This window comes from Kribbella sp. ALI-6-A (assembly GCF_001984195.1).
Lineage (GTDB): Bacteria > Actinomycetota > Actinomycetes > Propionibacteriales > Kribbellaceae > Kribbella.
Window position 1 is genome coordinate 616,888 of sequence record NZ_MTQN01000010.1, and the last position, 54,044, is coordinate 670,931.

Genomic DNA, 54,044 nt, shown 5'->3' on the forward strand with positions numbered 1-54,044 from the left:
ACGTCACCGAAGTCGTCCCGGTCGAACTGCGGGCCCGCGCCCTGTCCACGCTCGGCGGCGTCAGTCGGATCGGCCTGTTCGTCGGCCCGTTCCTCGGCGCGTTCGCCGGTCACCACTGGGGCATGACCGGCGCGTACGGCGTCGGCGTCGCGGGCTCGGTCGGCGCGGTCGTCGTCCTGCTCACCGCGGGCGAACCGCAAGGCGCGCACGCCCCGCTGCAGGTCGAGCGCCTCTCCCTAAAGCAAGTCCTCTGGGATCACCGTCGGACGTTCCTCACCCTCGGCACCGGCGTCTTCGTCATCGCCGTCGCCCGCGCTGCCCGCACCAGCCTGATCCCCTTGTGGGGCGAGCATCTGGGCCTGTCGGCCACCGACACCTCGATCGTCTTCGGCATCACCAACGGCATCGAAATGCTGCTCTTCTACCCCGCCGGCGTCGTGATGGACCGCCTCGGCCGAGTCTGGATCGCCGTCCCCGCCACCGTCCTCCTGGGCCTGGGCATGCTCACCCTGCCCATCTCCACCACCTTCGCCGGCCTCCTCGCCGTCGGCCTCCTGATGGCCGTCGGCAACGGCCTCGGCTCCGGCATCGTGAAAACCCTCGGCGCGGACGCCGCCCCACCCGGCCACCGCGCCCAGTTCCTGGCCGGCTGGACCTTCTGCGCCGAGTTCGGCAGCGTCATCGGCCCGATCCTGATCGGCGCCATCACCCTCGCCTTCCCCCTGGCCGCCGCGAGCCTCACCCTCGGCGCCCTCACCCTCACCGGCAGCACCTGGCTCGCCCGCTGGGTCCCCACCTTCGACCCACGGCACGCGAAGCGGGCTACTTCTTCTGGGGCTTCTTCGGGGCCGACGTAGCGCGGATGTGGAGTTCGGTGCGCAGGGTCACGGTGGACGGCGGGCGGCCGGGAGCGGCGATGCGGTCCTTGAGCAGGAGGCCGGCGGTGCGGCCCAGTTCGTACGTCGGCTGGGCGACGGTGGTGAGGCTGGGGACGACGAGGTCGGCCCAGGGGATGTCGTCGAAGCCGACGACGGCGATGTCGTCGGGGGCGCGCAGGCCCTTCTTGGCCAGGCACTCCAGGGCGCCGACGGTCATCAGGTTGTTGGTGACGAACAGCGCCTCGGGTGGTTCGGGCAGTTCCAGCAGGCTTTCCATCGCGGCGTAGCCGCCGGCCTCGCGGAAGTCGGCGTGCCGGACCAGGTCCTTGTCGTACCGGATGCCGCCGCCGCGCAGCGCCGCGCGGTAACCGGCGAGCCGGTCCATCGCCGTGCTGACGCGCCGGGGGCCGGTGATGCAGGCGATCCGCTGGTAGCCGCCGTCGATCAGATGCTTCACGCCCTCGGCGGCGCCGTGCTCGTTGTCGACCAGAACGGTGTCGGCCTCGACGCCCTCGACCCGGCGGTCGATCAGCACCAGCGGAGTTTTCGCCTCGGCCAGTTGCTGCACGCCCTCGGCGGTCGACGTCGGCGAGATCACCACGCCGGCCATCTGCTCGGTCAGCACCGCCGCCGCGTACGCCGCTTCCTTGGCCGGGTCCTCGTCGGAGTTGCACAGCACGACGTGGTAGCCCTCGGTCTGTGCGACGTCCTCGAGTCCGCGCACCAGCGAGGTGAAGAACGGGTTCTCGATGTCGGAGATCACCACGGCCCACAGGTTCGTGCTGGCCCGGCGCAGGTTCCGCGCGACGCCGTTGGGCCGGTAGCCGAGCTCGGCGACGGCGGCGCGGACCTTCTCCGACAGCTCGGGGTCCACGTTGCGCCGTCCGCTCAGCACCCGGGACACGGTGGCCGGAGACACGCCCGATCTACGCGCGACGTCGTAGATCGTCGTCATACTCGCTCCCCGCCGCTCAATCCGTAGCTGCCGTCTGGACGGCATCTAGGGTCTCACGCCTGAGGCGGCGCAGCGGCGACCGTCTGCGAATCGATCTCCGCCGCGTCGGACGACGCGGCCAGCAGGGCCAGAGCCGACGCCCGGTCCGGCGCCGAAGCGGCGGCTCCGTTCAGTGTCGTGGACAGTGCGCCACAAGCATTCGCCAGCCGTACGGCGTCCGTCAGCGAAGCGCCCTCGGCCAGCGACGCCGCGAGTGAGCCGCAGAAGGCGTCGCCCGCTCCGACGGTGTCCACGGTGGCGACGCGATGCGGCGGCACGCGGAGTTCGACCCCGGCTTCACGGTCCAGCACATAGGCGCCGCGCGATCCCAGCGTCACCACGCATCCGCGCAGCTCCCACTCGTCGGCCAGCTTGCGCGCGATCATCGGGACCTGCGACTCGTCGTCGCAGTCCAGCCCGGTCAGCGCGGCGGCTTCCACCTCGTTCGGCACCAGGATGTCGACGTACGCCGTGAGCGACGGATCGACCGGCCCGACCGGTGCCGGGGTCAGGATCGTGGTGACGCCCGCGGCCGAGGCGAGCCGGAGGGCAGCGCGGCTCGCCTCGACCGGGAGTTCGAGTTGCACGCTCAGCACCCGGCTGCCGGCCAGTACGTCGCCGGCCGCCTCGATGTCGGCCGGGGTGATCGCCGCGTTCGCGCGGGACACGATGATGATCGAGTTGCTCCCGTCCGGCAGCACCAGCGGCAGCCCGACCCCGGTGCCGAGCTCGGGATGCCGGATCACCCGATCGACGTCGACGCCGTCGGCCGCCAGCAGGTCCAGGAACTCCTCGCCGTACCGGTCGTCGCCGATCGTCCCCACGATCGCCGTCCGCGCACCCATCCGGGCCGCCGCGATCGCCTGGTTCACGCCCTTGCCGCCGAGGAACTCCGCGAACCCCGTGCCGTGCAACGTCTCACCCGGCAACGGCCGGCGCTCGGCACTGGCGACCAGGTCCTTCATGAACGAGCCGAGCACGCACACGTCGTACCGGCTCATGCCTCACCGCCCAGCAGCCGCCGGCCGAGTGCGCCCGAGGGATGGAACCGGGCGAAGTCGTGGTGGGTGAACTCCCGCAGGACGACGAGCGCGCACGCGAGCGCGTCGCCCATCACCAGCGCGGCGGTGGTCGAGGCGGTCGGCGCCAGGTTCAGCGGGTCGGCCTCGCGCAGCACCATCGTGTCCAGTGTGTACGTCGACAGTCGCGCCAGCGTCGACTCCTCGTTGCCGGTCATCGCGATCACCGGGATCTGCCGCTCGGACAGCATTCGGGCGAACGCGCACACTTCAGCCGTTTCGCCCGACGCCGACAACGCCAGCACCAGATCGCGCGGGGTCACCGCACCGGAGTCGCCGTGCAGCGCGTCGCCGGCGTGGATGAACGTGGCCGGGGTCCCGGTCGAGGCCAGCGTCGCGGCGATCTTGCGACCGACCAGCCCGGACTTGCCGAGCCCGGTGACGACCAGATGCCCTTCGCAGGCAGCGACCGCGGTCAGTACGTCGAGGAACACTCCGTCCAGCCGGTCCGCCAAGGCGGAGACGGCGGCGGCCTCCGTCTCGATCGCGCTGCGCGCCGCGGCCAGCCCCCGGGTGACCAGGTCCCGGGGGAGTTCGGCGCTGTTCGCGCCGGCGGTCGCGACCTGGGCGACCCCCGGATCCTCGTCGGCGAGCTGCTGCCGCTCGGCGGTGGGGCGGTCCGCACGGTTCGGCACTACTGGCATCCTCGACCCGCTTTCCGGTCTCATGTCAGAAATCGATTTCCGAAGCGTAGGCAGCGGCCGGACGCAGTGTCAACGCCTGCAACCCGAGCAAAACAAGGCCTGTTGCCATGTCCGGTCAAACTCGTGGCCGTTGTGGTCTTGACCGTTCCGACCACCACTCGTAGATTGCGAGAAATCGATTGCCCATTTCCCGAAGATCGCCGCCGGTGCGCTACCCCTGGAGCCCTCGATGCCCGCAACCCCCTCCCTGTCAAGGCCGCTGAGCCGGCGTTCCGTGCTGCGCGGCGGTCTCGGCGCCCTGGCCGCGACCGCGATCGGCGGCCCCCTGCTGACCGCATGCGGAGGTGACGGCGGCAGCGGAGGCGACGGCAAGGAGATGTCGTTCTGGAACTTCTACGGTCCCTCCGACGACGGCGGTCCGCAGAGCAAGTGGTTCGTCGACGTGGCCGAGCAGTGGAACGCCAACAACGACGTCAAGGTCAAGCTGCGCTACATCCCCGGCAAGGACTACCTGAACGGGACCACCCTGCAGACCGCCTTCCAGTCCGGCGAGGGCCCGGACATCTTCCTGATCAGTCCCGGCGACTTCCTGCGCTACGCCAACGGCGGCGTGCTGCAGGACCTGTCCCCGGCGCTGCCGGACGAGGCGAAGGCCGACTACCTGCCCGGCCTGCTGGAGGCCCGGTCGGTCGACGGCAAGGTCTACGGCCTGCCGATGGAGATCGAGCCGCTGGCGATGTACTACAGCGAAGCCGCCTTCACCAAGGCCGGTCTGTCCGAGGCGGACCTGCCCAAGACCTGGGAGCAGACGCTCGCGGTGGCCGAGAAGCTGACCGGCAAGGACCGGTACGGCGTGATGTTCGAGACGCTGCCCGGCTACTACCAGAACTTCACCTGGTACCCGTTCCTGTGGCAGGGCGACGGTACGCCGATCAAGGACGGCAAGGTCGCCTTCGACTCGCCGGCCGCCGTACAGGCGCTGAAGTTCTGGAAGGACACCATCCAGAACAAGGTCGCCCCGCGCAAGGCGCTCGGAGACGGCGGCGGTGACGTCGTGTCCAACCTCGGCTCCGGCGCGGTCGCGCTGCAGCAGAGCGGGATCTGGGCGGTCGCCGACATGCGGGCCAAGGCGCCGAAGTTCAAGTACGGCATCATCCCGCTGCCGACGCCGCCCGGCGGCAAGCCGGCCACCGACCTCGGTGGCTGGGCGTTCGTGGCCAACTCCAAGGGCAAGAACCCCGAGGCGGCGGCGAAGTTCATCACCTGGGCGCTCGGCTCGACCGATGCCGAGGGCATCGAACGGCAGCGGCAGTGGAACACCGTGGTCAAGACCAACGTGCCGCCGCGCAAGTCGGTCCAGCAGGCCGCCGACGCCAAGGGCGCGTTCGAGCAGGGTGTGCTGAAGCAGTTCGTCGACGAGATCGCGCCGACCGGCCGGCCCGAGCCGCGGTTCCCACCGGAGGTCTACCAGCCGATCGCCGACGCGATCCAGGCCTGCCAGCTGAACGGGTCCGACCCGGCCAAGGCGGCGGCTGACGCGGCCGAGCGGATCGACACGTTCCTGAAGACCTACCAGGGCGCGCCCATCAGCTGATGGCCACCACGACAGCGCCCCCGTCCAAGCCCCCGGTGCGTAGGCCACCGGCGGCCCCCAAGACCCCGATGACCCGCAAACGGCGCGAAGCGCTGGCGGCGTACGCGTTCCTGGCGCCGGACCTGCTCGGCCTGCTCGCCTTCGTCGCGGTGCCGATGGTGCTCGCGCTCGGCGTCGCGTTCTTCAAGGTCGACGGGTTCGGCAACTACCAGTACGTCGGCCTGGCCAACTACCGGCTGATGGGCGGCGACGACCAGCTCTGGGCGTCGCTGAAGGTCACCGCGATCTACGTGGTCAGCTTCGTGCCGATCGCGTTCGTGATCAGCTTCGGGCTGGCGATGCTGGTCCGCAACCACTTCCGCGGCATCGGCTGGGTCCGGTCGGCGTTCTTCCTGCCGCACGTGGTCAGCCTGGTCGTGGTCGGTCTGATCTGGCAGTTCCTGCTGGTCGACAAGCGCGGCGCGGTGTCGAAGCTGCTGGCGCCGTTCGGGCTGGGCGACGTGTCGTTCCTCGGTACGCCGTCGCTTGCCCTCGGCACCTACGTGGTGATCAGCGTCTGGTTCGTGATGGGCTACCAGATGCTCGTTCTGCTGGCCGGACTGAAGGACGTGCCGAAGGAGCTCGAGGACGCCGCGCAGATCGACGGTGCGTCGGCCTGGCAGCGGTTCCGGTTCGTGATCTGGCCGTTGATGCGGCCGACCAGCTTCTTCGTCGTGGTCAACTCGACCATCGGCGCGGTCACCGGTCTGCAGGCCTTCGACCTGGTCTTCGTGCTCACCAAGGGCGGCCCGGCCCGGGCCACCAGCACGGTCGTGCTCTACATCTACGAGCAGGCCTTCACCTTCAACAACCTCGGGTACGCCGCGGCGCTGACCACCGTGGTGGTGGCGATTCTCGTGCTCTGCACCGGCCTGATGTTCGCCTTCACGAAGGGAGGCCGTTTCGATGAGGACTAGGTTCTTCCCCGTTCTGGCGCATCTGCTGGCCCTGATCGCCGTCGCACCGCTGCTGTGGGTGCTGCTCAGCGTGCTCAAGCCGGCCGAGGACGTCTTCTCGTTCGGCTGGCCGTCGAGCTGGACGCTGGACAACCTGCAGTACGTGCTGCTGAAGTTCCCGCTGCCCAGGTTCCTGCTGAACTCGGCGATCGTCTCGGTCGCGGTGACCGTGATCGCGCTGTTCTTCCACTCGATGGCGGCCTACGCACTGGCCCGGCTGCGCTTCCCCGGCCGCGGCATCATCTTCTCCGGCATCATGTCGACGCTGCTGGTGTCGCTGCCGGTGATCCTGGTCCCGCTGTTCCTGGTCGCCAAGCAGCTCAACCTGCTCGACAGCTACGCCGGACTGATCGTGCCGAGCATCTTCCATGCCTTCGGCATCTTCCTGCTGCGCCAGTACTACCTGAACATCCCGCGCGAGCTGGAGGAGGCCGCCGACCTGGACGGCTGCGGGTACTGGCGCCGCTACTGGAGCGTCATCCTGCCGCTCAGCCGCCCGGTCCTGGCGTCGCTGTCGGTGCTGTTCTTCCTGGCCAACTGGAACGCGTTCCTCTGGCCGCTGACCATCACCCGCAACCCGGACCTCCGGGTGGTCCAGCTCGGCATCTCCGGCCTGCAGGGCCAGTACGCCTCGGCCTGGAACCTGATCCTCGCCGCCGCGGTGATCGCGGCGATCCCGACCGTCGTCGTGTTCGTCGCCGGCCAGAAACGCCTGGTCGACGCGATGAAGACGACCGGCCTGAAGTAGGAGATCCCGTCCTGAAATGTGGGGCACGTAGGTGTCACGGCCAGGGCGACAGCTCCGGGAGCTTTCCCGTCACGGGCCCTCGGGGCTGCCGGCCGGCCATCCAGGCGGCCAGGTCGGTGAGCTCGCCCTCGATCACCCGCTCGTCGCCTTCGCCGTGCTCCCAGCGGACGCCGGGCGCCTGCAGCACCAACCGCGTCCCCTCCGGAACGCGCGGGCGCAGGAAGTCGAGCAGGTGCAGGCAGAACTCCTGTGACCAGTCGCCGACCGTCGCGTGGTCGAGCCCCAGATCGGCCGTGTGGATCGTGATCTCGCGCCAGCCGGTGTAGACGGTGTCGGCGAGCGTGCCGTTGCGGTGGGTCACCGGGCGGCTCCAGTCGTCGACCTTCTCCCACGCGGCCAGCAGACCCGCTGTCGCCCGCGCGACCTGTTGCTTCAGTTCCTCGGCCGATCGGGTGGAACCGGTCTCGATGCCTGCGTTCCGAGCCGGCATGCCGCCGTCGTAGAACTCGACCAGCCGGCCTTCGCGCGCCTCGTCGACCTGCCGCGTCATCGCGTCGCTGAAGTTCGTGAGGTGCGCGATCACGTGCGCCCGCGACCAGCCCGGCAGGCCCGACGGTTCCCGGACCGTCGCCTCGTCGACTCCGGCCAGTACGTCGTTCAACCGCGCGACCGCGGCCGGCACCTCGGGCTTCAGCATGGGCACTCCCTAACGGAAGATCTGTGATTTGTCGTTAGGACCCTAGAGGACGAGATCACATGGCAGCAACCAGAATTCCCATTAGACTCACCCCGTGCTCGCCCTCGAACTCGCCGCCACCGTCCGCCACGACGGCCACGGCGGTCTGCTCGACACGCTCGCCGACGACGCGGGCGTTCAGGCGTGGCTGGAGCGCACCGCACCGTCGGTCGCGGAGGTCCTCGGAGGGCCTGCCACCCCTTCACCCTCAGCCGCCGGGCCGGTGCTGATCGACTTGCGGGTGGTGGTGCGGAACCTGTTCGCCCGGGTTGTTCGGCCGGCGCCTCTGCCTCGGGCCGAGGTCGCCGCGCCGCTGGATCCCGACGCTGCGTTGCGGCGACTCAATCGGACCGCCGACTACCTCGGCACGCCGCAGCTGAGCTGGCTGGACGACGCGACGACGCCGACGATCGCCTGGTCGCCTCGCGGCGCCGATCCGGTGCGCCTGCTGACCGGAGCGGTGGCGCGGTCGGCGATCGACTTCCTCACCGGACCCGACCTGGTCCGCCTGCGTGCCTGCCCGGCGGCGCGGTGCGTGCGGTACTTCCTGCAGGCCGATCCCCGCCAGACCTGGTGCTCCCCGACCTGCGGCAACCGCGAACGCGTCAACCGCCACTACCGGAAATCGAACCCACTAACCTGAGCCGATGAGTATCGCTCGGTTCAAAGACTTGTGTGTGGACGTGAACTCCGTCGGTCCGATGGCCGAGTTCTGGGGCAAGGTGCTGGGGTTGGCGGCTCCGGCGGATCACCCGGCCGACGAGCCGGTGCCGCTGCGCGGTGACTCACCGGCGAAGACGGTCTGGATCAACCCGGTGCCCGAGCCGCGCACGGTGAAGCAGCGGGTGCACCTGGACGTGCACACCGAGTCGATCGCTGCATTGGAGAAGCTCGGCGCGACGATGCAGTCGCCGATCACCGACGAGCAGAGCTGGGCGGTGATGGAGGACCCGGAGGGTGGCGAGCTCTGCGGGTTCCCGCGGGACAGCGTTCCGGCGTACCGGTTGATGGAGGTGGTGGTCGACTCCGCCGACCCGGAGGGGCAGGCCCGGTGGTGGCAGCGCGTCGTCGGCGGGGATCTCGGGCAGGAGGACGGCAAGCCGTACTGCTGGCTGGAGAACGTGCCGGGGCTGCCGTTCAAGTACTGGGTGTTCATCTCGGTGCCGGAGCCGAAGACGGTGAAGAACCGGATCCACTGGGACGTCACCGCCGACGCCCTGCAGCCGGTGCTCGACGCGGGTGCGACACTGCTGCGCGCCCAGGACGACGAGATCGGCTGGCATGTCTGCGCCGATCCGGAGGGCAACGAATTCTGCGTGTTCCTGCCGACGACCAAGGACAACTGATGGCCGAGCTCGACCTCTCTCAGTCCGGACCCGATCTCACGGCCGCACTCGTCGACATCTCGTCGGTGAGTGGGACCGAGCAGGAGATCGCGGACGCGGTCGAGGCGGCGTTGTCGGCGTACGGGCATCTGAAGGTGTTCCGGCACGGCAACACCGTGGTCGCGCGGACCGATCTGGGCCGCGACGAGCGGATCGTGATCGCCGGGCACCTGGACACCGTGCCGCTGAACGCGAACCTGCCGGCGCGGCGCGCGGACGGGCTGATCCACGGGCTCGGGGCGTGCGACATGAAGGGCGGGGTCGCGGTCGGACTCCGCCTGGCCGCGACGCTGGCCGAGCCGAACCGCGACGTCACCTACGTGTTCTACGACTGCGAGGAGATCGAAGCCGAGCGCAACGGTCTGTACAAGCTGTCGCAGTCGAATCCGGAACTGCTCGACGGCGTGTTCGCGGTCGTGATGGAGCCATCGAACGCCGTCGTCGAGGCCGGCTGCCAGGGCACGATGCGGATCGAGATCACCACCCACGGCGAACGCGCCCACTCGGCCCGCTCCTGGATGGGCAGCAACGCGATCCACGCCGCGGGCGACGTGCTCGCGCGACTGGCGGCGTACGAGCCGCGGCGGGTGCCGATCGACGGGCTGGAATACCGCGAAGGGCTCAGCGCGGTCGCGATCAGCGGCGGCGTCGCGGGCAACGTCGTGCCGGACCTGTGCACGGTGACCGTCAACTACCGCTTCGCGCCCAGCCGGTCCGAGGCCGAGGCGGAGGCGCACCTGCGCGAGGTCTTCGAGGGGTACGACGTGGTGGTGACCGACTCCGCGCCGGGTGGCCTGCCGGGGCTGCAGCGGCCCGCGGCGGCGGCGTTCCTCGAGGTCGTCGGGGGAGAGCCGCAGCCGAAGTTCGGGTGGACCGATGTGGCGCGGTTCACGCTGCTCGGTGTCCCGGCGGTGAACTACGGACCGGGCGATCCGCTGCTCGCGCACAAACAGGAGGAGTACGTGCCGGAGGCGGAGATCGAGCAGTGTGAACAGCGGCTGAGGACCTGGTTGACAGCCTGAGTCGGCGGCGCGGTGGCGCCCGCCGGTGTCCGTGGCCCGCACTAATCTGGAGCCATGGCAGATTCGATCCATCCCGACCGTCCCCAGCAGCGGGCACAGTCCCAGCAGCGGGGACCGGTGGTGATGCGGCGCAACCAGGTGCAGCAGTCCACCTCCGAGCAGCGGCTGCTGGACAGCCGTGGCCCGTCGGACTGGGTGCACACCGACCCGTGGCGGGTGCTGCGGATCCAGTCGGAGTTCATCGAGGGCTTCGGCATGCTCGCCGAGCTCGGGTCGGCGATCTGCGTGTTCGGCTCGGCGCGGACCAGGCCGGACGACCCGATGTACGCCGCGGCGGAGGAGTTCGGCCGCAAGCTGGTCAACGCCGGCTACGCGGTGATCACCGGCGGCGGGCCGGGCGTGATGGAGGCGGCCAACAAGGGCGCCTCCGAGGCCGGCGGGGTGTCGGTCGGGCTCGGCATCGAGCTGCCCTTCGAGAACGGCCTGAACGAGTGGGTCGACATCGGGATGAACTTCCGGTACTTCTTCACCCGCAAGACGATGTTCGTCAAGTACGCGCAGGGCTTCGTGGTGATGCCCGGCGGGTTCGGCACGCTGGACGAGCTGTTCGAGGCGCTCACGCTGGCCCAGACCCGCAAGGTGACGTCGTTCCCGGTGGTGCTGTTCGGTACGTCGTACTGGGGTGGGCTGGCGGACTGGCTGCGCGAGACCATGCTTGCCGACGGCAAGATCTCGGCGGCCGACCTGGACATGTTCACGATCACCGACGACGTCGACGAGGCGGTCAGCTACATCGTCAAGGCCGGTGAGATGGCCGACGCCGCCGCCGAGGAGGCCGCGGCCGCCGCCGCGCACGACGTGGCCCAGGCCGACAATCCCGAGGCGCGGGAGCGGCGCGAGCAGCACCGGCTGGGCTCGGACGGCAGCTGACGGCCCGGCCGCTGGATCCGTGGGTCCGGCGGTGCCGAGTGCGGTCCGGGGGACGGAAATGCCCGCCGATTGTGCGCGGGTACACCCCGGCGTGGCACGATCGGTCCCGTGATGTGGTTCTTCGGGCTGGTTGTCGTCGTACTGATCGGGGCTGTCGCCGTGGTCGCCTCCGGGCGCTGGGGCGGGATGAGCACGGCGTACGACGACCGGCCGGACGTGTCCGTACCCGCTCGTCAGGCGCTGTCGTCCGACGACATCGCGACCACCCGGTTCGCGGTCGCGCTGCGCGGCTACCGGATGGACGAGGTCGACAACCTGCTGGAGCGCCTCGGCCGCGAGGTCGCCGAACGCGACCGCCGGATCGCCGACCTGGAACGCGCGGTCACCCCGATCCTGCACGGCCCCGAAGGCGCCGGCTTCACGTCGCGGACCGAGTACGACCTGTCCGACTTCGACGACACCGGCTACCAGAAGCCGATCCTCGTCGGCGGCGACTTCCCGGCCCCCGAACCCCAGCCGGAGCCCGGCCTGCCCGCGGGAGCAACCGCGGACCTGCAGCCCGAGCTGCTGCCGGAGCACCCGGCCACGTCGGCGCAGACCGAAGGTTCCCAGCCCGAGCCCGTCCTGCCGCCGGACCCGGTGCTCCCGCAGCCCGAGCCCGGACTGCCGCGCGAGCCCGAGCCCACGCTCCCGCCAGAACCCGAGCCGGAGCCGGTCCTCCCGCCTGACCCGGCCCTGCCGTCGCCTGACGAGTCCCCGAAGGACACGTCGGCGGACGAGTACCCGATCAGGCAGGTCGACGAGTACTCGGCGACCTTGGACCAGCTGGGGACGCAGCAGGCCGCCGTACCGGAGCAGACGCCGGACACCGAGCCGGCGGCTGCCGATCCCGAGACCACCCACCAAGGCAGCGCCGAAGCAACCGACGGCGAGCCAGACGAAGCAGGGACCGCTCCCCGCGGTCGGCACAGCGCGGCGCCCGACGTGGTTCGGCGCCAAGCTCGGTGAGTGTGCTGGGGGCCGACGGTCGGCCCCGGTGCGACTGGGCGGTCTCGGCACCGGAGTACGTCGCCTACCACGACGACGAGTGGGGCCGGGAGATCCGCGACGACCGCGGGTTGTTCGAGCGGATGACGCTGGAGGGCTTCCAGTCGGGGCTGTCGTGGATCACGATCCTGCGGAAGCGGGAGAACTTCCGGCGCGCGTTCGCCGGGTTCGACCCGGTGGTGGTCGCGGCGTACGGGGACGACGACCGGGCCCGGCTGATGGGCGACACCGGGATCGTGCGGAACCGGGCGAAGGTGAACGCGACGATCACCAACGCCCGGGCCTTGCTGGAGCTCGCGCCGGGGGAGCTGACGGAGTTGCTCTGGTCGTTCCAGCCCGACCAGCAGCCGGTACCGCAGACGCTGGCCGACGTCCCGGCGACAACCCCGGAGTCGGTCGCGATGGCGAAGGCGCTGAAGAAGAAGGGCTTCGTGTTCGTCGGCCCGACGACCGCCTACGCGCTGATGCAGGCGACCGGGATCGTCAACGACCACCTGGCCGACTGCATCGCGCGCTGACCGCGGCTCACTTGCCTTCGAACACCGGCTTCTGCTTCGCGACGAACGAAGCCACCGCGTTGCGGTGATCTTCGGTGCTGCCGGTCGCCTGCATCTTGCCGGCCTCGAACGCCAGCGACTCCTCCAGCGTGTGCGACGCCGAGTACGCCAGCGACTGACGCACCGCGCCGTACGCCTGCGTAGGACCAGCGGCCAGCTTCGATGCCAGCTCCGCGGTGGCAGCCTCCAGCTCAGCAGCCGGTACGACGCTCGTCGCCAGCCCCAGCGTCAACGCCTCGGTAGCAGGAATCGTCCGCGGGAAGTACAGCAGCTCCGTCGCCTTCGCCTGGCCGATCAGCCGGGGCAGCGTCCACGAGATCCCCGTGTCGCAGGACAGCGCGATGCCGGTGAAGGCCAGGTTGAAGCCGGCCGTGTCGGCCACCACGCGGAAGTCGCAGGCGAACGCCATCGACGCGCCCGCGCCGGCCGCCACGCCGTTCAGCGACGCGATCACCGGCTTCGGCATCTCGGCCAGCGCCATCGCGATCGGGGCGTAGTGGTCGGGCACCGTCGACCAGAGCGCGTCCAGGTCTCCTGCCTCGAGCAGCCCGATGTGCTCCTTCAGGTCCTGCCCGACACAGAACGCCCGGCCGGTGCCGGTCAGCACGACGCACCGGACCGCCGGGTCCTCGGCCGCTGACCGGACCGTGTCTCGCAGCGCGACCTTCGTCGCGGTGTCCAGCGAGTTCATCGCGTCCGGTCGGTTCAGCCTGATCGTGCCGACGCCCTCGGTCACGTCGTACACCACAGAGTCACTCATCGTTGCCGGCTCCCAACGCTCGGTACGGAAAGGTCAGTGAACAGTCAGGCAGTTGTCGACGAAACGCCCGGCCGCGTGGCTCAGCCGCGCGGCGTGAAAATCGAAGAACGACGCGGCCCGCGCACCGGCCCAATCGGCCGGCAACAGCTCGGCCGGAAGGCCCGGATCGACGAACAGGAACTTGCGCCATTCGTGCACCAGTTCCGACCGTACGGCGAACGCCTGTTCGTCGCTCACCTCGCCGTCGGCCTTCGCCACCAGAGCCGTCGCCTCGACCAGCCAGGCGTCGTACGCGGCGCCCAGTTCGTCGAGCTTCCAGACCCGCCGGGCGAAGGCCACCGCGTCGTTGTCGACCGGCGCGCGGAACCGGTCCGCGGCGATCCCTTCGGCGGCCAGGATCTGGTCGACCTCGGTGTCGTTGCGCAGCCCGACCCAGGCGCCGTCGGACAGCGGAGCCCAACCCAGGAAGGAAAGTTGGCTCACCAGTTGCTCACGGCGACGAGCGTTCGGCACCTCGCGCAGGATGCACAGATGCCAGTGCCGATCCCATCCGCCGGCCGCCGGGGCGGCGTCCGAACCGTCGCCGGCCTGGTCGGTCCGGTAGATCCGGACCGCCGCGTCGTCGAGCCGGCGACGTGCCCGGGTGGTCAACGCGTACCCGGGCTGGCCGTCGGTCCGGACCGGTTCGAGCCAGCCCTGCCGGACCATCCGCGACACGGCCGTGCGGACCGCCGGCGGCTGCACGCCCAGCGGCGCGAGCAGCCGCACCAGGGCAGCCACGGGAGCCCGCGCGCCGCGGGCGCGCAGGTGGTCGCCGTAGAGGTCGAAAAGGGCTGATCGGGCGTGCACGAGACCTGAGTCTGCCGTATGGTGCGCGGCTCTGGCCTCGGATCGGGGATAATGGGTCCTGATACACACACTGCGATAACGCGCCGACGGCGCATCACCGCGTGGCGCCGGCGACGGACACCGCGCGGTGTCGTCGCTCAAAACCGATGAGGACAGTATCCGATGAGGGAAGGGGTGCGCGCATGGCGGCGATGAAGCCGCGGACGGGCGATGGTCCGCTCGAGGTCACCAAGGAGGGCCGGGGCATCGTGATGCGGGTTCCGCTCGAGGGCGGCGGTCGGCTCGTCGTCGAGCTGAACGCGGATGAGGCGACCGAGCTGGGGAACGCGCTCAAGGCCGTGGTCGGCTAGGTGATCCCCGGGGTGCCGCCTTGCGCACCCTTCGATCGACAACCCCGGTGGGTGCCGGATCCCGGCACCCACCGGGGTTGTTACTTCCGCCTGGGAAGTAAAGTCCGGAAATATCTGACAGGTTTGATCAACCCAGTGAGGTCCCCTGTGGCTCGCCGAAGCGCCAAGAACGTCTTTCCGAATCTGCCGGCCGTCGCCTGGCAGCCCGGGCTCCCTGTCCACGGTGCGCCCAGCTGGGTCGTCGTGGTCGGCGAGGCCGGTCTGCCCGCCGCCGCGAAGGAGGCCGGCGAGCGGCTCGGGATCGACCTGGAGCGGCTGCTCGAGGTGCACCGCGACACCGGCTTCAGCCCGGCGGCCGGCGCCACCGCGGCGTACCCGTTGCTGTCCGGTGAGGTGACCGAGGTGCTGCTGGCCGGCGCCGGATCCGGTACGCCGGCCGAGCTGCGGCACGCCGGAGCGGCCATCGCCCGGTTCGGTCGCGGCAAGGACGAACTCACCACACTTGTTGCCGAGGGCATCGACAGCGCGGGCCTGCAGGCCTTCGCCGAGGGGCTCGTGCTCGGCTCGTTCACGTTCCACCGCAAGACCGTCGACCCGGGCCTGCCGGTGGCCGGCCGGATCACGCTGACCGACGGCTCGGACGCCGACCGGTCCGCGCCGGTCGACCGCGGCCTGGTGATCGGCCGGACCGGCTGGCTGGCGCGCCAGTACGCCACCACCCCGTCGAACGAGAAGGACCCGGCCTGGCTCGCCGCCCGGGCGACCGAGCTGGCCGCGCACGGCGGACTCGAGGTGACGGTCTGGGACGAGAAGAAGCTCGCCGCCGACGGGTTCGGCGGCATCCTCGCGGTCGGTCAGGGCTCGACCCGGCCGCCGCGGCTGATCCGGATCGACTACACCCCGGACGGCGCCGGCCCGGACACGCCGTACGTCGTACTGGTCGGCAAGGGCATTACCTACGACACCGGCGGCCTGTCGCTGAAGCCGCGCGAGTCGATGGTCTCGATGAAGCGCGACATGACCGGCGGCGGTTCGGTGATCGCCACGATGTCCGCACTGCGCGAGCTCGGCGCGAAGGTCCGGGTCACCGGCCTGGTCTGCGCCGCGGAGAACATGCCGTCGGGCACGGCGTACCGGCCCGACGACGTGATCCGTCACTACGGCGGCCGGACCACCGAGGTGAAGAACACCGACGCCGAGGGCCGGCTGGTCCTGGCCGACGGTCTCGCGTACGCCGTGAAGGAGCTGAAGCCGGACGCGATGGTCGACGTCGCGACGCTGACCGGCGCCATCAAGGTGTCGCTCGGTTCCATGCTGTACGGCGGCCTGTTCGCCACCGACGACGCGTTGGCGGCCCGGCTCGGCGCCGCCGGTGAGGTCTCCGGCGAGCGCCTGTGGCGGATGCCGCTGCCGGACGAGTACGCCGACCTGATCTCGACGCCGCTCGCCGACTCGGTGAACAGCTCGAAGGGTCCCGGCTCGATCACCGCCGCGCTGTTCCTGAAGAACTTCGCCGGCGACGTGCCGTGGGCCCACCTCGACCTGTCGAGCATCGCCGAGTCCCCGCGCGACGAGTACGAGTACTCGATCGGCGCCACCGGCGCTGGCGCGCGGCTGCTCACCACCTGGCTCACGTCGGACGACCCGCTCGCCGGTATCCGCTGAGGGCGGACGCCCACCACTCACCAACCTCGGTCGAAGTACTCCGTGCACGCTCGGCTGATCGTCATCCGGGCCGGCTGAACCTGCTTGGTGAGTGGTGGGTGTTCAGCTCCCGATGGTGTCCAGTTCGGCGATCGCGTCCTCCGGCAACACCAGGTCGGCGGCCGCGACGTTCTCGCGCAGGTGGGCGACCGACGACGTGCCGGGGATGACGACGCTGGTGGCGGAGCGCTGCAACAGCCAGGCCAGGGCGACCTGCTGGGGCGTGGCGTCGAGCCGCCGGGCGACGTCGGTCAGCGTGCCGGACTGCAGCGGGGTGAAGCCGCCCAGCGGGAAGTACGACGCGAAGGCGATGTTCTCCGCCGCGCACAGGTCGACCAGAGCGTCGTCCTGGCGGTTGGCCAAGTTGTAGAGGTTCTGCACGGTGACGACCGGTGCGATCGCCTGCGCCTCGGACAGCTGGTTCGCGGTGACCGTGCTCAGGCCGAGGTGCCGGATCAAGCCTTGCTTCTGCAGCTCCACCAGCGCGCCGAACTGCTCGGCGAGCGACTCCTCGATCGGTCCCTCGGGCGAGCCCATCCGGAGGTTCACCGCGTCCAGGGTGTCGACGCCGAGGTGCTCGAGGTTCTCGCGGACCTGAGCCTGCAGGTCGGCGGGGTCGCGGGACATGTTCCAGCTGCCGTCGGGCCCGCGCCGGGCGCCGACCTTGGTGATGATCTTCAGCTCGGACGGGTAAGGATGCAGCGCTTCCTTGATGATCTCGTTGGTGACGGTCGGCCCGTAGAAGTCGCTGGTGTCGATGTGGGTGATCCCGAGCTCGACCGCGGTCCGCAGGACGGCGATGGCCTGGTCACGGTCCTTCGGCGGACCGAAGACCCCCGGTCCGGCCAGCTGCATCGCGCCGTAGCCCATCCGGCTGATGACGAGGTCGTCGGCGAGCCGGAGAGCGCCGCCGGGAACGTTGTTGCTCATGGTGTGCCTTTCGCTGGGTCGGGCTGTCTGCCCACCTCCACTCTTCGTCGGCCCGGGCACAACTGACAGTGCCCTGCCGGTCCTGGGACTGGCAGGGCACAGGCTGTTTCGGGAGGCCGGCGGTTCAGCTCAGCAGTGAGCGGTAGAGCTCGACGGTCCGGTCCGCGACCGCGTCCCAGCCGAACTCGGAGACGGCGCGGGCGCGGCCGGCCTTGCCCATCGCCTCGGCCTTGGCGGGGTCGGCGACCAGTTCGTTGATGCCCTCGGCAAGCTGCCGCTCGAAGGTGGGCACGTCGTTCTCGTCGTACCGGACGAGGGTGCCGGTGACGCCGTCGTCGACGACCTCGGGGATGCCGCCGACCGCGCTCGCGACGACGGCGGTCTCGCAGGCCATCGCCTCCAGGTTCACGATGCCGAGCGGCTCGTAGACCGACGGGCAGCAGAACGCGAGCGCGTGCGTGAGCACCTGCCGGACGTCCTCGCGCGGCAGCATCTCCGACACCACGAACACGCCGTCCCGGGCCGCCTTCAGCTCGTCGATCAGGGCGTCGGTCTCGGCCTTCAGCTCCGGCGTGTCCGCCGCGCCGGCGAGCAGCACCAGCTGCACCGACGGATCCAGCTGCAGCCCGGCGCGGAGCAGGTGCGGCACGCCCTTCTGCCGGGTGATCCGGCCGACGAACGTGACGTACGGCCGGTTCAGGTCGACACCGAGCCGGTCGAGCACGTGCGTGGCCGGATCGGGATGGTAGAACTCGGCGTCGATCCCGTTCGAGATCACGTGCACCTTGGCCGGGTCGACACTCGGGTAGCAGTCCAGGACGTCGTCGCGCATGCCGCGGCTGACCGCGACGACGGCGTCCGCCGCCTCGTACGCCGTCCGCTCGGCCCAGCTCGACAGCCGATAGCCGCCGCCGAGCTGCTCGGCCTTCCACGGCCGCCGCGGCTCCAGCGAGTGCGCGGTCACGACGTGCGGTACGCCGTACAGGAGCTTGGCCCAGTGGCCGGCCATGTTCGCGTACCAGGTGTGGGAGTGCACCAGTTCGCTGTCGCCGACTCCGGCGGTCATCGTCAGGTCGGTTGACAGCACCCGGAGTGCGGCGTTGGCCGTGGCCAGCCGCTCGTCCTCCTCGGAGTGGGCGGTCGCGCCCAGCCGGGGCTCGCCCATGCAGTGCACGTCCACGTCGACGAGCCGGCGCAGCTCGCGGACCAGGAAGTCCACGTGCACACCTGCCCCGCCGTAGACGTCCGGAGGGTACTCACGCGTCAGGATGCCGACCTTCATGCCCCCGACCATAGATCAGCTGACCTTTGTGGGCACCCAGAAACGCAACTTGCCGTGGCGCTCGTCCTCCAGCTCGCCGCCGGCGGCCTCGATCACCTTGCGGGAGGCGTCGTGGTCGGCGTCGCAGGTGAGCAGGGCCGGGTCGATGCCGAGCTCGGCGGCGATCGGAAGAGCTTGGGCGAGCATGGCGGTGGCGTGGCCCTGGCGCCGGGCGGACGGCCGTACGACGTACCCGATGTGGCCGCCGAGCTCGAGCAGCGCGGGAGTCAGGTCGTGGCGGATGGACAGGCGCCCCAGCCACTCGTCGCCGTCGGTGAACCAGAGCACGGTCTGGTGGACCAGGCCGGGCGGGAGTTCGAGGGTCTCGTCGGCCTCCGACTTGATGGCGTCGACCAGCCTGGCGAACTCCGCGGGGTCCTCGGCCTGGGCCCGGTTCCAGTCCTCGTCGAGCGCGTGCGCGCCCATCCACCGTTCCTCTTCCGGCTCCAACTCGTCCCAGGCTGCGAGGAACGATCGGTGAACGGCAGCGGTGGGCTCGACGAGGGTTGGCATGTACTCAGTGTGGCGACACTCGCAAGCGTCTATTGCGAAGGGGGAAGCCCGGCTAAGGTGCGGACATGGCGAAGGCTCCCAGAGTGCTCGGAATCGTGCTGGCCGGTGGCGAGGGGAAGCGGCTGATGCCGCTCACGGCGGACCGGGCCAAACCGGCTGTGCCGTTCGGCGGGAGTTATCGCCTGATCGACTTCGTGCTGTCGAACCTGGTCAACGCCGGGTACCGCAACCTGTGCGTGCTGACCCAGTACAAGTCGCACTCGCTGGACCGGCACGTCACGGTCACCTGGCGGATGTCGACGTTCCTGGGCAACTTCGTCACCTGTGTGCCGGCCCAGCAGCGGCTCGGCCCGCAGTGGTACCAGGGCAGCGCGGACGCGATCTACCAGTCGATGAACCTGATCGACGACTTCCAGCCCGACATCATCGTGGTGTTCGGCGCCGACCACGTGTACCGGATGGACGCCTCCCAGATGGTCGCGGCGCACATCGAACGCGGTAACGGCGTCACCGTCGCCGGCATCCGGGTGCCGCGGGTCGAGGCCTCGGAGTTCGGCGTGATCAAGACCGGCGAGGACGGCCACACGATCGCGGAGTTCCTGGAGAAGCCGGCCGACCCGCCGGGGCTGCCGGACTCGCCGGACGAGACGTTCGCCTCGATGGGCAACTACGTGTTCAGCGCCGACGTACTGGTCGAGGCGCTGCGCAAGGACGCCGCCAACCCGGCGTCGCGGCACGACATGGGCGGCGACATCGTCCCGATGCTGGTTGCCGAGGGCAAGGCCGGGGTCTACGACTTCAAGGACAACGATGTCCCGGGCGCACTGGACCGGGACCGCTCGTACTGGCGCGACGTGGGATCGCTGGACTCGTACCACGAGGCCCACATGGACCTGGTCTCGATCCAGCCGGTGTTCAACCTCTACAACTCCGACTGGCCGATCTTCACCTCGCACCCGCAGCTGCCCGGTCCGAAGTTCACCGACAACGCCACGGTCGGCGAGTCGATCGTCTGTCAGGGGTCGATCGTGTCCGGGGCGTGTGTGGACCACTCGGTGCTCGGGACCAACGTGGTCGTTTCGGCCGGCGCCACGATCGAGCGCTCGGTGATCATGGACAACTGCCGGATCGGCCGGAACGTGACGCTGAAGAACGTGATCCTGGACAAGAACGTGGTGGTGCCGGATGGCGTCCAGATCGGTGTCGATCCCGATCACGACCGGCAGCGCGGGTTCACCGTGTCCAAGGGCGGTGTCACCGTGCTCGGCAAGGGCCAGGTGGTGGAACCGCTCGCCGCCGACGCGCCGGAAGAGGTCGCCGAGGCGTGACCGCCGAGGACGCGGGCCGGACCACGCCTGGCAGTGAGGCCGAGGCGCTCGCGCTCGACGCCGCGGATCCCGGGCAGCGGGAGTTGTTCGACGTACCGGCGGCCGACGGGGGGACGTATCCGGAGGTCGCGTACTTCGCGGGCAACTCGCTCGGGCTGCGGCCGAAGGCGACCCGGACCGAGTTGCTCGCCGATCTCGACGCCTGGGCCACGCTCGGCGTCGAGGGCCACTTGGAGGCCGAGCGGCCCTGGTTGCCGTACCACGAACTGCTGACCGGGCCCGCCGCCCGTCTCGTCGGAGCACTGCCGAGCGAGACCGTGGTGATGAACTCCCTCACCGTCAACCTGCACCTGCTGATGGTCTCGTTCTACCGCCCGACCGCCGAGCGGTATCGGATCGTCATCGAGGACTCGGCCTTCCCGTCCGACAGCTACGCGGTCCGGTCGCAGGCTCGCTTCCATGGCCTCGATCCTGATGACGCGATCGTCCGGCTCCGGCCGCGCGACGGCGAGGACTGTCTGCGGACCGAGGACGTGGTCGGCAAGCTCGGCCCGGACGTCGCGCTCGTGCTGCTCGGCGGCGTCAACTACCTGACCGGCGAGCTGATGGACATCCCGGCGATCACGGCCGCGGGGCACGCCGCCGGCGCGGTGGTCGGCTGGGACCTGGCGCATGCCGCGGGCAACGTTCCGCTGCACTTGCACGACTGGGACGTCGACTTCGCCGCCTGGTGCTCGTACAAGTACCTGAACTCCGGACCGGGCGCGCTCGCCGGCGCCTATGTGCACGAGCGGCACCACGGCGGCGACCTGCCGCGGTTCGAGGGCTGGTGGAGCACCGAGCCGGCCACGCGGTTCGAGATGGCGCCGGAGTCACGTCCGCCGCGCTCGGCCGATGCCTGGCAGGTGTCGAACCCGCCGATCTTCGCGATGAGCCCGGTCCGTACGTCGCTGGAGCTGTTCGACCGGATCGGCGTTGACGTGCTGCGGGAGCGCAGCCTGCGGCTGACGGCGTACCTGGAGCGGCTGCTCGCGGAGATCACCCCGACGCGGCCGCTGACGGTGATCACGCCGTCCGATCCGGCCCGGCGAGGTGCTCAGCTGTCGATCCGGGTCGGCGGCGGGCTACGCGCCGGGGAGCTGTGCAAGACCCTGCGCTTCGAGTACGGCGTGATCGCCGACGCGCGCGAGCCGGACGTCGTACGGCTGGCGCCGGTGCCGTTGTACTCGCTTCACCACGACTGCTGGCGTGCGGCCCGGGCCCTGGCGGCCGCCGTACCCGAGACCGACTGACGGAGGCCAGATGACTGTCGCGATCGTTGGAGCCGGGCTGACGGGCAGTCTGCTCGCCTGCTTCCTGGCCCGGCGAGGCCTGCCGGTCACCCTGTACGAGCGGCGGCCCGATCCGCGCACCGGGCAGGCCGAGCGCGGGCGGTCGATCAACCTGGCGATCTCCGAACGGGGGCTCGACGCGCTGCGGCGGATCGGCCTGGACGACGAGGTGATGGCCGACGCGCTGCCGATGAAGGGGCGGATGATCCACCCGGTCGAAGGGCCGCTGGACTTCCAGGCCTACAGCGCCTCGCAGGACCGGGCGATCAACTCGATCAGCCGCGGCGCGCTGAACAACGCGCTGCTGGACGCGGCCGAGAAGGCGCCGGGCGTGGAGATCGTCTTCGAACACAAGCTGGTCTCGCTCGACTCGGCCGGTGGAGTGCTCGGCTTCGAGACGCCGGCCGGGCTGGTCGAGGTGCGGGCGGACGTCGTACTGGGGGCCGACGGTGCCGGGTCGGCGGTGCGCGGGCAGTTGGTGGCCGACGGGTCGGTGGTGGACGACGTCGACTTCCTCGACTACGGGTACAAGGAGTTGTCGATCCCGGCGGCGGACGGGGAGTTCGCGCTGGATCCCGGTGCGCTGCACATCTGGCCGCGTGGGACGTCGATGATGATCGCGCTGCCGAACCCGGATCGGTCCTTCACCTGCACGCTGTTCTGGCCCGCGGGGTCGTTCGACGCGCTGACCACGCCGTTGCAGATCGAGCGGTACTTCGGCGAGCACTACCCCGATCTGTTGCCGCTGGCCCCTTCTCTGGCGGACGACTACCTGAACAACCCGGTCGGCGTACTCGGCACCGTGCACACCCATCCGTGGCAGGCGCACGGCCGCACCGCGCTGATCGGCGACGCCGCGCACGCGATCGTGCCCTTCTACGGCCAGGGCGCGAACTGCGCCTTCGAGGACGTGGTCGCGCTGGACCGCTGCCTGGACGACACCGGCGGTTCCTGGGCCCGGGCGCTGCCGCTGTTCGAGGCCCGTCGCCGGGACAACACCGAGGCGATCGCCGAGATGGCGCTGGCCAACTTCGTCGAGATGCGCGACAAGGTCGCCTCGCCGGTCTTCCGGTTCGGCAAACAGGTCGAGCACGCGGTGGAACGGCTGCTGCCCGGCCGGTACGTCTCCCGGTACGAGCTGGTCAGCTTCACCACCACGCCGTACGCCGAAGTCCGGCGGCGGGTTCGCCGGCAGCACCAAGCGCTGGGCGCCGCCGTGGCGCTCGGCCTCGGCGCTGTCGTCGCCACCACCCGAGCACTGATTCGGAGATCACGATGACCACTCTCTGGCGGCCCGAGTTGCTCACCGGCGATCCCGGTGAACCCGGGCTGCTGCGCAACTTCGTCGACGGTTCGTTCGTCGAGAGCAGCTCGACGTTCGCCAAGGTGAGCCCGGTCACCGGTGCGCACATCTTCGACGTCTGCGAGGCGGACGCGTCGACCGTCGACGCGGCGGTCGGTGCCGCGCGAGCCGCCCTGAAGGGCCCGTGGGGGCGGATGAGCGAGCAGGAGCGCGCCGTCGTCCTGCGCCGGGTCGCCGACGAGCTGGAACGCCGGTTCGACGACCTGGTCGCCGCCGAGGTGGGCGACACCGGCAAGTCGATCAGCCAGGCGCGCACCCTCGACATCCCGCGCGGCGCCGCCAACTTCCGCGCCTTCGCCGACTTCGCGACCACCACGCCGACCGAGTCGTACACGACCACGCTGCCCGACGGCCGGCGCGCCCTCAACTACGCGGTGCGCAAGCCGGCCGGCGTCGTCGCGATCATCGTGCCCTGGAACCTGCCGCTGCTGCTGCTCACCTGGAAGGTCGCCCCCGCGCTTGCCTGCGGCAACACGGTGGTGGTCAAACCGTCCGAGGAGACCCCGGCGTCGGCGACCGTGCTCGCCGAGGTGATGGCCGCGGCCGGCGTACCGGACGGGGTGTTCAACCTCGTGCACGGCTTCGGCCCGTCGTCGGCGGGGGAGTTCCTGACCACGCATCCCGGCGTCGACGCGATCACCTTCACCGGCGAGTCCGCGACCGGGTCCGCGATCGCGAAGGCCGCCGCGGACGGCGTGAAGGCGGTCTCCTTCGAGCTCGGCGGCAAGAACGCCGGGCTGGTCTTCGCCGACGCCGACCTGGACGCGGCGATCGCCGGTTCGGTCCGGTCGGTCTTCACCAACGGCGGCCAGGTCTGCCTGTGCACCGAACGCCTGTACGTCGAACGCCCGGTCTACGACGAGTTCTGCACCCGCCTGGCCGCGGCGGCCGACGCGCTGGCCTTCGGCTGGCCCTCGGACGAGGCGACCGTGAACATGCCGCTGATCTCGCCCGAGCACCGGTCGAAGGTGTTGTCCTACTACGAGCTGGCGCGGGAGGAAGGCGCTACGGTCCTGGCCGGCGGCGGCGTCCCGTCGTTCGGCGACGCCCGCGACAACGGTTGCTACGTGCAACCAACGGTCGTGACCGGTCTGCCCGCCGACGCCCGGACGAACACCGAGGAGGTGTTCGGACCGATCTGCCACATCGCGCCGTTCGACACCGAGGACGAGGCGTTCGCCCTGGCCAACGACAGCAGGTACGGGCTGGCGGCGACCGTGTGGACCCGCGACGTCGGCCGCGCCCACCGCTCGGGTGCCGCGCTGGACGTCGGTCTGGTCTGGGTCAACACGTGGTTCCTACGGGACCTGCGCACGCCGTTCGGCGGTATGAAGCTGTCGGGTCTGGGCCGCGAGGGCGGCACGCACTCGGTCGACTTCTACTCGGATCTCACCAACGTTTGTGTGGAGCTGACATGAGGTCGAAAGTTGTGGCCGGCAAGGCGGTTCCGCGGGGGCGGTTTCCGCATGTGAAGGTGGCGGGTGGGTTCGCGTACGTGTCGGGCACGTCGAGCCGGCGGCCGGACAACACGATCGCCGGGGCTTCGGTGGACGAGCTCGGCACGGTGTCGCTGGACATCCGGGTGCAGACGCGGGCCGTGCTGGACAACATCCGGGACATTCTCGCCTCGGTCGGTGCCGGGCTGGAGGACCTGGTCAGCGTCACGACGTACCTGGTGTCGATGAACGACTTCGGCGGGTACAACGAGGTGTACGGCGAGTTCTTCGACGAGACCGGGCCGGCCCGGACGACGGTCGCGGTGCACCAGTTGCCGCATCCGCAGCTGTTGATCGAGATCCAAGCGGTAGCAGCCGTTCCCGAACAGAGGAGCTGACGATGGCGAACTTGGAGTCGACGAACTTTCCGCAGTGGGTGGAAGACAACAAGCACCTGCTGAAGCCGCCGGTCGGCAACAAGCAGATGTTCCCGACCGGCGACGACTTCATCACGATGGTGGTCGGCGGGCCGAACCAGCGCACCGACTTCCACGTCGACCCGTACGAAGAATTCTTCTACCAGATCTCGGGTGAGTTGCGGGTCAACGTGATGACCGAGGACGGCCCGGCGACCGTCGAGGTCAACGCGGGGGAGATGTGGGTGCTGCCGCGTTCCATGCCGCACTCGCCGCAGCGTGGGCCGGACTCGATCGGCCTGGTGATCGAGCGGGTTCGTGAGCCGGGGGTGCTGGAGAAGTTCCGCTGGTACTGCGCCAACTGCAACGCGATCGTGCACGAGGTCGAGCTGCAGGTGACCGACATCGTCGCGGACCTGCCGCCGGTCTTCCAGGCCTTCTACGACAGCGAGGACGCCCGGACGTGCCCTGAGTGCGGCACGCTGCATCCCGGCAAAGCCTGATGGCGGTCGACGTCCACACGCATCTGGTGCCGAAGGGCTGGCCGGATCTCTCGGTCGCGTGTGGCGGTGAGGGCTGGCCGTGGTTGCGGATCGACTCCGAGCGGGCCGCGATGATCATGGTCGGCGAGACCGAGTTCCGGCCGATCGGGCCGCAGGCCTGGGATCCGGCGGTACGGCGTACCGACATGGATGCCGACGGCATCGATCTGCAGGTGGTGTCGCCGACGCCGGTGTTCTTCGGGTACGACCGGCCGGCCGATCAGGCGGTCAAGCTGGCCAGGATCTTCAACGACCTGACCTTGGAGACGCTGGCAGGCCAGGAGCGGTTCGTGCCGTTCTGCCAGGTTCCGCTGCAGGATCCGGACGCGGCGTGCGAGGAGCTCGACCGCTGCCTGGCGGCCGGGCACGTCGGCGTCGAGATCGGCAACCATGTCGGCGATCGCGACCTGGACGACGACGGGATCGTTGCCTTCCTCACCCATTGTGCCGAGGTCGGTGCCCCCGTCCTGGTGCACCCGTGGGACATGCCCGGCGGGCCGCGGCTCGATCGCTGGATGGCCCGCTGGCTGACCGGGATGCCCGCGGAGACCCATTTGTCCCTGCTCGCGATGATCCTCGGCGGCGCCTTCGACCGCTTGCCACCGCAGCTGCGGATCTGCTTCGCGCACGGCGGTGGCAGCTTCGCGTTCTGGCTCGGCCGGCTCGACAACGCCTGGCACCGCCGCGGCGACGTCGTCCGCGGCCGGTCGATGCATGCCCCGAGCCACTATCTGGACCGGTTCTTTGCCGATACCGTGGTGTTCGACGAAGCCCCGCTGCGGCTGCTGGTCGACACGCTGGGTGAGGATCGAGTGATGGTCGGCAGTGACTACCCGTACCCGTTGGGTGAGCGGCCGGCCGGAGAGGTGGTGCGCAAGGCCGACTTCCTGTCCGACGGGCAACGGCACAAGCTGCTGTCCGCGAACGCGATGCGTTACCTGGGGAGGTCCGGATGACCGAGGACCGCAGCATCCTGTCCCGCGAGGCGGGCGAACCCGACGACCAGCTCCGGTACGGCGCCGACGCCGACCAGGTGATCGACGTGTGGCACGCCAAGGAGTACCGCCCGGCCGTCGTTTTCGTGCACGGCGGTTTCTGGCGCCCGGACTACGACCGCACCCACGCGCGCCCTCTTGCCGAGGCTCTCGCCGCGGAAGGCTGGCCGGTGGCGTCCCTGGAGTACCGGCGGGTCCCTGGCCAGCCCGACATCACGACCAGCGACATCCGCGAGGCGCTGGACCGCCTGCCCGGCCTGATGGACCTGCACGCCGGCTACGTCCTCGTCGGCCACTCAGCCGGCGGCCACCTGGCCCTGTGGGCCGCCGCGACCCTCAACCCGGTACAGCTCCGCGGCGTGGTCGCCCTGGCCCCAGTCGCCAACCTCCTGCTCGCCGACCAACTCATGCTCGACGACGGCGCCGTCCAGGCCTTCATCGGCTCCGGCGTCCGCAACGACCTGGACCCCACGCACCTCCCGGCCCCGATCGCCCCGGTAGCCCTCATCCACGGCACCCGCGACCAGCGCGTCCCGCTGTCGCTCTCGGAGTCCTACTTCATCGCCCACCCCACCGCCAGACTCGACCGTCTGGCCGGCGTGGGCCACTACGAACTCATCGATCCGGAGTCAGAGGCTTGGCACACGGTGACCAACGAGATCACTCGTCTCACTGGTCACCACGACTGAGCGGGCTCAGTCACTCCGCGCGCTTGACCGCGGCCAGTAGGCCGTCGCCGACGGGGAGGAGAGCCGAGACCAGGTCGTCGTCGTCGCGGATGGCGCGGAGCAGGTCGCGGACGGCGGTGGTGTCGGGGTCGCGGTGGGACGGGTCGGCGACGCGGCCGCCGTGCAGGGCGTTGTCGAAGGCGACGACGCCGCCGGGGCGGAGCAGGCGCAGGGCCTCGTGCAGGTACGCCGTGTACTCGCGCTTGTCGGCGTCGCAGAAGACCAGGTCGTAGTGGCCGTCGGTGAGGCGGGTGACGACGTCCAGCGCGGAGCCCGCGATCAGGCGGAAGCGGTTCGCGGGGACGCCGGCGTCCAGGAAGGTCTTGCGGGCCAGGCGCTGGTTCTCGGCGTCGATGTCGACCGTGGTCAGGGTGCCGTCGGGGCGCATGCCGCGCAGCAGCGCGAGGCCGGACACGCCGGTGCCGGTGCCGATCTCGACCACCGCCTTGGCGCCGACGGCCGCGGCCAGCACGCTCAGCGCGGAGGCGGCGCCGGGCCCGATCGCGGACACTCCGCTGTCGGCGGCGCTCGCCCGGGCACCGGTGACCGCCTCGGTCTCACCGGTGTAGTCCTCGGCGTAGGCCCAGGACGCGGGATCGATGCCGGTGGCGATGATGCCCTCCCAATGTCTCGCCGCTGCAGTCCTCATCTCTCGAAAGCCTAGCGTCCCCGAGTCTCGCTTCCGCGCCTCCCGCGCTGGGACTGCGCAGTCTTGCTCGTAAGCGTGCTACTTGAGTCAGATATGATCGTGCTGACGGGTCAGGGATCACCCCGGGAGGTGGCAGTGCGGTTGTTCAGCGGATCAGGACCGGATGACGTCGATGCCGGCTTCCTTGAAGACCGTGAGCTGGGACTCGTCGGCCTGGGCGTCGGTGACGAGGGTGTCGATCTCGCTCAGCTCGCAGATCCGGGCGAAGGCGCGCTGCCCGAGCTTGCTGGAGTCGGCCACCACGACGACCTTGGCGGCCCGGCTGACGATCAGCTGGTTGATGTTCGCCTCGCCCTCGTGGTGGGCGGTGGCGCCGGTCTCGTCGATGCCGTCGACGCCGATGAACGCGATGTCCAGCGACAGGTCGGCCAGGATCCGGTGCGACAGCGGCCCGATCATCTCGTACGACTGCGGCCGGGCGACGCCGCCGGTGAGCACCATCTTCACGTGCGGCCGGACGATCAGCTCGTTGGCGATGTTCAGCGCGTTGGTGACAAGCGTGAAGGCCGGCTCGCCGTGCTCGGCCGACAGCTCCGGCCGGGTCGCCAGCGTGCGCGCCACCTCGGAGATCGTCGTGCCGCCGTTCATGCCGATCACCATGCCGCGGCGGACCAGTGTGGCCGCGGCTTGCGCGATCCGCTGCTTTTCCGACGCAAAACGCGCAGTCTTGTAGCGCAGCGGCAAGTCGTAGGACACCGCGTTGGCCACCGCGCCGCCGCGGGTCCGGGTGAGGAGCTGCTGCTTGCCCAGGTGGTCCAGGTCGCGGCGGATGGTCGCCGCGGAGACGTGCAGCTGCTCGGCGAGCTCGTCGACGTCGATCGCGCCCTTCTCGGCCAGCGACTCGAGCAACGTGTTCAGCCGTTCATAACGCTTCACCCGGGGCTCCTCCTTTACACGATCGGACAGCCGGGCGGCTGCCGGTTGGCGCCATTCGATCACGTTCGAGCAGTTTCGACCATTACATCTCCGGAGACGACATGACCGACACCCCGTTCGTGAGCACTGAGATCGCCACCCAGCCCGCCCTGTGGCGACAGGTCGCAGCCGGTTTCGCGCAGTACGGTGGCGCACTCCCGCAGCCGGGTCAACGGGTCGCCGCCGTGGGCTGCGGCACCTCGTGGTTCATGGCGATGGCGTACGCCGCCCTGCGCGAGGACCTCGGCCAGGGCGAGACCGACGCGTTCGCCGGGTCGGAGTTCGCCTTCGGCCGCTCGTACGACGCGGTGGTGGTGATCAGCCGGTCCGGGACGACCACCGAGGTGCTCGACCTGATTCGCCGGACGTCGGTTCCGACGATCGCGATCACCGCGACGGCCGGTTCGCCGATCACCGAGCTGGCCGACCAGACAATCCTGCTGGACTTCGCCGACGAGCAGTCGGTGGTCCAGACCCGGTTCGCCACCACGACGCTGGCGCTACTGCGGCTGTCGCTCGGCCAGGACCTCACCCAGGCTGCCGCAGACGCCGAGACCGCGCTGACGATCGACGTCGACGAGCTGGCCAAGCTGGAGCAGGTCAGTTACCTCGGCACGCGCTGGACCATCGGCCTGGCGCACGAGGCCGGCCTGAAGCAGCGGGAGGCCGCGTCGGCGTGGACCGAGGCGTACCCGGCGATGGACTACCGCCACGGCCCGATCGCCATCGCTCAGCCCGGTCGCGGCGTCTGGATCTTCGGCGAGGCGCCGGAGGGACTGATCGAGGACATCGCCGCGACCGGCGCCACCGTCGTACACCACCCGGACCTCGACCCGATGGCCTCGCTGGTGGTCGCTCAGCGGGTCGCCGTGGCGAAGGCACTGGCCCTCGGGCTCAACCCGGATCAGCCCCGCAGTCTGACCCGCTCGGTCATCCTCGACTGATCCACGCCACCCGGACAGGACTCACCAGCTCCCAGCCGAGCCGGCTGTAGAGCGCGCGACCGGCGTCAGTAGCCACCAGTACGCCGGTCCGCGCGCCCTGCTCGACAGCGGCGTCCGAGAGCGCGCGCATCACCAGCGAACCCAGCCCTCTCCGCCGGTACGCCGGTTCGGTGACCATCTGGTCGACCACGGCGTACTCCCGCCACACGGCCACCTGCCCCCGAGCGGCGACCACCCCGTCGATCTCCACGGCAGCGTGGACCAGTGGCCCGCTGCTCACGGTGCTGATCCCGTCGGGCAACGCTGACGATCTCTCCGCCGGAGCGAGCCCGACCGCCATCAAGTACTCCGTCGGCTCGACCGTCCAGCGGGCGTCCAGCTCGGGGAGCTCGCCACAGGTCTTCAGCCACGTCCCCGGCGCCACCAGCTCATCAACCAGCGCGTGGTCGACGCTCGGCGTGACGTAGCGGACCAGATGCCGCGGCAAGCCCACCTCGATCCGGTGACCCCCGGCGGCCGAGACCGGTGCGGCAGTGCCTCGGGAGATCGACCACCCGTGGACCCAGGCGGTCAGCGTGGCCTCAAGCATGGACGGCCTGCCGGACAGTGGAGAGCTGGCCCAGACCTGCCGCGGCGACCAGGGAGAGAGCCACGGCCAGTAAGGCGGTGTGAGTGCCCACCACCGGAACGAGCAGACCGCCGGCAGCCTGGCCCAGCGCGGCAGCACCCACTCGGAGGCTGGCGGCGGTCGTACTGACTCGACCCTGCAGCTCGACAGGGGAGTACTGCTGGCGGGCGGCGAACATCGCCGGGAGCATCGGACCTTCGAGCAGACCGGTAGCAGCGGCCAGGAGCAGCAGGATCGGGAACGTCGAGGCAAGCGGCCAGGTGGTCATGCCCACGCCATAGGCGGCCACGGCGACCATGACGATCAGCTCAGGGCGCCACCGCGTTTGCAGCCGTCCGAGCAGGACAGCGGTGGTGACACTGCCGATCTCCAGGGCCGTCCAGAGGTAGCCGGCAGCTGAGCGAGGAGCGCCGAGGGCTGTCATGTGCAGCGGCAGCGTGATCAGCAGTACGCCGACCGACCCCATCAGCAGCGTGCTGGTGATGGTGGACGCCCGCAGCGGAGGAGTGCGCACCAGGTGGACCAGACCGCCGATCACCGAAGCCAGGAAGGGCTCGCGGTCCTCGGCCACCACGGCCGCGGGCAGAGCGGGCAGCCCGGCGATCGCGACGATGCTGAGCGTCGCGGTGACCGCGATGACCACTACCGCAGCCTCCACGGACACAGCAGCGGCGATCGTGGCCGCAGCGGCCGGGCCGGTGATCGTCGCCGCTCCGAAGCTGGCCGCCTCCCAACTGTTCGCCTTGGCGAGCCGGTCCGGCGGGACCAGCGTCGGCAGCATGCTGGTGAAGCCTCCGCTCACCATCGGCAGCGTCAGACCGGCCAAAGAGGCCAAGGCGGGCGTCACCCAGTCAGGCGCGTGCCCGGTGGCGAAAAGCAGAGAGAGCATCACTGCGCCGAGCAGAGCCTGGTTCAGCCCCAGCGCGGTCCGCCTGTACGTCGTACGGTCGAGCCAGGTGCCCAGCAGCGGACCGGTGATCACCGCAGGCAACGCGTAGGCCGCTCCGGTGATGCCGGCGAGTGCGGGGCTGTCGGTGCGATCCAGGACGAGCAGGACCACAGTGAACGCGACCATCTCGTCGCCGACCCGCGCGAGCGTGGCCGCGAGGTAGTACGCCGTCATGTCCGGCCTCCTGTAACGCAAACATCTGGGTTACGCGTTACGCTAACAAAGCCGTTACAATGGTGCCAATGGAAAGTCTGCAGACCCCGGACCGGCTGGTTCGGCTCGCGGTGGACCTGGTCAACACTCGGACGCTCGAGCCGGAGAAGCTGACCACGCCCGGCGACGTCCGGCGATTCCTGCTCGACCACGGCGAGTCCGAACCGATCACGCTCGACGACCACGACCTGGCCGAGGTGCGCGCGGTGCGCGAGCTGATCCGCCCGGTCTTCCACGCCGAGCCGGCCGAGGCAGCGCGGATCCTGAACGAGCTGCTCGCCGAGTACGCCGTACGCCCGTATCTGTCCGACCACGACGGCTCGCCGTGGCATCTGCACGTCGCCAAGCCCGGAGCGAGCTGGGGGCAGTGGCTGGCCGCCGGTACGGCGCTGGGCCTGGCCGGGTTCGCCGCCGGGCACGGGTTCGAGGCGGTCGGGGTGTGTGCGGCCGGCGACTGCGAACGCGTCTTCGTCAACCCGGCCGCTCGACGCCCGCGACGGTTCTGCAGCCCGACCTGCGCGAGCCGTACCCGCGTCGCGTCCCACCGGGCCCGCCGGTCCACCAGCCAGGGCCGGACGCTCAGCCCTCGGCCAGCGCCTAGGATCGGCAGCCAGGATCCCAGCGATGAGGAGTGCACGTGAGTCACACCGTGGTGGCAGAGCTCGTGGCGAACGTCCAGAAGGTGACCGCCAAGGCCGGGGACACGGTGGGGCCCGAGGACACCCTCGTGATCCTGGAGTCGATGAAGATGGAGATCCCGGTGCTGGCCGAGGTGGCCGGCACGATCACCGAGCTCAAGGTGGTCGAGGGCGAGGTCGTGCGCGACGGCGACCCGATCGCCGTGATCGAGGAGAACTAGGCCACACCGGCCAACGAGAAGCGTCGCCGAAGCGTCTACCGAGCGTGCAGACCACCGGGAACTTCCCGTTCGCGCCCGCCGTTGGACCGTCGTACCGGCATCTCAGGGTTCGGCCCGGGTGTCCCCGACGTGCGCGAAGGACGGTGAACACGGCACCATGGTGGTCACGCTCGTTGCCGAGAGGACCCAGGGAGGCGTTGCCGTGAAGCCGGTCGACACCTCCGTGGTGCCTGCCCTGGCCCCCCAGCACCAGCCCGCCGACACCCCGCAGCCGGACGTGCTGCCGTCGTGGGACGAGATCGTCCGGACCCACTCCGCGCGCGTCTACCGGCTGGCCTACCGCCTGACCGGCAACAAGCACGACGCCGAGGACCTCACCCAGGAGGTCTTCGTCCGGGTGTTCCGGTCGCTGTCCAGCTACACACCGGGCACGTTCGAGGGCTGGCTGTACCGGATCACCACGAACCTGTTCCTCGACGGCGCCCGCCGCCGGCAGCGGATCCGTTTCGACGGGCTGCCCGACGACGCCCACGACCGGCTGCCGGCCAAGGGCAGCGGCCCGGCCGAGAAGCTCGACTCCGACCAGTTCGACCACGACGTCCAGGACGCGCTGGCCGCACTGCCCGAGGACTTCCGCGCGGCCGTGGTGCTGTGCGACATCGAAGGCATGACCTACGACGAGATCGCCGAGGTGCTGGACGTCAAGCTCGGCACCGTCCGGAGCCGGATCCACCGCGGCCGCTCGATGCTGCGCAAGCACCTCGAGCACCGCGCGCCGCGGTCCGGCCACTCCCGTGTCAGCGGCCCGCCCGCGGACGGGCCCTTCCCCGGTGGAGGTGACGACCGGTGACCGTGCAGCATCCGCTGGACAAGCTGAGCGCCGCCGTCGACGGTGAACTGGACCACGACTCGCGCGACCGGGTGCTGAGCCACCTGGTCTGCTGCGACTCCTGCCGCGCCGAGGTCGAGGCGCAGCGCCGGCTGAAGGCGCGGATGTCCGCGCTGGAGGCTCCGGAGCCGTCGACCGACCTGATGCAGCGCCTGATGGGTGTGCCGTCGTTCTCGCCCGAGCCGCGCGAGGAGGTGCGGCCGGTGCTGACGCCGTCCGTCGCGCTCAGCCCGCAGCGCTCGGCGTTCCCGGCCGCGCGGACCGGCGCCACCAGGCCTGCCGCCCGTACGGCGACCAGGTCGCGGCGGCGGGCCGGCGTACTGGGTGCGGCGGGGTCCGCTGCCGCGGTGGCGTCGTTGCTGGGGACGGCGTTCGTGCTGGGCGACCCGGCGCGAGGCACCGAGCAGCCGCCCGTGCTGACGCCGCCGGTGGCCAGCTTCTCGGCTGATCACGCCGCCACGGTCGGCGGGAGCCCGTTCGGCGACCCGGTGGCCTTCTTCAACTCCTCCAACGGGACTGGATACGCCGGGCTCGACCCGACGCTGCAGCCGGTGGCTCTGACGGGACGCTGAGCTGTGAGTTCTCCCCGGCTGGTTGGTCCCGCTGGGCTGGCTGTGCTGGTCAGCACCGTGCTGATCGGCATCGGCCTGCCCCTCCCGGCCGTAGCCGCTCCAGTTCCGGCGACTCCTCGTGAGGACGCGCCGTCGGCGATCAGCTGGCTCGAACGCGCCGCGGCCGCGCCGGACCACGTCTCGTACCACGGCACCCAGATCATCACCGCCTGGGGACCGCAGGGCTCGACGTCCGCGATGCTCGACATCGTGCACGCGGCCTCGCAGGGCTCGGAGATCAGCGTGGTCGGCTCCACCTCGCCGGACGCCAAGTCGTTCGTGCAGCGGGCCACCGACGGCGAGCGGCCGACGGTCGACGGCGGACCGCTCGCGCTGCTGAAGGCGACGTACGAGCTGGTCTACCGGTGCTGCACGGACACGATCGGGCGGGCCGCCGTACTGGTCGAGGCGCTGCGCGACGACCGGACGCTGGCGGCGCGGTTCTGGATCGACAAGGCGACCGGGCTGCTGCTGCAGCGCCAGCTGTTCGGTGCGGACGGCAAGGCGCTGGTGCGGGCGACCGTGTTCACCGATCTGGAGATCGAGAACGGCGAGTTCCTCGGTCACCTGCCGCCGATGCTGCCCGGTGGGGTGCAGTCGATGGGGCTGAGCGGGGTCGACGGCCTGCGGACGCAGGGGTGGACCTGCGCGAGCGAGCTGCCGGGGTCGCTGCGGCTGTACGACGTGCACCAGGACTCCGCGGCCGGGGTGCTGCAGTTCTTGTACTCCGACGGGCTGTTCAACGTGTCGCTGTTCCAGCAGCGCGGGGCGCTGGACCCGAAGGCGGTCGCCGGCTACGCGACGACGGGGACGCCGGGAGTGCACGTGCGGTACGGGATGCCGTCGTACGCCGTGTGGTCGTCGGGTGGGATCGTGTACACCTTGGTCGGGGACGTGCCGGCCGAGCTGCTCGCGCAGGTGGTGGACGCGTTTCCGCACGAGGTGCCGGTGCGGGTGACACCGGTGCAGCGGATGGGTACCGGACTGGCCCGAATCGCGACGTGGCTCACTCCGATGAGTGCGCTCTCGTGGAAGCTGGGATAATCGAACCTGGGAGTGTCTTCTGCGGCTCCCGCCACGAGACAACGACGACGTGAGGCGGCCACCGTGAGCTGGGACGACGCCGAGCCGACAGTACGAACCCCACAGGACGCTGAACCGACCCGTCCTGTGCCCACTGCGGGTCCGGTGGTGCCCACGCCCGCCTCGGGTGGAGCCGACTCCACGGCCGGCAACTCGAACGGTGCGGTGCCTCCCAACCCGGCGGCGAACGGCGCGGCGCCTCCCATGGCGGCGGCGAACGGTGCGGTGCCTTCCAATCCCGCGGTGTCCGCCTTGACGCCTCCTCCGGTGCAGGCAGGCAGTGCTCCGTTGGCGACGCCGGGAGGCGACGCGGCGTACCGGCAGTCCGAGCGGTCGATGACGCAACGGAGCTTCGGGCGGCCGGAGACGGGGGACCAGGGCTTCCGGCCGGTCTACCCGGGGCAGGCCTGGCCGACTCAGCAGCAGAGCTACGTGCCCCCGCCGCCGCTCGACTGGCACCAGCAGCAGGCCCGGGCCTACACCCCGGCGCCGCCGCCGAAGACCGGCGGGAACCGGACGATCCTGATCGCGGCGCTCGTGTCGCTGATCGTCGCGCTGATCGCCGGTGCGGGGGCCGCGGCGACCGTGGTCGCGCTGGACCGCCCGGACCCGATCACCGAGGAGCCCGGTCCGGCGATCGGCAACGGCGCCGACCCGAAGATCCGCAGCGGCAGTGTCTCCGCCGTCGCCCAGACCCTGCTGCCGAGCGTCGTCCAGCTCAAGGTCGAGGGCGCCGACGACAGCAACGCGACCGGTTCGGGCTTCGTGATCGACAGCTCCGGGCACATCCTGACCAACAACCACGTCGTGTCCGCCGCGGCCAACGGCGGCTCGATCCAGGTCGTCACCCAGAAGGGCAAGTCCGCGACCGCCCGCCTGGTCGGCCGCTCCCCGGCGTACGACCTGGCGGTCGTGCAGGTGGTCGGGATCGACGCGCCGGCGGTCCAGTTCGGCCGATCCGACCTGGCCATCGTCGGGCAGGACGTGGTCGCGATCGGTTCGCCGCTCGGCCTGGCCGGCACCGTCACCTCCGGCATCGTCTCGGCCAAGAACCGCCCGGTCACCGCCGGCGGCGAGGGCGAGATCTCCTACATCAACGCGTTGCAGACCGACGCCGCGATCAACCCGGGCAACTCCGGCGGCCCGCTGGTCGACATGAACGCGCGGGTGATCGGCGTGAACTCCGCGATCGCCACCGTGCGCGGCGCCGAGGAGGGCGGCAGCGGCAACATCGGGCTGGGGTTCGCGATCCCGATCGATCAGGCCCGGCGGACCGCGCAGCAGCTGATCGCCAGCGGCAAGGCGTCGTACCCGGTGATCGGGGCGAACGTAGACATGCGGTTCGAGGGCGGTGCGCGGGTGACCGACGTGACGGCCGGCTCGCCGGCGTCGCGGGCCGGGCTGCGCACCGGTGACGTGGTCACCTCGATCAACAGCCAGCCGGTGGACAGCGCCGAGGCGCTGATCGTCGCGATCCGCACCCACCGGCCGGGCGAGAGTGTCCGGCTCGACTACCAACGCGCGGGCAAGGCCCGGCAGGCCACGATCACCCTGGGCCAGCAAACCGGCTGACCGGCAGAACTCGTCCGGGTGTCCAGGAGTCGGCCGGCCGGAATCGGGGAAGGAAAGTCGGCGGGTGTCCGCCGAGACCAGGCTGACCCGCCCGCCACGGCAACCGGCGGCGGGCTACCCTGTCTGCGGACTGGGGAACGACCGGAGAAGGTGGGGACATGTTCGGCATCGGGCCGCTCGAGCTCGTCGTGATCGCCATCGTCGCCGTGCTGCTGTTCGGCCCGGACCGGCTGCCGGAGTTCGCCCGGACGGCGGGCCGGCTGCTGCGCCAGGTCCGCCAGATGGTCAACAACGCGCAGAACGACCTGCGCAACGAGCTCGGCCCGGAGTTCGCCGACCTCGACGTGCGCGACCTCAACCCGCGCAGCTTCGTCCGCAAGCACCTGCTCGAGGGCATGGACGACGACTACGACGACAAGCCGGTCGCGTCCTCGACGGACATGATGGAGCCCACCGTGCAACGGCTGCCGGCCGGCCGGCGCGCGCCGTACGACCCCGAATCGACCTGACCGCCACCGCCCCGCCGTCCCGCAGGACGAGACCTGTTGAACGGCCCGCCGGCGACGACCTCTAGGCTGGGCGCGCGATGAAGACGTTTGAGGAACTGTTCGCCGAGATCGGCGAGAGGGCGCTGACCCGGCCGGAGGGCTCCGGCACCGTGGCCGCGCTGGACGCCGGCGTGCACGCGATCGGCAAGAAGCTGGTCGAGGAGGCCGCCGAGTCCTGGATGGCCGCCGAGCACGAGAGCAAGGACCGGGCCGCCGAGGAGCTCAGCCAGCTGCTCTACCACGCGCAGGTGATGATGCACGCGCTCGGCCTGGACCTCGACGACGTGTACCGACATCTGTAGGAGCCACTTACGGAGTCCGGGACCACCTCTTCCGAAAGGCCACAGACCCATGCTGCGCGTCGCAGTACCGAACAAGGGCTCGCTGAGCGAGGCCGCCACCGCCATCCTGACCGAGGCGGGCTACAAGCAGCGCCGGACCACCAAGGACCTCGCGCTGACCGACACCGCGAACGAGGTCGAGTTCTACTACCTGCGCCCCCGCGACATCGCCGTGTACGTCGGGGAGGGCACGCTCGACGTCGGCATCTCCGGCCGTGACCTGGTGCTCGACTCGCACGCCGACGCCGACATCGTGATGGAGCTCGGCTTCGGCGGGTCGACGTTCCGGTTCGCCGGCCGGCCGGGAGTGGCGAACTCCGTGAAGGACCTGGCCGGCAAGCGGATCGCCACGTCGTTCGCCGGGATCCTGTCCGACCACCTAGCCGAGAACGGCGTCGAGGCGTCCGTGGTGAAGCTGGACGGCGCGGTCGAGTCCGCGGTCCAGCTGGGCGTCGCGGACGTGATCGCCGACGTCGTCGAGACCGGTACGACGCTGCGCCAGGCCGGGCTCGAGGTGTTCGGCGAGCCGATCCTGACCTCCGAGGCGGTGCTGATCACCCGGCACGGCGTCGACCAGCCGCCGGGCCTCGAGCAGCTCGTCCGGCGTCTGCAGGGCGTCCTGGTCGCGCGCAACTACGTGATGATGGACTACGACATCCGGGCCGAGTCGGTGGAGGCCGCGAACGCGCTCACCCCGGGCCTGGAGTCGCCGACGGTGTCGCCGTTGCATCGGGAAGGCTGGGTCGCCGTCCGCGTGATGGTGCTCCGGGCCGACGCACAAAAGATCATGGACCAGCTCTGGGACGTCGGCGCCCGGGCGATCCTGACCACCGACATCCACGCCGCCCGGATCTAGGACATGGCCACCCCGGAGTCGCTCGTGACCGGTGTCACCCCGCTGTTCACCTTCCACCCGCGGATCATCGCGGCGGTGACGGCGGTGATGGCCGCGTCGATGGTGGCGGTCTTCGGGGTGATCTGGTTCCGGCTGCCGGACGAGTCGCGGGCGACGTTCACGCTGTTCCAGCGACTCACGCTGATCGCCTTCTTCGGCACCGTGCTGTACCTGCTCTACCGGATGGCCACGGTCCGCGTCACGGCGTACGCCGACGGCCTGCGGGTCCGCAACGTCTTCAAGTCGTACTCGTACCCGTGGACCGACGTGAAGGTGCTGCGGTTCACGCCGGGCGATCCGTGGCTGCAGATGTTCGACACCGACGGCAACCGGCTCGGCATCCTCGCGATCCAGGCCTCCGAAGGCGCCCGGGCGTCGGCGGCGGCCAAGCAGCTCGCCGCCGTCGCCCGGGCCCACGGAGCCGGGGCCCAGTCGGTCTGAGGGTCAGACGCTCACCCTGAACGTCGTACTGTGCTGGTCGCCCGGCTCGAGCACGACCAGGTCCTCGCCGGTGACGAAGCTGTCCGGCGGGCAGGTCATCGGCTCGACGGCCAGGCCGACCCGGCCGATCGCGCTGCCGGTGTAGAGCTGCATCCACCGGGTGTCGCCGCTCAGTACGGCGCGGTCGCCGCTGTCCGGGTCGGTCAGCGTGACCACCCAGTTCGCCGGCAGCCCGGTGAACGCGTTGTCGATGTCGAGCGCGCCGATCCGCCGCGCGGTCGCGAAGTCGAAGTCGGATCCGGCGACCGGCTTCAGACCCACCGGGGTCATCCGGTCCGGCGTGACCTCCAGCCACTGCTCGGCCCGGAACTCCAGCTCGCACTCGTCGATTTGCCGCCCGACCGTCAGATACGGATGCGTGCCGTACCCGTACGGCGCCGCGCTCGCGCCCACGTTCGTCGCCGACGCGGTGACGGTGAGGCCGGTGTCCCCGTCGAGCCGGTAGGTGAGGGTCAGGTCGAGCTGGTGCGGATACCCGGGCTGGCCGTGCAGCCGGTACGCCACCTCGACCAGCGACTCGTCCAGCCCGTCGTCGACGCGCTCCCAGTTCGCCCAGCGGGTCAGGCCGTGGATCGCGTTCGACCGGGCCGCCTCACTGAGCGGGAGCTGCTGCTCGGCGCCCTGGAAGGTGTACTTGCCGTCGGTGATCCGGTTCGGCCAGGGGATCAGGTGCTGGCCGATCCCGGCGTGCGCCGCCTCGGTCTCGCCGTAGCCGACGAGCACCTGGCGGTCGCCGTACGCGAGACCGCGCAGTCCGCCGCCGACGCTCACCACGGTGCCGGCGTACGCACCGGCGCGAATGGTCCACTGCTCCCCTGATGGCAATACGCTCATGCGCCCATCCTCACCCACCGGAGCGCGTTGCCCGAGGGCGTCGCGCCGACGGGTTGCTCACAGTCGCTCAGGACGCGGCCGAGTCGTGGTCGAGGTGGACGGACTTGGTGACGATCTCGGTCTCGGGGTCGTGCGGGACCGACGGGTTGCCGTCGACGACCACGTGCGCCCGGTCGCGGGTGCGCTGGACGGCGAAGTGGTCGCGCTCCCAGCGCATCCAGTCCAGCCAGCGGTCGCGCAGTGCCTCGCCGTCACGCGCGATGCCGCGGTCCAGGCGAACCTCGTTGCTGGTCTCGATCCACAGCCGCAGCGACTGCCAGTGGTCGGCCTCGCGGTCGCAGGAGGTGACTCCCTCGACGATCAGCAGGTCCAGAGTGGTCGGTACGACGTGCAGCTCGGCGTAGGTGCCCTGGATCCAGTCGTAGCGCCGGTAGCGGCCTTCGCGGCCGTCGGAGATGCGCTGGAGCACGTGGTCGCGCAGCAGGCCGAAGCCGCGCACGGCGCCGTCCCAGCCGTCGTACAGGTCGTCCATGTGCAGTACCTGGCACCGTAGGCCGCGCGCCTCCGCACGCGCGGCGAAACGGTCGGCCAAGGTGGTCTTGCCGGAGCCGGCGGGGCCGTCGACGCCGATCAGGCGGGTCCGGCCGAGCCGCGGCGGGGTGGCCTGCACGTGGTCCAGCAGGCTGTCGACGGTCAGCGGGGCAGGGGTGTCCGGGACTGTGGTCTCAGTTGATTCCATGGCGCTTCAGGATGTCCTCGATCTCGTCGAACTCCGACGACTCCTGCTGGCTCGCCTTGGCGCCCTTCGGGGCCTTGGCGGGCTTCGCTGGGGCGGAGGCCGAGGCGGGGGCCGGTCCGGTGCTGGTCAGCTCACCGGGTGCGGCCGTGGGCTTCGTCTTGGCTGCCTTCTCCGGTGCCCGGCGGCCCTTGGCGATCCCGGACACGACGTACAGCACGACCGAGACGCCGAACAGCGCGACACCTGCCCAGACGGTGGGCGAGAAGATCAGGTGCGTGACCCAGCTGACGGTCGAGCGCACGATGTCCCACACCAGCTCGAGCAGGCCGGTCAGGTAGAGCGAGACCGGTAGCAACGACCAGGCCACACCCCGCACGCCGGCCGCCGCCCCGCGGCGCCGCCAGGCGAGCCACGAGCCGATCAGGCCGAGCAGGGTGAGACCCGCACAGAACGGCAGCAGCGTCAGATCATTGAAGTCAGGCACATACCCAGGCTCGCACAGACGTGTGCGGAACCAAGCCGGGTAGAGCCCTGACGCCACCCTGAAAGACAGCTCCGGGGACAATGGACGCGTGCAGCCCGACAAGCGTTTGGCCTTTACCGGATTCGACAACGACGACGGCTCGGCCGACCCAGCCCTCGGCCAGGCGCTGGCCCAGCGTGACCAGGGCGCGATCCTGCACGCGCTGACCTCGGCCCGCCTGCTCGTCCCGGTCGTCGCCATGCTCGGCGAGGTCGAGTACGACGACCAGGGCCTGGCCCACGACAAGACCTCCGACATGGCTGTCGCGCTGCTGCAGGGCCAGGACGGCCGCAACGCCCTGCTCGCCTTCACCAGTACGGAGTCCTTGGCCCGCTGGAGTCCCGAGGCCCGGCCGATGCCTGCCCAGGCCCAGCTGGTCGCCACCGCCGCCGTCCAGGAGGGCGCCGCGGCCATCGTCATCGACGTGGCCGGGCCGGCCACCGGTGTGATCGAGACCGAGGACGTACAGCGCCTTGCCGCCGGCCTCCAGGTCGTACGCCTGGAAGACGGCGGCTTCGGCTGGATCCACCCGGTCGACTAGCCGTCAGTTCATGAACTCCTTGGCGAAGCCGCGGATCGCCTCCGGATCCAGGCCGTCGTGGAACCCGATCACCAGCTCCTGCACACCGGCCTGTTCGTACGCCGCGATCCGGCGGCGGACCGTGTCGGCCGTCCCGTACAGCAGGTACGAGCCGAAGTCGCCGGGGTAGAACAGGCCCATCTCCGGCGACAGCGCGCGCTGCGCCTCCTCGTCGGTGCCGGTGATCAGGCAGCCCGTGGTCACCGTCCGGCGGATGTGGTCGAAATCGGTCCCCACGGTGGCGCAGTGCTTGCGCAGGATTTCGAGCTTGCGTTCGACCTCGGCCGGTGAGGTCATCAGGTTGCAGGCGTCGGCGTACTCGGCGACGATCTTGAGCGTCATTTTCTCGCCGCCGCCCGCGATCATCAGCGGGATGTGCGGCTGCTGGACGCCGCGTGGCTGGTTCACCGCCTCGACGAGTTGGTAGTAGGTGCCGTCGAACGTGGTGACGTCGTTCGTCCACAGGGACCGGATCACCTGGACCGCCTCACGCAGCTGGCGAAGGCGCTCGGGGCCGTCGGCGTACGGATAGCCGAAGGCGTCGTAGTCGCGCTGGTACCAGCCGGCGCCGATCCCGAAGGTGAGCCGGCCGTTCGACAGTACGTCGACGGTCGAGGCCGCCTTCGCCTGCAGGGCCGGGTTGCGGTAGCCGTTGCCGGTGACCAGGTGGCCGAGCCGGATGCGTTCGGTCCGGGCGGCGAGCAACGTGAGCAAGCTCCAGGACTCGAACAGGTACGCCTGGGACGGCGGCACGGTCTGCAGATGATCCGGCAGGTAGACCGCGGCGAACCCGGCCTCCTCCGCCGCCTGCGCCAGCCCGGTCACCGCCGCGAGCGCTTCGGCCGGGTCGTCGTACGCCGCGAGCTCGCCGCCGAAGCCGGTCGGCAGGAAGAGGCTGAAGGTCAGGGACATGGTCGATCCTTCCGGGGGAAACGTGACTACCCCGGTAGACCGCCGGCGGCGGGGAAAGGAATCGGCGCCTCACCTTGCAGAAGATCGCGGGTCATCTCGGCGTCACCCCGAACGGCATGGACCGCTACGTGAGCTCCAAGGACGAACTGCACCACGGGTCATGCGTGCAACACGAGCCATGCGGGCAACACGCCCTGCACGCCGTGCGCCATGCGCGACCCGCGCCGCAGATGCGGATGGGCTCGGCGGGCCGGGGGAGAGCGGAAGGCCGTGGGTCAGGTCGGCAGGACGATCCGGACCGGCCCCTGCGCGCGCGCCGCGACCCACTGCAGGTGGAAGTCGCTGCCCGGCGCGATCTCCGCGCGGCGGTGCAGGTCGGTGCGCAGGTTGTACGGCGCGGTCAGCGTGCTCGCTTCGGCCGGGTGGACGCCGCCGGACCGGACCTCCGCGATGACTTCGGCCAGCGCGGTCGCGGCCGGCTTGCGCTGGTGGTCCACGGTGAACAGGCCGAGGTCGTACTCCCGGTCCGGGAAGTCCAGCAGCTTGCGGTCGATGTCGTGCGACGACCACCAGGTGATGCCCCACAGCGCCGGGTTGTGCACGACCCGCTCGACCGTACGCCGGGTGAACTCGCCCTGCAGGTCCACCGGGATGTCCGGCCCCGGTACGCCGATCTCCTGCAGCCAGACGGGTCGGGCCGGGTCCAGCGAAGTCGCGGCGGCGAGCTCGACCAGGTAGTCGGCGTGCGTCAGGGTCGCCGGGCCGAGCGGTCCGTCGACTCGCGAGACCCCGTTGAACACCCACGAGTGAACGGTGCTCAACTCGCCGAGGTCCGTCACGTCGACCGGGCTGAACGGATGGTCCGGCCGGTACCAGGCGTCGTCGAAGACCGAATGCAGCGCGAGCACGTCCGGCGCGGCCTTCTTCACCACGGCCAGCAGCTCCTGCGCCCAGGCGGTCGACGTCTCCGGAGTCGTCGTACTGTCCGGCCAGAGGTTGTTGACCTCGTTGCCGAGGGTGATCGCGAAGACGTTCGGCTTGGTGGCGACGGCCGCGGCGACCGCTTCGCAGTACGCCGTCAGGCCTTCGCGCACGGTCGGGTCCTCGAACAGGCTCGCCTTGTGCCAGGTGAGCGCCCACGACGGGAGGAAGTCGAAGCTCGACAGGTGCCCCTGGACCAGATCGACCGCGACGGTCAGCCCGTGCTCCGCGGCGGCGTCGATCGTGTCGAGCAGATCCGCGATCGCGCGCTCGCGGATGACGCCGCGGTTGGGCTGGATCCACGGCCAGATCGGGAACACCCGGACGTGGTCGAGCCCGAGCCCGGCCAGGTCGGCGAAGTCCCGCCGGACCGCCGCGGGGTCGTGGTCCAGCCAGCTGTAGAACCAGCCGGCCGACGGGACGTAGTTCGCGCCGAACCGGGGCGTGGCGGGATCCGAAAGCATGATGCTGATGCTAAAGCGGTTTAGAATCTCAGGCAAACAGCGTCTGCCGGCTGGTCGCCGCGGTCCCGCCGGGTGACGTCGCCGGAACGTCCCGCCGCTGCCGGCGGAGGAGGCCGCGAGAGCCGGTCTCAGCTTGGGAGAGCGATGGATCAGCTTGGGGGAGCGGTGGATTCCCGGACCGTCAGCACCGGGTCGGCGGTTCGCCGGTTGATCGTCGTCCCGGGCTCGGCGATCACCTCCAGCAGGACCTCCGCGGCCTGGCGGCCGAACTCGAAGGTGTCGCGCGACAGCGCGGTCAGGGCCGGGTGCATCAGCTGGGTCAGGATCGAGTCGTCGAAGGCGACGATCGACAGCTCGCCCGGCACCGAGACGCCCATCTCCATCGCGACCCCGAGCCCCGCCACCGCCATCACGTCGCTGTCGTACACGATCGCGGTCGGCCGGACCGCCTGGGACAGCAGCTTCCGCGTCGTCGCGGCGCCCTCGGCGTCGCTGAAGTCCGTCGGCAGTGACGGTGCGTCCACCAGCCCCAGCCGCGGCGCCGCGTCGCGCAGCGCCCGCATCCGCCGTTGCGTGTGCTGGAAGTTCGGCGTACCGGCGACGTGGGCGATTCGCCGGTGGCCGAGCGCCGCCAGATACTCCACGACCGCCAGCATCGCGTCCCGGTCGGACGCCCACACCGACGGCAGGGCGCCCTTGCCGCCCCGCCCGCCGATCACCACCGCCGGCAGCTCGAGCGCTTTGAGCTCGTCGATCCGGGGGTCGCGCACCGTGAGGTCGACCAGGATCACGCCGTCCACCCGGTGTTCGGAGTGCCAGCGGTGGTAGACCTCGATCTCGGCCTCGGTGTCCTCGACGATCAGCAGCTGCAGCGAGATCGAGTGCGCCGACAACCCCGACTGCAGCCCGGACACCAGATGCGCGAAGAACGGCTCCACGCCGAGGGTGCGAGCGGGCCGGGCGATCACCAGCCCGACCGAGTCGACCCGGGACGCACCGAGCGCACGCGCGGCGCTGTGTGGCCGCCAGCTGAGCTGCTCGGCGATCGCGAGGATCCGCGCCCGGGTGGCGTCGCTCACCCCGGGCCGCCCGTTCAGCGCGAACGACACCGCGCCCTTGGACACGCCCGCGCGGTCCGCGATGTCCGCGATCGTCGGTCTGGCCATCGGCCACCTCCTGGTCGGTCCCACCCTTGACAGCGGATTCTACGATGTGGATAGTGCAGGAGCTATACCGGTTTATCACTTCAGGAGAATTCCATGCGTAGTCGTCGATTGACCCCGGTGGCGGCTCTTGCCGTCGCGGCCCTCACCCTGGCCGGCTGCGGTCTCGGATCGTCCGAGGAGTCCTCGTCCGGCGCGCAGCCGACCGTCGACGCGAACGCGAAGGTGACCGGTGAGGTCAGCTTCCAGACCTGGGCGCTGAAGCCGAAGTTCACCTCGTACGTCGAGGGCGTGATCAAGGCCTTCGAGGCCAAGTACCCGGGCACCAAGGTGACCTGGCTGGACCAGCCGGGCGACGGGTACGACAAGAAGGTGCTCAGCCAGGCCTCGGCCGGTCAGCTGCCCGACGTGACCAACCTGCCGCCGGAGTTCGCGCTCCCGCTGGCCAAGCAGAACCTGCTGCTCGACGTCGCCACCGCCGACCCGGCGGTGAAGACCGACTACGTCGAGGGCGGCGTCGCGGCGTACCAGTACCAGGGGCTGAACGGCACGTTCGGCTACCCCTGGTACCTGAACACCGACATCGACTACTGGAACGCGACCAAGTTCGCCGCGGTCGGCCTGGACGCCAAGAACCCGCCGAAGACCTTCGACGAGCTGTTCGCCGCCGCCAAGGTGATGCACGACAAGTCGAACGGCCGCGAGTACCTGATGAGCCGGCTGCCGGGCATCGAGGACTTCACCAACGCCGGCGTGAAGATCCTCAGCGACGACGGCAAGAAGTTCACCTTCAACACCCCCGAGGCCGTCGCGCTGCTGGACAAGTACCGCGACGCCTACAAGAACGGCTACCTGCCGCGCGACATCCTGACCCAGGAGTACCTGGGCAACAGCAAGCTGTTCACCCAGGGCAAGGTCGCCTGGACGACCGGTGGCGGCAACGCCATCGTCGACTTCCAGAAGGACAACCCGTCGCTGAAGGGCAAGGTCGTGCCGTCGCCGGCGCTGGACACCCCGCCGCTGTACGTGCAGGGGCTGTCGGTGTCGGCGAAGTCGAAGAACCAGGCCGCCGCGATCGCGCTGGCCAAGTTCGTCACCAACGCCGAGAACCAGGCCGCGTTCGCCAAGGTCGTGAACATCTTCCCCTCCACCAAGGCGTCCGCGAGCGACCCTTACTTCTCCAAGAGCGACGGAACGCCGGAGAGTGACGCGAAGGTGCTCGCGTTCGAGTCGCTGGCCAAGGCCAAGTCGCTCAAGCCGGCCGTGATCAGCGGTGCGACCGACGCCTTCATCAAGCAGCAGATCTCACTGGCGATCGCCGGCAAGGTCAGCTCGCAGCAGGCCCTGGACGCCGCGGTGGCCAAGGCCGACCAGCTGCTGGCCCAGTAACGCGATGCGCTACCACCGGTGGTTCTCCCCCTGGGTGCTGGTCGTCCCGGCGCTCGCCTGGTTGCTGGTGTTCAACCTGTGGCCGTCGATCAACACCGTGATCCTGTCGTTCACCAACGCCAAGCCGATCGGCGGCGGGACCTTCGTCGGGCTGAAGAACTTCGAGGCCCTGCTGCACGACGAGCAGCTGCGCTACGCGTTGCTGAACAGCGTGATCTACATGATCGTCTGCCTGCCGTTCCTGACGATCGTGCCGTTGGCGCTGGCGGTGCTGGTCGAGAAGAAGCTGCCCGGGATCACGTTCTTCCGGACCGCCTTCTACACCCCGGTGGTGGCCTCCGCGGTCGTCGTCGCGCTGATCTGGCAGTGGATCCTCGACGACCGCGGCCTGGTCAACGGCATGGCCGAGAAGCTCGGCGTGATCTCCGGGCCGTTGCCGTTCCTGTCCGACCAGTGGTTGCTGCTGTTCAGCGCGATCAGCCTGACCATCTGGAAGGGCCTGGGCTACTACATGATCATCTACCTGGCCGCGCTCGGGAACGTCGGCCGTGAGCTGCACGAGGCGGCCGCGGTCGACGGGGCCAGCGCGTTCCGGCGGTTCACGAACATCACCATCCCCGGCGTCCGGGGCACGATGATCCTGATCGCCATCCTGATCTCGGTCTCGGCCCTGCGGGTCTTCTCCGAGCTGTTCATCCTCAGCGGCGGCAACGGTGGTCCCGGCGGCCGCGACTCGTCGGTGGTGATGCTGATCCAGCAGTACAGCCAGGGCTTCGAGGGCAACCTCGGTTACGCCTCGGCGCTGTCGATCGTGCTGTTCTTCGTCACGGTCGTCCCGATGCTCGCCCTGGCGCGACTGAACCGGAAGGCGGCCGACGCATGAGTGTCGTGACGAATCCCGCGCGGCCGGTCGCCGTACCGGACGACCCCGGTACGCCGGTCCGCAAGCGCAAGCGCGGCACGTTCAGCTTCAACTCGATGTCGCCGGCCGAGAAGGCGGTGCGCTACGTCCTGCTCGTGTTCGTGCTGCTGATCACGATCGGGCCGTTCCTGTGGCAGCTGTCGACGTCGCTGAAGGGGTCCGGCGAGGACATCTACACACGGATCCCGCGGCTGCTGCCGTCCCAGCCGACGCTGGATCACTACGGCGCGGTGGCCGACACCATCCCGGTCTGGGACTACATGCGCAACTCGCTGCAGGTCGCCGTACTGGTTGTCGGCGGCAACATCATCGGGTCGTCGCTGGCCGGCTTCGCGCTGTCGCGGCTGCAGTTCAAGGGCCGCAAGCTCGTGCTCGGCCTGTTCCTGGCGACGCTGGTGCTGCCGGGTGAGGTGACGATCATCTCCCAGTACGTGACGGTGCGGGAGTTCGGTCTGGCCAACACGTTGTTCGGCGTCGCGCTGCCCGGCATGATCGGCGCGCTGAACGTGCTGCTGATGTACAACGCGTTCCGCTCCCTGCCGATCGAGGTCGACCAGGCCGCGATCGTCGACGGCGCGAACGTGTGGCAACGCTTCCGCTACATCGCGCTGCCGAGCGTGCGCGGCACGATCAGCGTGGTCGCGATCTTCGCCTTCATCGGTGCCTGGGACGACTTCCTGTGGCCGCTGATCGTGCTCACCGACCCCGAGAAGTACACGCTCACCGTCGGCCTGCAGTACCTGTCCGGCACCTTCACCAACAACCCCCGCCTGATCGCCGCCGGCACGATGATCGCCTTCATCCCGATCGTGATCGTCTTCGCCACCCTGCAGCGCTTCTTCTTCAAGGGCGTCGAGGAAGGCGCGGTCAAGGGCTAGTACGCCGTACAACAGCAGCCCCGGCCGATTCCGGCCGGGGCTGCTGTTCGTGGTCGGTCAGGGCGCGGCAGACGGCGTCAGCGGCGGCGGGACGCCTTCGGGTGGACCTCGCCGGTGTACTTCTCGCCGGGGCCCGCGCCGGGCTCGTCGGGGATGGTGGAGGCTTCCTTGAAGGCGAGCTGCAGGGAGCGCAGGCCGTCGCGCAGGGGAGCGGCGTGGTGGTGGCCCAGGCTGGGGGCGGCGGCGTCGAGCAGGCCGGCCAGCGCGTCGATCAGCGAGCGGGCCTCGTCCAGGTCCTGGTGGTCGGGCAGGTCCTCGGCCAGGCCGAGGTTGACGGCGGCGGCGCTCATCAGGTGCAGGGCGGCGGTCGAGATGATCTCCACGCTCGGCACCTCGGCGATGTCGCGGGAGACGGTGGACATCGGGTCCACCCGGGACTGCTCCGCGACGGGGGTGTCGATGGCTGATTCGGGTGAAGTGGAGATCGGGTCGGTCATGCTGCTACTGTTGCATGGCGACCGACCCGGTCCGAAGGTGACCCCTGAGCGGAATACTCGAGGGACGCCAACGGTTCGAGTCTAAGCGGAGGGCCACCTCCCACCCAGTCGATGAACAGTCGGCGGGTCCCGGTCACACCGAGTTTTCCGGCCTCACCGCCGGATCGTCTGGGTGCTGCGTACGGCGTACCGATTCCTTCGGGGTTTCGGTGGGTCGTCGATCTGGGAATTGGGCCTTCGTGTGGATCGCACGGAGGCCTTTGTCGTTCCCCGACGAGATCTCCGGGCGATTGCAAGGTGGCACCAGTAACGAACAACCCAGGAGGACCCATCACCATTGAACTGCGCGTCAACGAGCGCATCCGCGTTCCCGAGGTGCGTCTGGTCGGACCGAACGGTGAGCAGGTAGGCATCGTCCGGATCGAAGACGCTCTTCGGTTGGCACAGGAAGCCGATCTCGACCTGGTCGAGGTTGCGGCCACGGCCCGCCCGCCGGTCTGCAAGCTGATGGATTTCGGCAAGTACAAGTACGAGACCGCGCAGAAGGCGCGCGAGTCACGCCGGAACCAGACCAACACCGTCATCAAAGAGATGAAGCTGCGGCCGAAGATCGACCCGCACGACTACGAGACCAAGAAGGGTCACGTCGTCCGCTTCCTCCGTGCCGGTGACAAGGTGAAGATCACGATCATGTTCCGTGGTCGCGAGCAGTCCCGCCCCGAGCTGGGGTTCCGGCTGCTGCAGCGGCTGGCCGAGGATGTCAGCGAGCTCGGCTTCGTCGAGTCCTCGCCCCGTCAGGACGGCCGCAACATGATCATGGTGCTCGGACCGCACAAGAAGAAGTCCGAGGCGCGCGTGGACGTGGAAGCCGAGAAGGCCAAGAAGCTGGCCGAGCACGAGGCCGAGCAAGAGGCCGAGCGCCTCGAGCGGGCCGCGCAGCTCCAGCAGTTCGAGGCCGAGAAGGCCGCCGGCGCGACCAAGAAGCCGAAGGGTCCGGCCGACAACCTCGACCCGGAGTGATCCGTCGCTCCGGCCGCGCCACGAGGTCACTGCCGGAGCACGGACACCGGATCGAGACGACGAAACAGAAACGAGAGAACACTGCCATGCCGAAGATGAAGACCCACTCGGGGATGAAGAAGCGCGTCCGGATCACCGGTTCGGGCAAGCTGCGCCGCGAGCGCACCGGCCGTCGTCACCTGCTCGAGGTGAAGTCGAGCCGCCGGACCCGGCGTCTGGCCGGCACCACCGACGTGGCGCCGTCTCACGTCAAGAAGGTCAACAAGCTGCTCGGTCGCTGACCCAAGGCTTCCCCACCCCCGAACATCCCGCCGAGTGGATCGACTTCTCCGGCGCAGAAATACAAGGAGTAACACCTCATGGCACGCGTGAAGCGGGCAGTCAACGCCCACAAGAAGCGCCGGGTCGTACTCGAGCAGGCCAGCGGCTACCGCGGTCAGCGCTCGCGGCTGTACCGCAAGGCCAAGGAGCAGGTCACCCACTCGCTGGTCTACGCCTACCGTGACCGCAAGGCGCGCAAGGGCGACTTCCGCAAGCTGTGGATCCAGCGCATCAACGCTGCGACCCGCGCGGAGGGCCTGACCTACAACCGGTTCATCCAGGGGCTGCGGCTGGCCGAGGTCGAGGTCGACCGCAAGATCCTGGCCGACCTGGCCGTGAACGACGCTCCCGCGTTCTCCGCGCTCGTCGCGGTCGCGAAGGCCGCGCTGCCGGCCGACGTGAACGCCAAGAGCGACGCCGCCGCCTGACCGGCGACTCCGTAGCACCTCCAGTGGCGAGCCCGGGTCTGTTGACCGCGCAGTCTGTGCGGATCAAGCAGGCCCGCAGGCTCGCCACTCGTGCGTTCCGGCGCAAGACCGGCCGCTTCCTGGTCGAGGGCCCCCAGGCCGTCCGGGAAGCCCTCGAGCACCGGATGCGAGTCGTCGAGGTGTACGCCGAACCCGACGTCGCCACCCGGCACCGCGATCTGCGGGATTTGGCGACGGTCGCCGACGTGCCCTGGTTCGAGGTGAACCGAGCCGCCATCGAAGCGCTTAGCGAAACCGTCACATCCCAGGGCGTGGTCGCCGTCTGCTCGCTGGTCGACGTCCCGCTCGATGAAGCAGTACGTCGTACGGCGTCGCTGGTGGCCGTCGGCGTCCAGGTGCGTGACCCGGGCAACGTCGGCACCCTGATCCGCACCGCCGACGCGGCCGGCGCGGACGCGGTCGTGCTGTCGGGGGAGTCGGTCGACCCGCACAACCCGAAGGCCGTCCGGGCCAGCGTGGGCAGTCTGTTCCACCTGCCGATCTCGCTGGACGCCGACATTCCCGCGGCCGCGAAGGCCTGGCGGGACCAGGGCATCCAGGTGCTGGCCGCCGACGGCTACGGCAGCTTCGACCTCGACGAGTGCATCGAGGACGGCACGCTGGCCAAGCCGACCGTGTGGCTGTTCGGCAACGAGGCGCACGGCCTGCCCGACGGGTACGACGCGATCGTCGACCGGTCGGTGAAGGTGCCGATCTACGGCCGCGCCGAGAGTCTCAACCTCGCGACGGCCGCCGCCGTCTGCCTCTACGCCTCGGCCCGCGCCCAGCGGATCAACGAGCCGCGGTGAGCCTGGCCTCCAGCCCGTCCAGCAGGCTGTCGAGACCGTAGGCGAACGACTCGTTCTGCAGTTGGTCCATGCCGACCACGCGACGCCGCTGGAGCGACTCGTGCATGGTCGGGTGCATCGCGGTGATCTGATCGACCTCGGCGAGGATCTCCTGGTTCTGCTGTTCGACCGAGCGGCCGGACCGGCGGACCGACGCCTCCCAGGCGGCCTGTGAGTTCGCGTTGCCGAACACGAACGACATCACCGCGCCCATCGCGTAGTCGATGTCCCGGCCGGTGAATCCGGCGGCCGTGAACAGTTCCAGACCGCGGGAGCCCATCCGGACCGCGTTCGGCCCGATGCTCGGGCGCAGGTAGATCACCTCGGGCAACCAGCCGTGCCGCAGGACGACGGCCCGCAGGCTGTGCGCGAACAGCAGCGCGCCGGCGCGCCAGCCGGCCAGCTCGGCGTCCGGTACGTCGACCTCGCCGTACGCCTCGTCGACGACCAGATCGATCAGGTCGTCCTTGGTCTGCACGTGCCAGTACAGGCTGGTGGCGCCGGAGTCCAGGCGGGCAGCCAGCTTGCGCATGCTCAGCCCGGCCACGCCCTCGGTGTCGAGCAGTTCCATGGTCGCCTTGACGATCTGGTCGCGGCTGAGCGTCTCCCGGGCGGGGGAGCCAGTCCGTTGCCGGGTCCAGATCGAGTCCATGCCCAGCATTCTGCCCGAACTCGGACACCGTTCGGGTGTATCTATAGTGTGCGAGTGACGACTTCACGTACGCGGCGCATGATTTCGGTCAAGCGGTGGAGGTCCAGGCTCACGCCCCGACGGCGCTGGCCAGCTCCGGAGCGATGCAGCGTCGTGCGGTCTTGGCCGCGTCGACGCTCGGACTCCGCGAAGGTCTGCTCGACCTTCTGCGCAGCGGGCATCGACCGACACGGCGCAAGGCGGCGCCGGACCGCGTTGATCGACGTCAGGCCGCGGGCGCTGGTGAGACCGGCTGCCGAGGGCAGCGCTGCGGTGAGGATACGGCAGGCGCGTTCGACGTCGACCTGACTGAACTCGCTGCGCGTCCCAGGCAAGTAGGACGAGACCGGCCACCGTCGGCAGCTGGAGTGCCGCCCGGGCGCACCGACCTTGATCAAATCTTGCAGACCGCTTGCAGCCACCGAAGCATCGACGCCACCGGAGCAAAGTTGATCCTCCACTACAGCAACGCCGTGTACTTCCTCCCTGCTGCCGCAGCCATCGCCAGAATCAACACCGACGGTGAGAGCGCCAGTCAGTTGGAAACGACCCAAGTCAACACCTCTTGGCTCGTCGAGGCCCGGAACGTCGCAGCCACAGCTCCATTGCCCGCCTCGTACAGACGGATTCGTCAAAAGTGGTGACGTCCTGGACCTACTACCGCCAGCCCCAGGCCCCGAACTCACCTCCGCGCACCTGGGAGATCTACTTAACGCCCTCCATCAGACCGTGACACTGCCAGTGGAAGTAGCAGCCTGGAGACCGCTGGAGTCTTGCAGCATGCCCCCGCCGACCCCGCCGCTCGAAACGCGCTGCCACCGGATGATCGAAGCTGGCTGGAGGCCGGATCCAGGAACCGGAGTCGGAGCTAGCAGATCTCGACTGGCCCCTCGGCTACGGCCTGATCTATCCGAGGCGGTCTCCTGAGATACTGTCTGGGACAAGCTTATCGAGTGACAGCTTCACTCGCTCCCATGCCGAAAGGCCCTCGTGGTGCTCGGAGCCGGGTGAGTACCAAAGCGGAGCGACCGCTCGCAACAGGGACTCCCCATCCGAAGCCGCCGCTTGAGACGCAGTGAAAGCGTGGCTCGGATACGACTCGAATGGGTCCTGCACATCAGTAACATCCATCGAAAATGGAGAAGCCTTCGACACAAGTAGATCCTCGAGCCGTTGAGCAAATGGCCGTGCTGAGTCAAGCGCAGCGGCGCGTGCTCGGGCAGCTACCTGGCGGCGCAATCGAAGCGGCCGATCAAGAATCAAATCACTAATGTGTCCTGTGAGCATCACCGTATCAACAGTCGAATCCACAGTCGTGCTGGGAAAATCCCGACCAATGCCTGACAGGGCGCAGACAGCGATGTCGGCCGAGCGCTCCGGAGCCGTGTACACAGGCACCAAGTCGCCGTCGATCCCGTTGCGTATAACGTTCCTGTACGGGCCCCAATCCGAGGCGACCACCGCACACCCATTTCGCATGGCCTCTAGCAGCCCAAGCCCGAAGCTTTCTGACTGTGTTACCGACAAATTCACATAGATGTCAGCGGATTTCAGCAAATCGTCGCGCTCCAGATCGGTCGCATTGGAGACGACATTGACGCGATCCGTTAGGCCGTAGCGAGCCAAGGCAGCTTCGAGTAGTCGTGGTAACGCGAGACTGCTGGCGTAGCCCATCACTGTGCATTCGAATTGAAGCCCACGACGGGCCACTCGACCCAGCATTTCGATCAGCGACGCCCAGTCCATTTTGTCCCCCGCCTCAAGGCGGCCAACAACCGCAATGCGAACAACATCGCCCTCGGCGAGCGAACCGGCGCCGACCGCAGCACGCCGCTCACCACCAGTACTATTCTGTTCCCTCAGGTCGTACTGCTCGACCAGAAGTTCCGGGAACTCACAATTCAAAGCGTCCGGAACCAGAGCTTGCAGATTCTTCCACTGCCGATCGAGCACTCGTTTAGCTGCAAGCGTCGGAACAATAAC

61 protein-coding genes (2 of these 61 only partly in view) are annotated in these 54,044 nt (G+C 69.8%); 39 read left to right on the forward strand and 22 right to left on the reverse strand.

Annotation, left to right across the window (positions count from 1 at the left end; all coding sequences use genetic code 11):
- Nucleotides 1–857 carry the 3' portion of an MFS transporter gene (locus BWI15_RS17300; RefSeq protein WP_077015426.1) on the forward strand. 358 nt of this gene lie to the left of the window's left edge, so 857 of the gene's 1,215 nt are visible here — the last part of the coding sequence; the start codon falls outside the window, past its left edge; the stop codon is at nt 855–857.
- On the opposite strand, the gene BWI15_RS17305 is transcribed toward BWI15_RS17300, so the two are convergent.
- The 3 genes from BWI15_RS17305 to BWI15_RS17315 are packed head-to-tail and all read right to left on the reverse strand — an operon-like array spanning nt 823 to nt 3,586.
- Nucleotides 823–1,878 (reverse strand): LacI family DNA-binding transcriptional regulator, encoded by a 1,056-nt coding sequence (locus tag BWI15_RS17305; protein ID WP_077015427.1) that lies wholly within the window; start codon nt 1,876–1,878, stop codon nt 823–825. The genes BWI15_RS17300 and BWI15_RS17305 overlap by 35 nt on opposite strands.
- Before the next feature lie 8 nt (nt 1,879–1,886).
- Nucleotides 1,887–2,873 (reverse strand): ribokinase, encoded by a 987-nt coding sequence (locus tag BWI15_RS17310; RefSeq protein ID WP_077015428.1) that lies wholly within the window; start codon nt 2,871–2,873, stop codon nt 1,887–1,889.
- The gene (locus tag BWI15_RS17315) at nt 2,870–3,586 is read right to left on the reverse strand and encodes a KpsF/GutQ family sugar-phosphate isomerase (RefSeq protein WP_077015429.1); all 717 of its coding nucleotides are present in this window, start codon (nt 3,584–3,586) and stop codon (nt 2,870–2,872) included. The genes BWI15_RS17310 and BWI15_RS17315 overlap by 4 nt, the downstream gene beginning before the upstream one ends.
- Nucleotides 3,587–3,824: 238 nt before the next feature.
- Here BWI15_RS17315 and BWI15_RS17320 point away from each other — a divergent pair, with 238 nt between their 5' ends.
- From BWI15_RS17320 to BWI15_RS17330, 3 genes are all read left to right on the forward strand, one after another.
- On the forward strand, nt 3,825–5,189 hold the full coding sequence (locus BWI15_RS17320) for an ABC transporter substrate-binding protein (RefSeq protein ID WP_083750828.1): 1,365 nt from the start codon (nt 3,825–3,827) through the stop codon (nt 5,187–5,189).
- A 68-nt stretch (nt 5,190–5,257) separates the two neighbouring features.
- The gene (locus BWI15_RS17325; protein WP_077015430.1) at nt 5,258–6,145 is read left to right on the forward strand and encodes a carbohydrate ABC transporter permease; all 888 of its coding nucleotides are present in this window, start codon (nt 5,258–5,260) and stop codon (nt 6,143–6,145) included.
- Entirely contained in the window at nt 6,135–6,932 is a 798-nt protein-coding gene (locus tag BWI15_RS17330) for a carbohydrate ABC transporter permease (protein ID WP_077015431.1), read from the forward strand. Before BWI15_RS17325 ends, BWI15_RS17330 begins: the two co-directional genes overlap by 11 nt.
- 34 nt (nt 6,933–6,966) lie before the next feature.
- On the opposite strand, the gene BWI15_RS17335 is transcribed toward BWI15_RS17330, so the two are convergent.
- A complete protein-coding gene (locus BWI15_RS17335; protein ID WP_077015432.1) occupies nt 6,967–7,629 on the reverse strand; it encodes a maleylpyruvate isomerase family mycothiol-dependent enzyme in 663 nt (220 codons plus the stop codon).
- A gap of 94 nt (nt 7,630–7,723) precedes the next feature.
- On the opposite strand from BWI15_RS17335, the gene BWI15_RS17340 reads away from it, so the two are divergent.
- From BWI15_RS17340 to BWI15_RS17365, 6 genes are all read left to right on the forward strand, one after another.
- A complete protein-coding gene (locus tag BWI15_RS17340; protein ID WP_077015433.1) occupies nt 7,724–8,311 on the forward strand; it encodes a CGNR zinc finger domain-containing protein in 588 nt (195 codons plus the stop codon).
- A 4-nt stretch (nt 8,312–8,315) separates the two neighbouring features.
- Complete coding sequence (locus BWI15_RS17345) at nt 8,316–9,014, forward strand: VOC family protein (RefSeq protein ID WP_077015434.1); 699 nt, start codon at nt 8,316–8,318, stop codon at nt 9,012–9,014.
- The gene (dapE, locus tag BWI15_RS17350; RefSeq protein ID WP_077015435.1) at nt 9,014–10,075 is read left to right on the forward strand and encodes a succinyl-diaminopimelate desuccinylase; all 1,062 of its coding nucleotides are present in this window, start codon (nt 9,014–9,016) and stop codon (nt 10,073–10,075) included. The genes BWI15_RS17345 and dapE overlap by 1 nt, the downstream gene beginning before the upstream one ends.
- A 54-nt stretch (nt 10,076–10,129) precedes the next feature.
- Nucleotides 10,130–11,005, forward strand: a complete 876-nt coding sequence (locus tag BWI15_RS17355) for a TIGR00730 family Rossman fold protein (protein ID WP_077015436.1) — start codon at nt 10,130–10,132, stop codon at nt 11,003–11,005.
- Between the two features lie 111 nt (nt 11,006–11,116).
- Entirely contained in the window at nt 11,117–12,013 is an 897-nt protein-coding gene (locus BWI15_RS17360; protein WP_077015437.1) for a DivIVA domain-containing protein, read from the forward strand.
- Entirely contained in the window at nt 12,010–12,570 is a 561-nt protein-coding gene (locus tag BWI15_RS17365) for a DNA-3-methyladenine glycosylase I (RefSeq protein ID WP_077015438.1), read from the forward strand. Before BWI15_RS17360 ends, BWI15_RS17365 begins: the two co-directional genes overlap by 4 nt.
- 7 nt (nt 12,571–12,577) lie before the next feature.
- Here the strand turns inward: BWI15_RS17365 and BWI15_RS17370 are convergent, their stop codons facing one another.
- Together BWI15_RS17370 and BWI15_RS17375 are read right to left on the reverse strand one after the other, a co-directional pair.
- Nucleotides 12,578–13,369, reverse strand: coding sequence for an enoyl-CoA hydratase/isomerase family protein (locus BWI15_RS17370; protein WP_077015439.1), 792 nt, complete (start codon nt 13,367–13,369; stop codon nt 12,578–12,580).
- 33 nt (nt 13,370–13,402) lie between these two features.
- Nucleotides 13,403–14,218, reverse strand: a complete 816-nt coding sequence (locus tag BWI15_RS17375; RefSeq protein ID WP_077015440.1) for a PaaX family transcriptional regulator — start codon at nt 14,216–14,218, stop codon at nt 13,403–13,405.
- Between the two features lie 182 nt (nt 14,219–14,400).
- Here BWI15_RS17375 and BWI15_RS17380 point away from each other — a divergent pair, with 182 nt between their 5' ends.
- On the forward strand, nt 14,401–14,568 hold the full coding sequence (locus BWI15_RS17380; protein WP_012923066.1) for a DUF3117 domain-containing protein: 168 nt from the start codon (nt 14,401–14,403) through the stop codon (nt 14,566–14,568).
- Nucleotides 14,569–14,715: 147 nt separating this feature from the next.
- The gene (locus tag BWI15_RS17385) at nt 14,716–16,233 is read left to right on the forward strand and encodes a leucyl aminopeptidase family protein (RefSeq protein ID WP_077015441.1); all 1,518 of its coding nucleotides are present in this window, start codon (nt 14,716–14,718) and stop codon (nt 16,231–16,233) included.
- 102 nt (nt 16,234–16,335) lie between these two features.
- Here BWI15_RS17385 and BWI15_RS17390 read toward each other — a convergent pair whose 3' ends face one another.
- From BWI15_RS17390 to BWI15_RS17400, 3 genes are all read right to left on the reverse strand, one after another.
- The gene (locus tag BWI15_RS17390) at nt 16,336–17,202 is read right to left on the reverse strand and encodes an oxidoreductase (RefSeq protein WP_077015442.1); all 867 of its coding nucleotides are present in this window, start codon (nt 17,200–17,202) and stop codon (nt 16,336–16,338) included.
- Nucleotides 17,203–17,326: 124 nt separating this feature from the next.
- Nucleotides 17,327–18,484 carry a glycogen synthase gene (gene glgA, locus BWI15_RS17395; RefSeq protein ID WP_077016046.1) on the reverse strand — a complete coding sequence of 386 codons (1,158 nt, stop codon included), beginning with the start codon at nt 18,482–18,484 and terminating at the stop codon, nt 17,327–17,329.
- 15 nt (nt 18,485–18,499) lie between these two features.
- Nucleotides 18,500–19,036, reverse strand: coding sequence for a GNAT family N-acetyltransferase (locus tag BWI15_RS17400; RefSeq protein WP_077015443.1), 537 nt, complete (start codon nt 19,034–19,036; stop codon nt 18,500–18,502).
- Nucleotides 19,037–19,101: 65 nt separating this feature from the next.
- Between BWI15_RS17400 and glgC the strand changes: the two genes are divergently transcribed.
- Genes glgC through BWI15_RS17440 form a run of 8 tightly spaced genes read left to right on the forward strand, consistent with a single transcriptional unit; the run spans nt 19,102 to nt 27,136 of the window.
- A complete protein-coding gene (glgC, locus tag BWI15_RS17405; RefSeq protein ID WP_077015444.1) occupies nt 19,102–20,364 on the forward strand; it encodes a glucose-1-phosphate adenylyltransferase in 1,263 nt (420 codons plus the stop codon).
- A complete protein-coding gene (gene kynU, locus BWI15_RS17410) occupies nt 20,361–21,656 on the forward strand; it encodes a kynureninase (protein ID WP_077015445.1) in 1,296 nt (431 codons plus the stop codon). Before glgC ends, kynU begins: the two co-directional genes overlap by 4 nt.
- Before the next feature lie 10 nt (nt 21,657–21,666).
- Nucleotides 21,667–22,974 carry an FAD-dependent oxidoreductase gene (locus BWI15_RS17415; RefSeq protein ID WP_077015446.1) on the forward strand — a complete coding sequence of 436 codons (1,308 nt, stop codon included), beginning with the start codon at nt 21,667–21,669 and terminating at the stop codon, nt 22,972–22,974.
- Nucleotides 22,971–24,476: a 2-hydroxymuconic semialdehyde dehydrogenase gene (locus BWI15_RS17420; RefSeq protein WP_077015447.1), complete on the forward strand. Its 1,506-nt coding sequence runs from the start codon at nt 22,971–22,973 to the stop codon at nt 24,474–24,476. The genes BWI15_RS17415 and BWI15_RS17420 overlap by 4 nt, the downstream gene beginning before the upstream one ends.
- On the forward strand, nt 24,473–24,892 hold the full coding sequence (locus BWI15_RS17425) for a RidA family protein (protein ID WP_077015448.1): 420 nt from the start codon (nt 24,473–24,475) through the stop codon (nt 24,890–24,892). The genes BWI15_RS17420 and BWI15_RS17425 overlap by 4 nt, the downstream gene beginning before the upstream one ends.
- Nucleotides 24,893–24,894: 2 nt before the next feature.
- Nucleotides 24,895–25,413, forward strand: coding sequence for a 3-hydroxyanthranilate 3,4-dioxygenase (locus BWI15_RS17430; RefSeq protein WP_077015449.1), 519 nt, complete (start codon nt 24,895–24,897; stop codon nt 25,411–25,413).
- Entirely contained in the window at nt 25,413–26,408 is a 996-nt protein-coding gene (locus BWI15_RS17435; RefSeq protein ID WP_077015450.1) for an amidohydrolase family protein, read from the forward strand. The genes BWI15_RS17430 and BWI15_RS17435 overlap by 1 nt, the downstream gene beginning before the upstream one ends.
- Nucleotides 26,405–27,136, forward strand: coding sequence for an alpha/beta hydrolase family protein (locus BWI15_RS17440; protein WP_077015451.1), 732 nt, complete (start codon nt 26,405–26,407; stop codon nt 27,134–27,136). Before BWI15_RS17435 ends, BWI15_RS17440 begins: the two co-directional genes overlap by 4 nt.
- Nucleotides 27,137–27,146: 10 nt before the next feature.
- Here BWI15_RS17440 and BWI15_RS17445 read toward each other — a convergent pair whose 3' ends face one another.
- Nucleotides 27,147–27,824 carry an O-methyltransferase gene (locus tag BWI15_RS17445; protein WP_077015452.1) on the reverse strand — a complete coding sequence of 226 codons (678 nt, stop codon included), beginning with the start codon at nt 27,822–27,824 and terminating at the stop codon, nt 27,147–27,149.
- A 153-nt stretch (nt 27,825–27,977) separates the two neighbouring features.
- On the reverse strand, nt 27,978–28,760 hold the full coding sequence (locus BWI15_RS17450; RefSeq protein WP_077015453.1) for a DeoR/GlpR family DNA-binding transcription regulator: 783 nt from the start codon (nt 28,758–28,760) through the stop codon (nt 27,978–27,980).
- A 101-nt stretch (nt 28,761–28,861) separates the two neighbouring features.
- Here BWI15_RS17450 and BWI15_RS17455 point away from each other — a divergent pair, with 101 nt between their 5' ends.
- Nucleotides 28,862–29,743 (forward strand): SIS domain-containing protein, encoded by an 882-nt coding sequence (locus BWI15_RS17455; RefSeq protein WP_077015454.1) that lies wholly within the window; start codon nt 28,862–28,864, stop codon nt 29,741–29,743.
- On the opposite strand, the gene BWI15_RS17460 is transcribed toward BWI15_RS17455, so the two are convergent.
- On the reverse strand, nt 29,730–30,332 hold the full coding sequence (locus BWI15_RS17460; protein WP_077015455.1) for a GNAT family N-acetyltransferase: 603 nt from the start codon (nt 30,330–30,332) through the stop codon (nt 29,730–29,732). The genes BWI15_RS17455 and BWI15_RS17460 overlap by 14 nt on opposite strands.
- The gene (locus BWI15_RS17465) at nt 30,325–31,494 is read right to left on the reverse strand and encodes an MFS transporter (RefSeq protein ID WP_077015456.1); all 1,170 of its coding nucleotides are present in this window, start codon (nt 31,492–31,494) and stop codon (nt 30,325–30,327) included. Before BWI15_RS17465 ends, BWI15_RS17460 begins: the two co-directional genes overlap by 8 nt.
- A gap of 68 nt (nt 31,495–31,562) precedes the next feature.
- Here BWI15_RS17465 and BWI15_RS17470 point away from each other — a divergent pair, with 68 nt between their 5' ends.
- The 10 genes from BWI15_RS17470 to BWI15_RS17515 all read left to right on the forward strand — a co-directional run bounded on the left by BWI15_RS17470 (nt 31,563) and on the right by BWI15_RS17515 (nt 38,772).
- Nucleotides 31,563–32,174 (forward strand): CGNR zinc finger domain-containing protein, encoded by a 612-nt coding sequence (locus BWI15_RS17470; RefSeq protein WP_083750830.1) that lies wholly within the window; start codon nt 31,563–31,565, stop codon nt 32,172–32,174.
- Nucleotides 32,171–32,392 carry a biotin/lipoyl-binding carrier protein gene (locus BWI15_RS17475; RefSeq protein ID WP_083750831.1) on the forward strand — a complete coding sequence of 74 codons (222 nt, stop codon included), beginning with the start codon at nt 32,171–32,173 and terminating at the stop codon, nt 32,390–32,392. The genes BWI15_RS17470 and BWI15_RS17475 overlap by 4 nt, the downstream gene beginning before the upstream one ends.
- Nucleotides 32,393–32,549: 157 nt before the next feature.
- Complete coding sequence (sigE, locus tag BWI15_RS17480) at nt 32,550–33,242, forward strand: RNA polymerase sigma factor SigE (RefSeq protein ID WP_083750832.1); 693 nt, start codon at nt 32,550–32,552, stop codon at nt 33,240–33,242.
- Nucleotides 33,239–33,853, forward strand: coding sequence for an anti-sigma factor family protein (locus BWI15_RS17485; protein WP_077015458.1), 615 nt, complete (start codon nt 33,239–33,241; stop codon nt 33,851–33,853). The genes sigE and BWI15_RS17485 overlap by 4 nt, the downstream gene beginning before the upstream one ends.
- Nucleotides 33,854–33,856: 3 nt before the next feature.
- The gene (locus BWI15_RS17490) at nt 33,857–34,936 is read left to right on the forward strand and encodes a sigma-E factor regulatory protein RseB domain-containing protein (protein ID WP_237771319.1); all 1,080 of its coding nucleotides are present in this window, start codon (nt 33,857–33,859) and stop codon (nt 34,934–34,936) included.
- A gap of 282 nt (nt 34,937–35,218) precedes the next feature.
- On the forward strand, nt 35,219–36,547 hold the full coding sequence (locus BWI15_RS17495; protein WP_237771320.1) for a S1C family serine protease: 1,329 nt from the start codon (nt 35,219–35,221) through the stop codon (nt 36,545–36,547).
- A 158-nt stretch (nt 36,548–36,705) separates the two neighbouring features.
- Entirely contained in the window at nt 36,706–37,056 is a 351-nt protein-coding gene (locus tag BWI15_RS17500) for a sec-independent translocase (protein WP_077015460.1), read from the forward strand.
- Between the two features lie 77 nt (nt 37,057–37,133).
- A complete protein-coding gene (locus BWI15_RS17505) occupies nt 37,134–37,397 on the forward strand; it encodes a phosphoribosyl-ATP diphosphatase (protein WP_077015461.1) in 264 nt (87 codons plus the stop codon).
- A gap of 49 nt (nt 37,398–37,446) precedes the next feature.
- Nucleotides 37,447–38,292 carry an ATP phosphoribosyltransferase gene (gene hisG, locus BWI15_RS17510; RefSeq protein ID WP_077015462.1) on the forward strand — a complete coding sequence of 282 codons (846 nt, stop codon included), beginning with the start codon at nt 37,447–37,449 and terminating at the stop codon, nt 38,290–38,292.
- A gap of 3 nt (nt 38,293–38,295) precedes the next feature.
- On the forward strand, nt 38,296–38,772 hold the full coding sequence (locus BWI15_RS17515) for a PH domain-containing protein (RefSeq protein ID WP_077015463.1): 477 nt from the start codon (nt 38,296–38,298) through the stop codon (nt 38,770–38,772).
- 3 nt (nt 38,773–38,775) lie between these two features.
- Here BWI15_RS17515 and BWI15_RS17520 read toward each other — a convergent pair whose 3' ends face one another.
- From BWI15_RS17520 to BWI15_RS17530, 3 genes are all read right to left on the reverse strand, one after another.
- Nucleotides 38,776–39,666, reverse strand: coding sequence for an aldose 1-epimerase family protein (locus BWI15_RS17520; protein ID WP_077015464.1), 891 nt, complete (start codon nt 39,664–39,666; stop codon nt 38,776–38,778).
- 67 nt (nt 39,667–39,733) lie between these two features.
- The gene (locus BWI15_RS17525) at nt 39,734–40,405 is read right to left on the reverse strand and encodes a uridine kinase family protein (protein WP_077015465.1); all 672 of its coding nucleotides are present in this window, start codon (nt 40,403–40,405) and stop codon (nt 39,734–39,736) included.
- Entirely contained in the window at nt 40,392–40,889 is a 498-nt protein-coding gene (locus BWI15_RS17530; protein WP_077015466.1) for a hypothetical protein, read from the reverse strand. Before BWI15_RS17530 ends, BWI15_RS17525 begins: the two co-directional genes overlap by 14 nt.
- An 88-nt stretch (nt 40,890–40,977) precedes the next feature.
- On the opposite strand from BWI15_RS17530, the gene BWI15_RS17535 reads away from it, so the two are divergent.
- Nucleotides 40,978–41,469, forward strand: a complete 492-nt coding sequence (locus BWI15_RS17535) for an SseB family protein (RefSeq protein WP_077015467.1) — start codon at nt 40,978–40,980, stop codon at nt 41,467–41,469.
- A gap of 3 nt (nt 41,470–41,472) precedes the next feature.
- Here the strand turns inward: BWI15_RS17535 and BWI15_RS17540 are convergent, their stop codons facing one another.
- The 3 genes from BWI15_RS17540 to BWI15_RS17550 all read right to left on the reverse strand — a co-directional run bounded on the left by BWI15_RS17540 (nt 41,473) and on the right by BWI15_RS17550 (nt 45,031).
- Nucleotides 41,473–42,420 (reverse strand): TIGR03560 family F420-dependent LLM class oxidoreductase, encoded by a 948-nt coding sequence (locus BWI15_RS17540; protein WP_077015468.1) that lies wholly within the window; start codon nt 42,418–42,420, stop codon nt 41,473–41,475.
- A 275-nt stretch (nt 42,421–42,695) separates the two neighbouring features.
- On the reverse strand, nt 42,696–43,865 hold the full coding sequence (locus tag BWI15_RS17545; RefSeq protein WP_077015469.1) for a glycoside hydrolase 5 family protein: 1,170 nt from the start codon (nt 43,863–43,865) through the stop codon (nt 42,696–42,698).
- Nucleotides 43,866–44,014: 149 nt separating this feature from the next.
- Nucleotides 44,015–45,031 (reverse strand): LacI family DNA-binding transcriptional regulator, encoded by a 1,017-nt coding sequence (locus BWI15_RS17550; protein ID WP_077015470.1) that lies wholly within the window; start codon nt 45,029–45,031, stop codon nt 44,015–44,017.
- A gap of 93 nt (nt 45,032–45,124) precedes the next feature.
- Between BWI15_RS17550 and BWI15_RS17555 the strand changes: the two genes are divergently transcribed.
- The 3 genes from BWI15_RS17555 to BWI15_RS17565 all read left to right on the forward strand — a co-directional run bounded on the left by BWI15_RS17555 (nt 45,125) and on the right by BWI15_RS17565 (nt 48,217).
- Nucleotides 45,125–46,417 carry an ABC transporter substrate-binding protein gene (locus BWI15_RS17555; protein ID WP_077015471.1) on the forward strand — a complete coding sequence of 431 codons (1,293 nt, stop codon included), beginning with the start codon at nt 45,125–45,127 and terminating at the stop codon, nt 46,415–46,417.
- 4 nt (nt 46,418–46,421) lie between these two features.
- The gene (locus BWI15_RS17560) at nt 46,422–47,300 is read left to right on the forward strand and encodes a carbohydrate ABC transporter permease (protein WP_077015472.1); all 879 of its coding nucleotides are present in this window, start codon (nt 46,422–46,424) and stop codon (nt 47,298–47,300) included.
- Between the two features lie 95 nt (nt 47,301–47,395).
- Entirely contained in the window at nt 47,396–48,217 is an 822-nt protein-coding gene (locus tag BWI15_RS17565; RefSeq protein ID WP_441327639.1) for a carbohydrate ABC transporter permease, read from the forward strand.
- A gap of 77 nt (nt 48,218–48,294) precedes the next feature.
- Here BWI15_RS17565 and BWI15_RS17570 read toward each other — a convergent pair whose 3' ends face one another.
- Entirely contained in the window at nt 48,295–48,714 is a 420-nt protein-coding gene (locus tag BWI15_RS17570; RefSeq protein WP_077015474.1) for a DUF1844 domain-containing protein, read from the reverse strand.
- Between the two features lie 297 nt (nt 48,715–49,011).
- On the opposite strand from BWI15_RS17570, the gene infC reads away from it, so the two are divergent.
- The 4 genes from infC (at nt 49,012) to BWI15_RS17590 (ending at nt 51,331) form a co-directional block, all read left to right on the forward strand.
- Entirely contained in the window at nt 49,012–49,734 is a 723-nt protein-coding gene (gene infC, locus BWI15_RS17575) for a translation initiation factor IF-3 (RefSeq protein ID WP_077015475.1), read from the forward strand.
- A gap of 86 nt (nt 49,735–49,820) precedes the next feature.
- Nucleotides 49,821–50,015 (forward strand): 50S ribosomal protein L35, encoded by a 195-nt coding sequence (gene rpmI, locus BWI15_RS17580; RefSeq protein ID WP_077015476.1) that lies wholly within the window; start codon nt 49,821–49,823, stop codon nt 50,013–50,015.
- Between the two features lie 78 nt (nt 50,016–50,093).
- A complete protein-coding gene (rplT, locus tag BWI15_RS17585) occupies nt 50,094–50,483 on the forward strand; it encodes a 50S ribosomal protein L20 (RefSeq protein WP_077015477.1) in 390 nt (129 codons plus the stop codon).
- A 23-nt stretch (nt 50,484–50,506) separates the two neighbouring features.
- Nucleotides 50,507–51,331 carry a TrmH family RNA methyltransferase gene (locus tag BWI15_RS17590; protein WP_077015478.1) on the forward strand — a complete coding sequence of 275 codons (825 nt, stop codon included), beginning with the start codon at nt 50,507–50,509 and terminating at the stop codon, nt 51,329–51,331.
- Here BWI15_RS17590 and BWI15_RS17595 read toward each other — a convergent pair.
- Nucleotides 51,315–52,022 (reverse strand): TetR/AcrR family transcriptional regulator C-terminal domain-containing protein, encoded by a 708-nt coding sequence (locus tag BWI15_RS17595; protein ID WP_237771321.1) that lies wholly within the window; start codon nt 52,020–52,022, stop codon nt 51,315–51,317. The genes BWI15_RS17590 and BWI15_RS17595 overlap by 17 nt on opposite strands.
- Before the next feature lie 945 nt (nt 52,023–52,967).
- A protein-coding gene (locus tag BWI15_RS17600) for a glycosyltransferase (protein WP_168197331.1) crosses the window boundary here: on the reverse strand, nt 52,968–54,044 show its 3' portion. The gene runs 27 nt beyond the window's last position; the window shows 1,077 of its 1,104 coding nt (coding positions 28–1,104); its start codon lies off the right edge, out of view; the stop codon is at nt 52,968–52,970.

Excerpts from the sequence above, each read along its gene's own strand:
- BWI15_RS17420 (WP_077015447.1), top strand. The coding sequence starts at position 22,971 with ATGACCACTCTCTGGCGGCCCGAGTTGCTCACCGGCGATCCCGGTGAA.
- BWI15_RS17440 (WP_077015451.1), top strand. The coding sequence starts at position 26,405 with ATGACCGAGGACCGCAGCATCCTGTCCCGCGAGGCGGGCGAACCCGAC.
- BWI15_RS17320 (WP_083750828.1), top strand. The coding sequence starts at position 3,825 with ATGCCCGCAACCCCCTCCCTGTCAAGGCCGCTGAGCCGGCGTTCCGTG.
- rplT (WP_077015477.1), top strand. The coding sequence starts at position 50,094 with ATGGCACGCGTGAAGCGGGCAGTCAACGCCCACAAGAAGCGCCGGGTC.
- BWI15_RS17515 (WP_077015463.1), top strand. The coding sequence starts at position 38,296 with ATGGCCACCCCGGAGTCGCTCGTGACCGGTGTCACCCCGCTGTTCACC.
- BWI15_RS17465 (WP_077015456.1), bottom strand. The coding sequence starts at position 31,494 with ATGACGGCGTACTACCTCGCGGCCACGCTCGCGCGGGTCGGCGACGAG.
- BWI15_RS17555 (WP_077015471.1), top strand. The coding sequence starts at position 45,125 with ATGCGTAGTCGTCGATTGACCCCGGTGGCGGCTCTTGCCGTCGCGGCC.
- BWI15_RS17520 (WP_077015464.1), bottom strand. The coding sequence starts at position 39,666 with ATGAGCGTATTGCCATCAGGGGAGCAGTGGACCATTCGCGCCGGTGCG.
- BWI15_RS17455 (WP_077015454.1), top strand. The coding sequence starts at position 28,862 with ATGACCGACACCCCGTTCGTGAGCACTGAGATCGCCACCCAGCCCGCC.
- BWI15_RS17355 (WP_077015436.1), top strand. The coding sequence starts at position 10,130 with ATGGCAGATTCGATCCATCCCGACCGTCCCCAGCAGCGGGCACAGTCC.
- rpmI (WP_077015476.1), top strand. The coding sequence starts at position 49,821 with ATGCCGAAGATGAAGACCCACTCGGGGATGAAGAAGCGCGTCCGGATC.
- glgA (WP_077016046.1), bottom strand. The coding sequence starts at position 18,484 with ATGAAGGTCGGCATCCTGACGCGTGAGTACCCTCCGGACGTCTACGGC.
- BWI15_RS17310 (WP_077015428.1), bottom strand. The coding sequence starts at position 2,873 with ATGAGCCGGTACGACGTGTGCGTGCTCGGCTCGTTCATGAAGGACCTG.
- BWI15_RS17415 (WP_077015446.1), top strand. The coding sequence starts at position 21,667 with ATGACTGTCGCGATCGTTGGAGCCGGGCTGACGGGCAGTCTGCTCGCC.
- BWI15_RS17505 (WP_077015461.1), top strand. The coding sequence starts at position 37,134 with ATGAAGACGTTTGAGGAACTGTTCGCCGAGATCGGCGAGAGGGCGCTG.
- BWI15_RS17560 (WP_077015472.1), top strand. The coding sequence starts at position 46,422 with ATGCGCTACCACCGGTGGTTCTCCCCCTGGGTGCTGGTCGTCCCGGCG.
- BWI15_RS17545 (WP_077015469.1), bottom strand. The coding sequence starts at position 43,865 with ATGCTTTCGGATCCCGCCACGCCCCGGTTCGGCGCGAACTACGTCCCG.
- BWI15_RS17305 (WP_077015427.1), bottom strand. The coding sequence starts at position 1,878 with ATGCCGTCCAGACGGCAGCTACGGATTGAGCGGCGGGGAGCGAGTATG.
- BWI15_RS17550 (WP_077015470.1), bottom strand. The coding sequence starts at position 45,031 with ATGGCCAGACCGACGATCGCGGACATCGCGGACCGCGCGGGCGTGTCC.
- BWI15_RS17430 (WP_077015449.1), top strand. The coding sequence starts at position 24,895 with ATGGCGAACTTGGAGTCGACGAACTTTCCGCAGTGGGTGGAAGACAAC.
- BWI15_RS17525 (WP_077015465.1), bottom strand. The coding sequence starts at position 40,405 with ATGGAATCAACTGAGACCACAGTCCCGGACACCCCTGCCCCGCTGACC.
- BWI15_RS17565 (WP_441327639.1), top strand. The coding sequence starts at position 47,396 with ATGTCGCCGGCCGAGAAGGCGGTGCGCTACGTCCTGCTCGTGTTCGTG.
- glgC (WP_077015444.1), top strand. The coding sequence starts at position 19,102 with ATGGCGAAGGCTCCCAGAGTGCTCGGAATCGTGCTGGCCGGTGGCGAG.
- BWI15_RS17595 (WP_237771321.1), bottom strand. The coding sequence starts at position 52,022 with ATGGACTCGATCTGGACCCGGCAACGGACTGGCTCCCCCGCCCGGGAG.
- BWI15_RS17360 (WP_077015437.1), top strand. The coding sequence starts at position 11,117 with ATGTGGTTCTTCGGGCTGGTTGTCGTCGTACTGATCGGGGCTGTCGCC.
- BWI15_RS17435 (WP_077015450.1), top strand. The coding sequence starts at position 25,413 with ATGGCGGTCGACGTCCACACGCATCTGGTGCCGAAGGGCTGGCCGGAT.
- BWI15_RS17380 (WP_012923066.1), top strand. The coding sequence starts at position 14,401 with ATGGCGGCGATGAAGCCGCGGACGGGCGATGGTCCGCTCGAGGTCACC.
- BWI15_RS17500 (WP_077015460.1), top strand. The coding sequence starts at position 36,706 with ATGTTCGGCATCGGGCCGCTCGAGCTCGTCGTGATCGCCATCGTCGCC.
- BWI15_RS17330 (WP_077015431.1), top strand. The coding sequence starts at position 6,135 with ATGAGGACTAGGTTCTTCCCCGTTCTGGCGCATCTGCTGGCCCTGATC.
- BWI15_RS17425 (WP_077015448.1), top strand. The coding sequence starts at position 24,473 with ATGAGGTCGAAAGTTGTGGCCGGCAAGGCGGTTCCGCGGGGGCGGTTT.
- sigE (WP_083750832.1), top strand. The coding sequence starts at position 32,550 with ATGGTGGTCACGCTCGTTGCCGAGAGGACCCAGGGAGGCGTTGCCGTG.
- BWI15_RS17470 (WP_083750830.1), top strand. The coding sequence starts at position 31,563 with ATGGAAAGTCTGCAGACCCCGGACCGGCTGGTTCGGCTCGCGGTGGAC.
- BWI15_RS17390 (WP_077015442.1), bottom strand. The coding sequence starts at position 17,202 with ATGAGCAACAACGTTCCCGGCGGCGCTCTCCGGCTCGCCGACGACCTC.
- BWI15_RS17540 (WP_077015468.1), bottom strand. The coding sequence starts at position 42,420 with ATGTCCCTGACCTTCAGCCTCTTCCTGCCGACCGGCTTCGGCGGCGAG.
- BWI15_RS17370 (WP_077015439.1), bottom strand. The coding sequence starts at position 13,369 with ATGAGTGACTCTGTGGTGTACGACGTGACCGAGGGCGTCGGCACGATC.
- BWI15_RS17570 (WP_077015474.1), bottom strand. The coding sequence starts at position 48,714 with ATGACCGACCCGATCTCCACTTCACCCGAATCAGCCATCGACACCCCC.
- BWI15_RS17445 (WP_077015452.1), bottom strand. The coding sequence starts at position 27,824 with ATGAGGACTGCAGCGGCGAGACATTGGGAGGGCATCATCGCCACCGGC.
- dapE (WP_077015435.1), top strand. The coding sequence starts at position 9,014 with ATGGCCGAGCTCGACCTCTCTCAGTCCGGACCCGATCTCACGGCCGCA.
- BWI15_RS17460 (WP_077015455.1), bottom strand. The coding sequence starts at position 30,332 with ATGCTTGAGGCCACGCTGACCGCCTGGGTCCACGGGTGGTCGATCTCC.
- BWI15_RS17325 (WP_077015430.1), top strand. The coding sequence starts at position 5,258 with ATGACCCGCAAACGGCGCGAAGCGCTGGCGGCGTACGCGTTCCTGGCG.
- BWI15_RS17335 (WP_077015432.1), bottom strand. The coding sequence starts at position 7,629 with ATGCTGAAGCCCGAGGTGCCGGCCGCGGTCGCGCGGTTGAACGACGTA.
- BWI15_RS17345 (WP_077015434.1), top strand. The coding sequence starts at position 8,316 with ATGAGTATCGCTCGGTTCAAAGACTTGTGTGTGGACGTGAACTCCGTC.
- BWI15_RS17400 (WP_077015443.1), bottom strand. The coding sequence starts at position 19,036 with ATGCCAACCCTCGTCGAGCCCACCGCTGCCGTTCACCGATCGTTCCTC.
- hisG (WP_077015462.1), top strand. The coding sequence starts at position 37,447 with ATGCTGCGCGTCGCAGTACCGAACAAGGGCTCGCTGAGCGAGGCCGCC.